Here is a 56442-nt window from a genome sequence, read left to right as displayed (position 1 = left end):
GATAGCGACGCGTTCTCCATCGCAGGCGGCGGCGATACTCTGGCTGCAATCGACCTTTTCGGTATTTCTGACAAAATCTCCTACATCTCCACTGGTGGCGGCGCATTCCTCGAATTCGTGGAAGGCAAAGTTCTGCCAGCAGTAGCAATGCTCGAAGAGCGCGCTAAGAAGTAAGCCATTCATGGGCAGGGAAACCTGCCCTAATTTCAGCGTGCTTTTAAGAGCTCGCACCTTTTCTAACGGCCGAAGATACAGGACTCGTAACATGTCTAAAATTTTTGATTTCGTAAAACCTGGCGTGATCACTGGTGATGACGTTCAGAAAGTGTTCCAGGTAGCTAAAGAAAACAACTTTGCTCTGCCAGCTGTGAACTGCGTGGGTACCGACTCCATCAATGCCGTGCTGGAAACTGCTGCAAAAGTTAAAGCTCCGGTAATCGTTCAGTTCTCCAACGGTGGCGCTGCGTTCATCGCGGGTAAAGGCGTGAAAACTGACGTTCCTCAGGGCGCGGCAATCCTGGGTGCAATCTCTGGTGCACACCACGTTCACCAGATGGCTGAACACTACGGTGTTCCAGTTATCCTGCACACCGACCACTGCGCGAAGAAACTGCTGCCGTGGATCGACGGTCTGCTGGACGCGGGTGAAAAACACTTCGCAGCCACCGGTAAACCACTGTTCTCTTCTCACATGATCGACCTGTCAGAAGAGTCTCTGGAAGAAAACATCGAAATCTGTTCCAAATACCTGGCGCGCATGTCCAAAATGGATATGACTCTGGAAATCGAACTGGGTTGCACCGGCGGTGAAGAAGACGGCGTGGACAACAGCCACATGGACGCTTCTGCACTGTACACCCAGCCAGAAGACGTTGATTACGCATACACTGAGCTGAGCAAAATCAGCCCACGTTTCACCATCGCAGCCTCTTTCGGTAACGTGCACGGTGTTTACAAACCAGGTAACGTTGTTCTGACGCCAACTATCCTGCGTGATTCCCAGGACTATGTTTCTAAGAAACATAACCTGCCGCACAACAGCCTGAACTTCGTCTTCCACGGCGGTTCCGGTTCTTCTGCTCAGGAAATCAAAGATTCCGTCAGCTATGGCGTTATCAAAATGAACATCGATACCGATACCCAATGGGCAACCTGGGACGGCATCCTGCAGTACTACAAAACCAACGAAGCGTACCTGCAAGGTCAGCTGGGCAATCCGAAAGGCGACGACCAGCCGAACAAGAAATACTACGATCCACGCGTATGGCTGCGTGCTGCCCAGACTTCCATGATTACCCGTCTGGAGCAGGCATTCAAAGAGCTGAACGCGGTTGACGTTCTGTAATTTGAGCTGCTAAAAGCGTCAGAAAGGTCCGCATTTGCGGGCCTTTTTTTATGGTTTTTCAACACCCTGCAACACTGCATTTTGTGATCTCTTTGGCATATTCCTCACTTTTTGTTTACCCTTAATTCACTTACCTGTCTCCTTGTGGGACGGATGTTTTGTGTTTTGATTTAGCAAAAGGACAGAAGAATGGAAGATCTCGGTGTAGTCGATGGCATAAACAATGCGGGAACCTGGCTGGTGCGCAACCAGGCGCTGCTGTTGAGTTACGCGGTCAATATCGTGGCGGCAATTGCGATTATTATCGTGGGTATGATCGTGGCGCGTATTGTCTCCAATGCGCTTAACCGCGTCATGCGCGCTCGTCATATTGATGCAACGGTCGCGGATTTCCTGTCTGCACTGGTGCGATACGGTGTTATCGCTTTCACGCTGATTGCTGCGCTGGGCCGCGTAGGCGTCCAGACCGCATCCGTCATCGCGGTTCTCGGTGCGGCAGGTTTAGCCATTGGTTTGGCGCTGCAAGGATCCCTTTCTAACCTGGCGGCAGGCGTGCTGCTGGTCACTTTCCGTCCTTTCCGCTCAGGGGAATATGTCGACTTAGGCGGCGTTGCGGGGACCGTGTTACAGGTGCAGATTTTCTCTACCACCATGCGCACCGTTGATGGTCGTATCGTGGTTATCCCAAACGGCAAGATTATTGCGGGCAACATCATTAACTTTTCTCGCGAGCCGGTGCGCCGTAACGAACTGATTATTAGCGTCTCTTACGATTCGGATATTGATAAGGTGAAATCACTCATCACCAATATTATCGAATCTGACGAACGTATCCTGAAGGATCGCGAAAGAACCGTTCGACTGAACGAGCTCGGCACTTCTTCCATCAACTTTGTGGTGCGTATCTGGAGCAACAGCGGCGATCTGCAAAACGTATACTGGGACGTGCTGGAGCGTATTAAGCGTGAATTTGACGCGAACGATATTAGCTTCCCGTATCCGCAGATGGACGTGAACTTCAAGCGTATAAAAGAAGCAGAATAATTTTTACTTTTATAGCCCGGTAACGCATATGCGTCCGGGCTTTATATTAGTTATGCTAATTGCCAATTAATATTATCAATTTCCTCTAATGACAATCCGCCAGTATAGTCTGCACCTAAAGACATCTGCTCGAGATTGAACCCATGTTATCTTATTATTTTCAAGGCCTTGTGCTTGGCGCGGCCATGATTCTTCCCCTCGGCCCACAAAACGCGTTCGTGATGAATCAGGGCATTCGCCGTCAGTATCATCTGATGATTGCGATGCTGTGTGCGGTGAGCGATCTACTGCTAATTTGCGCCGGGATTTTTGGTGGCAGCGCATTGCTGATGCAGTCGCCGTGGCTGCTGGCGTTGGTAACCTGGGGTGGCGTCGCATTTTTGCTGTGGTACGGTTTTGGCGCGCTGAAAACGGCGATGGGCAGCAATCTGGAACTCGCCACCGCGGAGGTCATGAAGCAAGGGCGCTGGAAGATCATCGCCACGATGCTGGCCGTGACCTGGCTTAATCCGCATGTTTATCTGGATACGTTTGTGGTGCTCGGTAGTCTGGGCGGACAGCTGGATGTTGAGCCGAGACGCTGGTTTGCGCTTGGTACCGTCAGCGCCTCTTTCCTGTGGTTCTTTGGCCTGGCGCTGCTGGCAGCATGGCTGGCACCGCGTCTACGTACGGCGAAAGCGCAGCGCATTATTAATACCCTGGTCGGCGTCGTGATGTGGTTTATTGCTTTCCAGCTCGCGAAAGAGGGGATTCATCATATTCAGGGACTGCTCAACTAAGCGTTCTCTTATGGACAACTGAAGCAGACCCGCTAAGCTTGCTGGCATGCGCCCTGTTCATGGGCACTCTTCGCAACATGGAGGAATGACAGTGAAGTGTAAAGTGATGGCCCTGGCGGCATTAGTAAGTTTTGGCGCAATGTCGGTACAGGCAAACGAATTGCCTGATGGTCCGCACATTGTCACCTCTGGCACAGCGAGCGTTGATGCCGTTCCGGATGTCGCAACGCTTGCGATTGAAGTGAACGTGGCAGCAAAAGACGCCGCTTCTGCTAAAAAGCAGGCGGACGATCGTGTTGCGCAATATCTCTCCTTCCTTGAGCAAAACGGCGTTGGGAAAAAGGATATTAACTCCGCCAATCTGCGGACTCAGCCGGATTATGACTATCAGAATGGCAAAAGCATTCTGAAAGGCTATCGTGCGGTGCGTACTGTTGAAGTGACGGTACGCCAACTAGACAAGCTGAACTCGCTGCTGGACGGCGCGCTGAAGGCCGGACTGAACGAAATTCGTTCGGTGTCATTAGGCGTTGCGCAACCGGAGAAGTATAAAGACGAAGCCCGTAAAGCGGCGATTGATGACGCTGTGCGTCAGGCGCAACAACTGGCTTCAGGCTTTAAGACTAAGCTGGGGCCGGTGTACAGCGTGCGTTATCACGTCTCAAACTATCAGCCAAGCCCGATGGTTCGCATGATGAAGGCAGATGCAGCGCCTGTTTCAGCGGAAGAAACTTACGAGCAGCCGACGATTCAGTTCGATGATCAGGTCGATGTGGTGTTCCAGCTTGAGCCTGCACAGGCTCAACAGCCAGAACCTGCAACAAAAACGCAGTAATGAGCATGACCCCTCTCCCGCAAGGAGAGGGGTTTCTTTCGTTAATCCTGTCTCAACACTTTATGCCCATAGGCCAGCAGCGCATCCGTGACGTTGCGCATCATGCGGCTTTCTGGCGCAAATCGATGCCAGTACAGCATCCGACGCTGATACAATCCTGGCGTTAAGTCGATAAGCTCGCCGCTCTTCAACTCTTTTTCAATCTGCAAATGCGGAATCATACAGCAGGTCGTTCCCTGGCGAGCCAGCTGCACAAACGCTTCTGATGAATTCACGATATGGCACGGCACGCTGCCCGGCGGGAGATCGAAGTTCTGCTGCAAAAATGCCTGGTGCATGTCGTCGAGATGGTCGAATGCGACGGCGGGGGCCTTCAGCAGCGCGGCGCGCGTCACACCGTTGGGGAAATAGCGATCGGCAAAGGCTTTCGAACCGACAAACAAGTAGTCGAGAGCACCCAACTGATCGACCAGACAGCTCGGCAGCGCCTGTGGTTGAATACTCACTGCACCGACCACTTCGCCGCGACGCAGACGTTCCTGCGTTCGCGTTTCATCTTCCACCTGCAAATTAAGGCGAATCGGTGAGTCCGCGAGAACGGCTGAAAGCGCGGGCAGCAGCCAGGTCGCCAGACTGTCGGCGTTCACCGCCAGCGATAACAGCAGCGGCGTGGAGCCCGTTTGCTCATCACCCAACCACTCTTCTTCCAGCAATTCCACCTGGCGTAGCAGGGCGAGCAGTTTCTGCCCTTGCTCTGTCGGGCGCGGTGGCACGGTACGTACCAGCAGCGGTTGTCCGAACATATTCTCCAGCTGTTTGATTCGCTGTGATACGGCGGATTGAGTGATGCACAGCTTTTGCGCTGCGCGCTCAAAACCTCGTTCACGAATAACGGCATCAAGCGCCTGTAGTGTTCTGTAGTCCGGACGTTTCATTGCGAGGCAGTACTCCTGAGTTTGCTTATTCTGCACTATGACACAAATTCACCTTTGAGACTGACGAATTCTGACCACGTCGGAGCAGTCGGGTCTTTACGCGTTAATGTGACACCGGTCACAGGGACATTCAGGGTGTCCGTGTTCTATAATGCGCCCTGAGTTTTCACACCACAGGCAAACGATCATGACGCAGGATGAACTGAAAAAAGCAGTAGGATGGGCCGCACTCCAGTATGTACAACCGGGCACTATTGTCGGTGTGGGTACTGGCTCGACCGCAGCACACTTTATTGATGCGCTTGGCACGATGAAAGGGCAGATCGAGGGTGCAGTTTCCAGCTCTGATGCCTCCACGGAAAAACTGAAAAGTCTGGGCATTACCGTGTTCGATCTGAACGAAGTGGATCGTCTGGGCATTTACGTGGATGGTGCCGACGAAATCAACGGTCACATGCAGATGATTAAAGGCGGTGGCGCGGCACTGACGCGTGAGAAAATCATTGCTTCCGTTGCTGATAAATTCATTTGTATCGCCGATGCCTCCAAGCAGGTCGATATCCTGGGGACTTTTCCTCTGCCGGTCGAAGTCATTCCGATGGCGCGCAGCGCGGTTGCTCGTCAACTGGTGAAGTTGGGGGGGCGCCCGGAATATCGTCAGGGTGTGGTCACTGATAACGGTAACGTGATTCTGGACGTTTACAATCTGGAAATCCTGGACGCCGTGGCGATGGAAAACGCCATCAATGCGATTCCGGGCGTAGTGACTGTAGGGCTATTCGCCAATCGTGGCGCGGATGTGGCGCTGATTGGCACCGCTGACGGCGTGAAAACCATCGTAAAATGATCTGTCGCGGGGAGTCCTCTCCCCGTTAAATATTTTTCAAAAGCCAAATTCGGTGACTTGTATCACGTTTTTTGACCTCTCCTGACGATCCTTCCGCCTTTCAAAATTACCGCAGCATTTTATGCTGTCATTTTGCCCTGGATGACTGTTCTTCAGAGTGCCGACGCAAACGTTCATATTGCTGCAATAGTTTTTTTTGATATGTTGGCGGGAGCGGATTTAAATCCAGCACAACAACAGTTCAGACAAACAGGGTCGGGTAAATGGCAAAGGTATCACTGGAAAAAGACAAGATTAAGTTTCTGCTCGTCGAAGGAGTGCATCAGAAAGCACTCGATAATCTTCGCGCAGCGGGTTACACCAACATCGAATTCCATAAAGGTGCGCTGGATACAGAGCAGCTGAAAGAATCCATCCGTGATGCCCACTTCATTGGCCTGCGATCCCGTACGCATCTGACTGAAGACGTTATTGCGTGTGCTGAAAAGCTGGTGGCCATCGGTTGCTTCTGTATTGGTACCAATCAGGTTGATTTAAATGCCGCAGCGCGACGCGGTGTGCCGGTCTTTAACGCGCCGTTCTCCAACACCCGTTCGGTCGCGGAATTAGTGATCGGCGAGCTGCTGTTGCTCCTGCGCGGTATTCCGGAAGCGAACGCCAAAGCGCATCGCGGTATCTGGAACAAACTGGCGTCAGGCTCTTATGAAGCGCGTGGCAAAAAGCTCGGGATTATTGGTTACGGTCACATCGGTACGCAGCTCGGTATTCTTGCTGAATCCCTGGGTATGAATGTGTTCTTCTACGATATCGAAAACAAACTGCCGCTGGGCAATGCCACTCAGGTTCAACATCTTTCCGACTTGCTGAATATGAGCGATGTGGTGAGTCTGCATGTGCCGGAAAACGCCTCTACCAAGAACATGATGGGAGCAGAAGAGATCGTGCTGATGAAGCCGGGCTCGCTGCTGATTAATGCCGCACGTGGCACGGTAGTGGATATTCCAGCGCTGTGTGACGCACTTAGACGTAAGCACCTGGCGGGCGCGGCAATCGACGTCTTCCCAACGGAGCCGGCAACCAACAGCGATCCGTTTACCACTCCGCTGTTAGAATTCGACAACGTGATCCTGACGCCACACATCGGTGGCTCGACGCAGGAAGCGCAGGAAAATATCGGCCTGGAAGTGGCGGGTAAGCTGAGCAAATATTCCGATAACGGTTCCACGCTCTCTGCGGTGAACTTCCCGGAAGTATCTCTCCCGCTGCACGGCGGTCGTCGTTTGCTGCACATCCACGAGAATCGCCCAGGCGTGCTGACAGCAATTAACCAGATTTTTGCCGAGCAGGGCGTCAACATTGCCGCGCAGTATCTGCAAACCAACGCGCAGATGGGCTACGTGGTTATCGACATTGAAGCGGACGACGATGTTGCTGAGAAAGCGCTGTTGAGCATGAAGGCTATTCCAGGAACGATTCGCGCGCGCCTGCTGTACTAAGCTGCGGCAACCTGATTTCTCTTCGTCGGAAGAGCGCGAGAACAGTAAAAACGGTAACGGGCGTTACCGTTTTTTTTATTACCACTCCCACACTTTTGATGGCGTGACCACTGCGGGCAGCGGGATATCCCATTTCTCTACCGGCAGCATGTCCACACCCTGACAATCATGCGCATATCCGACCGGCTGCAAACCATGCTGCTGCCAGTTCTGCAGCGTACGATCGTAGAATCCACCACCCATTCCAAGGCGTTGACCATACCTGTCGAATGCCACCAGCGGCGTAATCAGCACATCCAGTTCGTTGAGCGGTAAAACATCGCGCACATCAAGTTTGGGTTCAGTGATTTTCAGGCGATTCACAACCAGTTCGCTGTGCGGATGATAATGCAGGAACAATAAATTACCGGGACTGAAGGGATGTAAGACGGGCAGATAGACTTTCTTTCCGGCACGCCACAGTTGTTCGATCAGCGGTTGGGTATCCAGTTCACCATCAAAGGACAAAAACAGCGCCACCGTATGCGCCATCACAACGGGCGAATAGGCCATCATGCGAGCCGAGGCTTGTTGGGCAAAGTGAGCTTGTTGATCGGGGGTTAATGTACGACGTTGTTTGCGGATGAACTGACGGATTTCTTGTCGGGATGCTGGAACTTCAGGAAGTTGCGTCATGGTAGAAGTTTGGTAGTAAGAAGAGTGGGAATCTCCGAGATGCCGCCGCAGGCTGTAACCCTTGAACCCTTGGTTCAAGGTGAATATGTCGTCATAGTCTTAAGGCTTCTCGGACGAACCGAGCATGCTCACCGACCATGGAGCGCCACATTCTTGTGGTATGAAATATCGGCTCAGGGGACTGGCCCGCTTGCGAACATCTCAGAGAAATTTTTTCTTCACAGTCACTCTACCATAGTCAACTGCGAAGTGTTATTCAAACTTTTGTCCCGGTCTTTCGGGAGTGCGACCTTGATCAAGCAACGCTTGTTCGATGGTCTGCTGGAGCATTTTAATGCGCTGCTCCATGCTCGCCGCGTAATCGCGGGTCTTCGCTTTTTCCTGAGTTAATTCATAGCTGATGTTCAACGCGGCGATGAAAACCAACTGCTCAGTATTTGTGACTCTAGTGCGTTCTTTTAAATCTTGCAACCGCTGATTCAAATCGTCCGCAGCCTGACTCAAAGCATCCCTTTGTTCAGGCGGACAATTCACTCGCAGCGAACGGCCAAAAATTTGGAGATCGACGGGTTGTGCAGACATGCCACCTTCCTGCTTATTGACTGCGCGACCTTCGCTCATGGCCCGGGGGGCTGCGAAGGGGCGACACTATAGCTACCATGATATGAAGATACAAGCCCTTTTCTGGTATCTCCAGGGTCCAAAGTGGTAGCATATCATGAATATTCTCCCAACGATGACGAATGCGCATGTCTATACAGAACGAAATGCCTGGTTACAACGAAGTAAGCCAGTTACTTAACCAGCAGGGCGTGGGTTTGACCCCTGCTGAAATGCACGGTCTGATCAGTGGCATGCTGTGCGGCGGAAACAGCGACAGCTCATGGCAGCCGCTGCTTCACGACCTGACAAACGAAGGTCTGGCGTTTGGTCACGAACTGGCGGAAACGCTGCGTAAAATGCACTCGGCCACCAGCGATTCGCTGGAAGACGACGGCTTCCTTTTTCAGCTTTATCTGCCTGATGGCGATGACGTTAGCGTGTTTGATCGCGCCGATGCGTTGGCGGGTTGGGTAAACCACTATCTGTTAGGTCTGGGCGTGACGCAGCCGAAGCTCGATAAAGTCACCGGCGAAGCGGGTGAAGCCATCGACGACCTGCGTAACATTGCCCAGCTTGGCTACGACGAAGACGAAGACCAGGAAGAGCTGGAAATGTCTGTCGAAGAGATTATCGAGTATGTGCGTGTCGCTGCGCTGCTGTGCCACGATACCTTTACGCGCTCGCAGCCAACCGCACCGGAAGTACACAAACCGACATTACATTAAGAATAAGAACGCACAGGAGGGTGTCATGACTCAGCAGGAGTATCTTCGTCGTCGCCAGGCGCTGTTGGCAAAAATGCAGCCTGGAAGCGCGGCGCTGATTTTTGCCGCACCGGAAGCGACGCGCAGCAACGACAGCGAGTATCCGTATCGCCAAAGCAGCGATTTCTGGTACTTCACCGGTTTTAACGAGCCGGAAGCGGTCCTGGTGCTGATCAAAAGCGATGACACCCATAATCACAGCGTTTTGTTCAATCGTGTTCGCGATCTCACCGCCGAAATCTGGTTTGGCCGTCGCTTGGGTCAGGAAGCCGCCCCCGAAAAACTCGGCGTCGAGCGCGCGCTGGCTTTTAGCGAAATCAACGAACAGCTTTATCAATTGCTCAACGGTCTGGATGTGGTTTACCACGCGCAGGGCGAATATGCGTATGCGGACGACATTGTCTTCACCGCGCTGGATAAGCTGCGTAAGGGCTCACGTCAGAACTTAACGGCACCTGCATCGCTCACCGACTGGCGTCCCATCGTTCATGAAATGCGCCTGTTTAAATCGGCAGAAGAGCTACACGTCATGCGCCGCGCGGGCGAAATCAGCGCACTAGCGCATACGCGAGCGATGGAAAAGTGTCGTCCTGGCATGTTCGAATATCAGCTTGAAGGCGAAATTCTTCACGAGTTTTCCCGCCACGGCGCGCGCTTTGCGTCATACAACACGATTGTCGGCGGCGGTGAAAACGGCTGCATTTTGCATTACACCGAAAATGAAAGCGCGTTGCGCGACGGCGATTTAGTGCTGATCGATGCAGGATGTGAATACAAAGGCTACGCCGGTGACATCACCCGCACATTCCCGGTGAATGGCAAATTTACCCCTGCGCAGCGTGCCGTTTACGACATTGTTCTGGAATCGCTCGAAACCGCACTGACGCTGTTCCGCCCCGGTACGTCCATTCAGGAGGTGACGGGCGCAGTCTTGCGCATAATGGTCACGGGCCTGGTCAATCTTGGCGTTCTCAACGGCGACATTGATGAGCTCATTGCGGATAACGCGCATCGCGCATTCTTTATGCACGGCCTGAGCCACTGGCTGGGGCTGGATGTACATGATGTCGGCGGCTACGGGCCTGACCGCTCGCGCACGCTTGAGCCGGGCATGGTGCTCACCGTCGAACCGGGCCTCTACATCGCCCCGGATGCTGACGTGCCTGCCGAGTATCGCGGCATCGGCATCCGTATTGAAGACGACATCGTCATTACCAAAACCGGTAACGAAAATCTGACTGCGCAAGTGGTGAAAAAGGCAGACGATATTGAAGCGCTGATGGCGGCGGCACGCGCATGAGTGTCATCATCGTGGGTGGAGGCATGACTGGCGCGACGCTGGCATTGGCGATTTCTAAGCTCACCGAGGGGCAATTGCCGGTTCATCTTGTCGAAGCCGTTGCCCCGCAAGTTTCCGATCACCCAGGTTTTGACGCCCGAGCGATTGCGCTGGCGCAGGGCACTTGCCAGCAACTCGCTCGCGTGGGTATCTGGCAAGCCATTGCCGATCGTGCAACCGCAATCAACACCGTGCATGTCAGCGATCGCGGCCATGCCGGTTTCGTGACGCTGGATGCGCAGGATTACCGTATTGACGCGTTGGGGCACGTGGTTGAGCTGCATGACGTTGGCCTGCGTTTGTTCCGCTTATTGCAGGATGCGCCTGGCGTCACGCTGCACTGTCCGGCACGGGTGGCGAGTTTTATCCGTAGTCAGGAGAGCGTCAGCGTCACGCTTGATAATGGCGATACGCTCGACGGGCAACTGCTCGTCGCTGCCGATGGTTCTCGTTCCGCGCTGGCCACCCAGTGTGGCGTTGAATGGCATCAGCAGCCTTACGGTCAGGCGGCGGTGATTGCTAACGTTTCTACCGCTGTCGCCCATCAGGGACGCGCATTCGAACGTTTTACCGAGTTTGGCCCGCTGGCGATGCTGCCGATGTCGGACGGACGCAGTTCGTTGGTCTGGTGTCACGCGCTGGACAACATTGACGAGGTGATGACCTGGTCTGACGCCCGTTTTTGCGACGAGCTGCAAAACGCTTTTGGCTGGCGGCTTGGACGTATCACCCATGCGGGACAGCGTGCCGCTTATCCTCTGGCGCTGACCACGGCGTCGCAATCCATTTCCCATCGCCTCGCGTTAGTCGGCAATGCGGCGCAAACGCTGCATCCGATAGCAGGCCAGGGATTTAACCTGGGTCTGCGCGACGTGATGAGCCTGGCAGAGACGCTGGCACTGGCGTGGCGAGATCAAAATGATTACGGCGCATATGCCATACTCAGCCAATATCAGAAACGTCGTCAGACCGACAAAGAGGCCACCATTGGTGTCACCGATGGCCTGGTGCATTTATTCGCAAACCGTTGGGCACCGCTGGTGGCCGGGCGTAATGCGGGGCTGATGGCGATGGAACTATTCATTCCGGCACGTAACGTGCTGGCGCAGCGGACTCTTGGTTGGGTCGCGCGTTAAGGAGTTAACTCAGTGCAGAATGTTGATGTTGCCATTGTTGGCGGCGGAATGGTCGGGCTGGCTTTAGCCTGCGGTTTGCAGGGAAGCGGCCTGCGCGTTGCGGTTCTTGAAAGCACGCCACCGCAGCCCGTCGCCCCAGATGCACCGCCTGAACTTCGCGTATCGGCCATCAATGCCGCCAGCGAAAAGCTGCTGACGCGTCTTGGCGTCTGGTCAGATATCACGGCGTTTCGCGCAAGCTGTTACCACGGTATGGAAGTGTGGGACAAAGACAGCTTTGGTCACATCACGTTTGATGACGAAAGCATGGGCTACAGCCATCTGGGGCACATCGTCGAAAATGCGGTGGTTCATCACGCGCTGTGGCAAAAAGCGCAGCAAAGCTCAGATGTGACGCTGATAGCGCCCGCACAGGTGCAGCAGGTGGCCTGGGGCGAGAACGAAGCTTTCATTACGTTGCAGAGCGGCGAGATGTTAACGGCGCGTCTGGTTGTTGGCGCTGATGGTGCGAACTCCTGGCTGCGAAATAAAGCGGATATTCCACTGACGTTTTGGGATTACCGTCATCACGCGATGGTCGCGACGATCCGTACCACCGAGCCGCACGGTGGCGTGGCACGTCAGATTTTCCACAATGACGGCATTCTGGCATTTCTGCCGCTGAGCGATCCGCATTTGTGTTCCATTGTCTGGTCATTGATCCCGGAAAAAGCCCAGCAGATGCAGGACGCGACGCCGGAAGAATTTAATCAGGCGCTGTGCATGGCGTTTGATAACTGCCTGGGTCTGTGTGCGCTTGAAAGCGAGCGCCAGTTGTTCCCACTGACAGGCCGTTACGCGCGCCAGTTTGCCGCGCACCGTCTGGCGCTGGTGGGCGATGCCGCGCACACCATCCATCCCTTAGCGGGACAGGGTGTTAACCTGGGCTTTATGGATGCCGCCGAGCTTATCGAAGAACTGCGTCGTTTGCATCGTGAAGGGAAAGACATTGGTCAGCACCTTTATCTGCGCCGTTATGAACGCAGCCGCAAGCACAGTGCCGCGATGATGTTGGCCGGTATGCAGGGATTCCGCGAGTTGTTTGCAGGCGATAACCCGGCTAAAAAACTGCTCCGCGATCTGGGTCTGAAAATGGCCGATACCCTTCCAGGTGTAAAACCCCAGTTGCTTCGTCAGGCGATGGGTTTGAACGATCTGCCAGACTGGCTGCGCTAAGTTAGACCCCCATCACACTTTCGTTTCCCGGCTTCTGTGCCGGGAGATTTCTCTCATTTGAAATATTCTAATTTCACCCTCTAATTCGCATTAGATTATCTAATCCCGCGTTTTTTTCATGATGGAAAATCGGCATCTTTTACCACATTAAATATCACCATGAGCTAAATAAAATGGAATTAACATTGCGTTTACTCGGAGGTGATTGCATTTAGCCAGTGAATTATTCTGTTGGGTTTTTGCTGATTTTTAGTCATAAGCTAATGTGATGACCCGTTTTACCTTATGGTTAATCCCTGGTTTCGGTGGTAAGTTCAGGTAAAAGAGAACGTTTGCGTCGGCGTCCAGGCGTGATGCCAACGCCGGGTTTCGTGATGGATTTTTATACGAAACACAAGATAGCCCTGCTTATTCAACGAGGACAAGATGGCTCAACAAACTCCTTTATACGAACAACACACGTTATGCGGTGCACGCATGGTGGATTTCCATGGCTGGATGATGCCGCTGCATTATGGCTCACAAATCGATGAGCACCATGCCGTGCGCACCGATGCCGGTATGTTTGATGTGTCGCACATGACCATTGTCGATCTGCGCGGGAGCCGCACTCGGGAGTTTTTGCGTTATCTTCTGGCAAACGACGTCGCTAAGCTCAAGACTCCAGGCAAGGCGTTATACTCCGGCATGCTTAATGCCTCCGGCTGCGTCATTGATGACCTGATTGTTTATTACTTCACTGAAGATTTCTTCCGCCTCGTTGTTAACTCCGCCACCCGCGAAAAAGACCTCTCCTGGATTTCCCAACACGCTGAAAAGTACGCCGTCGAGATTACCGTTCGTGACGATCTGTCGCTGATCGCCGTTCAGGGTCCTAACGCGCAGGCGAAAGCCGCCACGTTATTCACCGATGAACAGCGCCACGCGACGGTAGGCATGAAGCCGTTCTTCGGCGTGCAGGCGGGTGATTTGTTTATCGCCACCACAGGTTACACCGGTGAAGCGGGTTACGAAATTGCAATGCCGAACGAGAAAGCCGCCAAATTCTGGCATGCACTGGTGGAAGCCGGTGTCAAACCTGCGGGTCTGGGCGCACGCGATACGCTGCGTCTGGAAGCAGGAATGAATTTGTACAGCCAGGAAATGGACGAGACCGTCTCTCCGCTGGCCGCCAACATGGGCTGGACCATCGCGTGGGAACCCGCCGATCGTGAATTTATTGGCCGCGAAGCGCTTGAGATTCAGCGCGAGAAAGGCACCGAGCAACTGGTCGGTCTGGTGATGACCGAAAAAGGCGTGCTGCGTAACGAGCTGCCTGTGAGATTCACCGATGAACTGGGCAATCAGCGTGAAGGCATGATCACCAGCGGTACTTTCTCGCCGACGTTGGGCTACAGCATTGCGCTGGCGCGCGTTCCGGCCGGCATTGGCGAAACCGCCATTGTGCAGATCCGCAATCGTGAAATGCCCGTTAACGTGACTAAACCGATTTTTGTTCGCGCCGGTAAGCCGGTCGCCTAATCATTTTTTATCAGGAGAATTCCAATGAGCAATGTGCCAGCAGAACTGAAATACAGTAAAGAACACGAATGGCTGCGCAAAGAAGCCGACGGAACCTACACCGTGGGGATCACCGAGCACGCGCAAGAGCTGCTCGGCGACATGGTGTTTGTCGACCTGCCAGACGTCGGCACGACCGTCAGTGCGGGCGACGACTGTGCGGTTGCGGAATCTGTTAAAGCCGCATCTGACATCTACGCACCCGTGAGCGGCGAAATCGTTGCCGTCAACGATGCGCTGAGCGACTCCCCGGAGCTGGTGAACAGCGACTCGTACACCGACGGCTGGATTTTCAAAATCCGAGCGGCTGACGAAGCGGAAGTGGAAGCGCTGCTGGATGCGACGGCTTATGCCGCTCTGCTAGAAAACGAGTAAATACGCGTCATCCTTGACGTTGCAGGTGCGCAGGCGTCCTCACTCACCTCAGTCACTTACTTATGTAAGCTCCTGAGGATTCGCAGCGTCGCCGCCTTCCTGCAACGCGAATGCTTTAGCGTATCAAGGCAAGACAATCACGATTTCTACATCGATTCACCGCACGTTTCAGGAACCATCGCTCATGACACAGACTTTAAGCCAGCTTGAAAACCGTGGCGCCTTCATTGAACGTCACATTGGGCCGGATGCTCAGCAACAGCAGGAGATGCTGAAGACAGTTGGCGCGGATTCGTTAAACGCACTGATTGGCCAGATCGTGCCGAAAGACATTCAACTCGCCACGCCGCCGCAAGTGGGCGAGGCGACAACGGAATTTGCTGCGCTGGCGGAACTGAAGGCCATTGCCGGTCTCAACAAGCGCTTTAAGTCTTACATTGGCATGGGTTACACCCCTGTGCAGTTGCCGCCAGTTATTCTGCGTAACATGCTGGAAAACCCGGGCTGGTACACCGCCTATACGCCGTATCAGCCGGAAGTCTCTCAGGGGCGTCTGGAAGCGCTGCTGAACTTCCAGCAGGTCACGCTGGATCTGACCGGACTGGACATCGCCTCGGCCTCTTTGCTGGATGAAGCGACTGCCGCAGCTGAAGCGATGGCGATGGCAAAACGCGTCAGCAAGCTCAAGAATGCTAATCGCTTCTTCGTTGCGGCTGACGTTCATCCGCAAACGCTGGACGTTGTGCGTACGCGTGCCGAAACCTTCGGTTTTGACGTGATTGTCGATGATGCTGATAAAGTGCTGGATCATCAGGATGTCTTTGGCGTGCTGTTGCAGCAAGTCGGCACCACCGGTGAAGTGCATGACTACAGTGCGCTGATTTCCGAGCTGAAATCGCGAAAAATTGTTGTCAGCGTGGCGGCCGATTTTATGGCGCTGGTGCTGTTAACGGCGCCAGGTAAACAGGGTGCGGATATTGTTTTCGGTTCCGCACAGCGCTTTGGCGTGCCGATGGGCTACGGTGGCCCGCACGCGGCATTCTTCGCCGGAAAAGACGAATTCAAACGCTCGATGCCTGGACGCATTATCGGCGTGTCGAAAGATGCTGCCGGAAATACCGCGCTACGCATGGCGATGCAGACTCGCGAACAACATATTCGTCGCGAAAAAGCCAACTCCAATATCTGTACCTCTCAGGTGCTGCTGGCCAATATCGCCAGCCTGTATGCGGTATTCCACGGTCCAGTGGGCCTGAAGCGCATCGCGACCCGCATTCATCGCTTTGCGGATATTCTGGCTACCGGCCTACAGCAAAAAGGTCTGAAGCTGCGCCATGCCCATTACTTTGACACGCTGTGTGTTGAAGTCGCGGATAAAGCCGGTGTGCTGGCGCGCGCCGAAGCCGCAGAGATCAACCTGCGTAGCGATATTCTCAACGCCGTCGGCATCACGCTGGATGAGACCACGACCCGCGAGGACGTGCAAAATCTGTTTAACGTCCTGTTGGGCGATGCGCACGGACTTGACGTCGATGCCCTGGATAAAGAAGTGGCGCACGACAGCCGCTCTATTCAGGAAAGCATGCTGCGCGATGACGCGATTCTGTCTCACCCGGTGTTCAATCGCTATCACAGCGAAACCGAGATGATGCGCTATATGCACTCTCTGGAGCGCAAAGATCTGGCGCTGAATCAGGCGATGATTCCGCTGGGTTCCTGCACCATGAAGCTGAACGCCGCCGCAGAAATGATCCCGATTACCTGGCCTGAATTCTCTGAGCTGCACCCGTTCTGCCCGGCAGACCAGGCGGAAGGGTACCATCAGATGATCAATCAGCTCTCCGACTGGCTGGTGAAGCTGACCGGCTATGACGCACTGTGCATGCAGCCGAACTCCGGCGCGCAGGGTGAGTACGCAGGCCTGCTGGCGATCCGTCATTACCACGAAAGTCGCAACGAAGGTCATCGTGATATCTGCCTGATCCCAAGCTCTGCGCACGGCACTAACCCTGCATCCGCGCAGATGGCGGGAATGGAAGTGGTTGTCGTCGCGTGCGATAAAAACGGCAATATCGACCTGACCGATCTGCGTGCCAAAGCAGAACACGCGGGCGAAAAACTGTCCTGCATTATGGTTACGTATCCGTCCACCCACGGTGTGTACGAAGAAACCATCCGTGAAGTGTGCGAGATTGTGCATCAGTTCGGCGGCCAGGTGTATCTCGATGGCGCAAACATGAACGCGCAGGTGGGCATTACCTCTCCGGGCTTTATCGGCGCGGACGTTTCGCACCTGAATCTGCATAAAACTTTCTGTATTCCGCACGGCGGCGGCGGCCCAGGTATGGGGCCGATTGGCGTGAAAGCGCACCTGGCACCGTTTGTTCCAGGCCACAGCGTGGTGCAAATCGAAGGCATGTTGACCCGTCAGGGAGCGGTATCCGCGGCGCCGTTTGGCAGCGCATCCATTCTGCCAATCAGCTGGATGTATATCCGCATGATGGGCGCGGAAGGGCTGAAGCAGGCAAGCCAGGTGGCGATTCTGAACGCCAACTATATTGCCACTCGTCTGAAAGATGCCTATCCGGTGCTCTATACCGGTCGTGATGGCCGCGTGGCGCATGAATGCATTCTGGATATTCGTCCGTTGAAAGACGACACCGGGATCAGCGAACTGGATATCGCCAAGCGCCTGATTGACTACGGATTCCACGCACCAACCATGTCATTCCCGGTAGCGGGCACGCTGATGGTTGAGCCGACCGAGTCAGAAAGCAAAGTGGAACTGGATCGCTTTATCGAAGCGATGCTGGCGATTCGCCACGAAATTACCCGCGTGAAGCAGGGCGAATGGACGCTGGAAGATAACCCGTTAGTCAATGCGCCGCATACTCAAAACGAGCTGGTAGCGGAGTGGTATCACGGTTATACCCGCGAAGTGGCTGTCTTCCCTGCGGGCATGGCGAACAAATACTGGCCGACGGTGAAACGTCTTGATGACGTTTATGGCGACCGCAATTTGTTCTGCTCCTGCGTGCCAATGAGCGAATATCAGTAATACTTAACGTGACTGCTTAAGCCGGGCGAGTGATGCCCGGCTTTTTTATTTTGGAGGGGCGTCTATTGGCTATTGCTCTTGTCACCGGCGCAAGCCGCGGAATTGGTAAAGCGACCGCGCTGCAACTGGCGCGCGAAGGCTACACTGTGGCGGTGAATTATCATCACAACATCAAAGCCGCGACGGATGTGGTCAATCAAATCATCGAGTACGGCGGCAAAGCCTTTGCGCTACGTGCTGATATCAGCGACGAAACACAGGTGATGGCGATGTTCGAAAGCCTGGACCGTGAAGGCGAACCGCTGGCTGCACTGGTCAACAACGCTGGCATTTTGTTTGAACAAAGCACGATTGAAAACCTGACCGCCGAGCGTATCAATCGCGTATTCGCCACCAACGTGACGGGCTATTTTCTCTGCTCTCGCGAAGCGGTGAAACGCATGTCTCATCAATACGGCGGCAAAGGCGGGGCGATAGTGAATGTGTCGTCTGCGGCGTCACGTCTTGGGGCTCCGGGCGAATATGTCGATTATGCCGCATCGAAAGGTGCGGTGGATTCGTTGACCACCGGGCTATCGCTGGAGGTAGCGGCGCAGGGCATTCGCGTGAACTGCGTGCGTCCTGGGCTGATTTACACCGACATTCATGCTTCCGGCGGTGAACCAGGGCGCGTGGATCGGGTGAAATCTCTGTTACCGATGCAGCGCGGCGGCCAGCCCGAAGAGGTGGCACAGGCGATTGTCTGGCTACTGAGCGAAAAGGCGTCTTACGTGACGGGAAGTTTTCTGGAATTGGCAGGCGGGAAATAATTTCCCTCTCCCCATCGGGGAGAGGGAATGAAAATCAGAGGGTTTCGCCGTTGCTGGCGATCACCGCTTTGTACCACTCGAAACTTTTTTTACGGGAACGCGACATGTCGCCAGTCCCGTCGTCGTGTTTGTTCACGTAGATAAAGCCGTAACGCTTGCTGTACTGACCTGTGGTGAATGACACGCAGTCGATGCAGCCCCATGGCGTATAGCCCATCAGGTCTACCCCGTCATAGGTAACCGCTTTGATCATCTCTTCGACGTGAGCGCGCAGGTAATCGATGCGGTAGTCATCGTTGATGCTGCCGTCGTCTTCCACTTTATCGTAAGCGCCAAAACCATTTTCCACGATAAACAGCGGTTTCTGATAACGCTCGTAAAGCTCACACAGCGCATAACGTAATCCGACCGGATCAATCTGCCAGCCCCAGTCGGACGCTTTCACGTGCGGGTTCGGCACGCTACCTTCGAAGCCGGAAATCGCATCGCCTGTCCCGCCTTCCGCCTTGACCGCATTGGTCATGTAGTAGCTGAAACCTAAGTAAGCGCAGGTGCCTTCACGCAGGATCTGCTCGTCGCCGGCTTCCATTTTGATTGAGAAACCACGGCGCTCCCATTCGTTCAGCACATAGGACGGGTAGTAGCCGCGCAGCTGGACGTCGGTAAAGACATAGCGTTCACGCATAGATTCCTGAGCAAACATCACGTCTTCGGGTTTGCAGGAGAACGGATAGAGCGCCACCATCGCCAGCATACAGCCGACCTGCATCTCTGGATTAATACGACGCGCGGCTTTAACCGCCAGAGCGCTGGCCACAAACTGATGGTGCAGCACCTGGTACATGGTCTCTTCCGGGTTTTCATGCTCGGTGTACACCACGCCAGAACAGCAATAACCGAACAGCGGCGCACGCCAGTTGCGCTGGTTATTGATTTCGTTAAAGGTCATCCAGTATTTGACCTTAGTTTTGTAGCGCTCGAAGACCACTTCGGCAAAACGCACGAAGAAATCCACCACTTTACGGTTGGTCCAGCCACCGTACTCTTGCACCAGATGCAGCGGCATTTCGAAGTGGGAGAGGGTGATGACCGGTTCAATGTTGTACTTCAACAGTTCGTCGAACATGTCGTCGTAAAACTTCAGCCCTTCTTCATTCGGCTGGGTTTCGTCGCCTTTCGGAAAGATACGCGTCCAGGCGATTGAGGTGCGGAAGCATTTGAAGCCCATCTCTGCAAACAGTTTGATGTCTTCTTTGTAATGGCCGTGGAAGTCGATGGCTTCGTGGTTCGGGTAATATTTTCCCTCGATCACTTCCTGCGTGATTTCGCGCGGAACGCCGTGCGCGCCGCCGGTCAGCACATCGCAAATGCTGGGGCCTTTGCCGCCTTTGTTCCAGCCGCCTTCAACCTGGTGAGCAGCGACCGCGCCGCCCCATAAAAAGTCTTTTGGTAAAGTGAGTTTTTTCATATTAGCGAGTCTCGAATTGTTGCTGTTGTATTCGAGTCTAGCAAAGCGGAATTAAATGTCACGATATAACAAATGGCGGTTTATGTGATTTGTTACATCAAAAAAACAGCCTGTTTTATTCCGCCAGTTTCTTCGCCAGTTTCCGGCCTAATGATTCAAGAATATAAATAACCGGGATTTGAGTGGTTATATCGTAGACGCCGCCAATACGGGTTTGCGGCACATGCCATGAGAGATTAAAGTCGGCAAGTTTTGCCAGACGAGAGTGCTCATGGCTGGTGATGGACAGCACTTTACAGTTGTGCAGGCTGAACTGGCTGGCGAAGCGCAGGATCTCTTCGGTTTCACCAGAAACAGAAAGCACAATCGCCAGCGCATTTTTCGCCATATCGTTGGTAACCGGGAAATAGGGATCGTCGATATGATTGCTGAATTTACCAATATTCGAAAAGAACCGCGCGCCATATTTTGCCAGCGAGCCAGAGGTCCCTGCGCCAACAAATATAATACGTTCTGACGATAATATAATATCGACCGCTTGCGCTAATAAAGAATCAAATTCTTCATTATTGACGCTGCGGAAGAAACTGATAATTTCACTGGCACCGAAATTAGCCTGCTGGGGTTCATTATTCTCTAAATATAATTTAAAGCGCAGACGGAATTCAGAATAGCCTTCACAGTTGAGCTTACGGCAAAAACGCAGCACTGTGGTTGTGGAGACTCCCGCCGCGTCCGCCAGTTCGCGGATGGTCATGTACGTGACCTTGTCGCGGTTTTTGATAGCATAGTTGTAAACCATCATCTCAAGATTGTTGAGACTGGCAATGGCAGAATGGGAGAACATGCTCACGATGGCTAAACTCACTCATCAGACTTTATCTTCAGGGAATAATACCATGCAGCCAAACGACATCACTTTTTTTCAGCGCTTTCAGGAAGACATTCTGGCCGGGCGAAAAACCATCACCATCCGCGACGACTCAGAATCTCACTTTACCGCAGGCGATATTCTGCGCGTTGGGCGCTATGAGGATGAGGGCTACTTTTGCACGATTGAGGTCATCCGCACATCGACGGTGACGCTAGATGCGTTAACTGAAAAACATGCGCAGCAGGAAAACATGTCACTGGAAACGCTTAAAGAGGTTATCGCCGAGATTTACCCTCACCAGTTCCAGTTTTATGTGATTGAATTCAAATGCCTTTAACAAAAAAGAACAACTGTTAGTTGAGTTTTAACGTCAATGTAATGATTTTAATGGATTATTCCGGAAGTGGTGTTTATTTTAGCTAACAGGTGTTCACTGGAATCATTCTCAGTTAGCATAGTTTTGCGATACATTTTTGTCCTCTTGTTTTCCTGGAGTTTCCTATAGTGAGCAAACCAATCGTTGCACAGGGATATTCACTGGCTGAGGAAATAGCCAACAGTATTAGCCATGGTATTGGCCTCGTTTTTGGTATTGTCGGTTTGGTTCTTCTGTTGGTGCAGGCGGTTGATACAAACGCCAATGCGCTGGCGATCACCAGCTACAGCCTGTATGGCGGGAGTATGATTCTGCTCTTTCTCGCCTCAACGCTGTATCACGCCATTCCGCACCAGCGGGCCAAAATCTGGCTTAAGAAATTTGATCACTGCGCTATCTATCTCCTGATTGCCGGAACCTATACGCCATTTTTGCTGGTGGGGTTAAATTCGCCTTTATCACGCGGCCTGATGATCGTCATCTGGGGTCTGGCGCTGCTCGGTATCTTGTTTAAGCTTACGATTGCGCACCGGTTTAAAGTGCTTTCGCTGGTGACGTATCTGACGATGGGTTGGTTGTCGCTGATCGTGGTATATCAACTGGCGACAAAGCTGGACGCGGGTGGTGTGACGTTGCTGGCGTTGGGAGGGATTATCTATTCACTCGGCGTGATTTTTTACGTCTGTAAACGTATTCCGTATAACCACGCTATCTGGCATGGCTTTGTGTTGGGCGGGAGCGTGTGCCATTTCCTGGCGATTTATTTGTACGTTGCGCAGGTGTAGCGTTTTGAACGCCCGGCAATGAATGCACTGCCGGGCAAAGCATTACTCTTCTAATGAATACGGCAGCGGCTGGATGCTTAATGTATTGGCATCGTCACGCACGCGGAACACGCTGTCAGCTTCCATATCATTATTCATGACAACCTGAACTAACACGCGTCCGTCATCAAGCTGAACAGCGGCAAGCACAGTACCTGTGCGACGCCAGTTTTCACCCATTTTCAGCTCGAGATCTTCACCGGCTTCCGGCACACGGCTGGCGTTTCCTGCCAGATACCAAAGCGCGCGTTTGTTCGCCCCGCGGAATTTTGCCCGGGCTACCATCTCCTGACCGGTATAACAGCCTTTTTTAAAGCTGATGCCGCCGAGCGCCTGAATATTGGTTGCCTGCGGAATAAATTGCGCACTGTTTACCGCATCAATGATTGGCAGACCCGCTTCAATATTCAGCGCTAACCACTGCTGGCTGTTGTTGAATTGCGCTTCACCACGCAGCGCCTCGGTCACGCGATCCGCCGTCGCCACATCCGTGACCAGCAGGAAGCGCTCATCCGGGTGTTCAAACCACAGAAGCGAGGTAACGCCATCATTGATCAATGGTTTATCGGCATCCGGCAGCTCGCTGAAGAGATTTTTCAGCGCCGCGCGCGCCTGAAAACCGGCAACGCCTAGCAGCACATTTTCGTCGTCTGCAACGATCGTCACTTTGGAGAAAACCGCGTACTTTTTCAGTTCAGTCAGCTGCGCATCTCGCAGGCTACGGCGTTCGATACAGGCAAAACCGTCCTGACGACGGAACAGACGTAGATTGCTCCACATCTTCCCTTTGGGATCGCAATGCGCCACCAGCAGATGCTGATGCTCGCCTAACTGGGCAACGTCGGCAGTGACCTGACCCTGAAGATACTTTTCACTGTCAGCGCCAGAAATCGTCGCCAGAGCCCAGTCATCAAGAGAAATAAGCGTCAGCGGCAGACGCGCAGAGGCGACAGGCTGGCGAGGAGGAAATGGGTTAAAAGCCATAGTGATATCCTGAATTGCTTAACGCTTTGTTAATGCCTAATGGTAAAAGAGACAGCAGTCATTGCAAGCGCTTTCAGCAGCCCAATTGTGCCTTATTAGCGTTCTGCGTTGCGTCACTCAAAACAGAGTAATCCGCTCTCTTTATAGGGGATTTTTTCTGGAAGCGTGCTTCCAGTCAGTGATTTTCCTGTAATGGAACGGCAAAAAACACGTTACACTAGAAATCGTCCCTCTTAGAGGTAGAAGAAACGTTTAGCAGGAAATCAACATGGACATTAGCAATAAGGCTCGTATTCACTGGGCGTGCCGTCGCGGCATGCGCGAACTTGATATTTCCGTCATGCCATTCTTCGAGTATGAGTACGACAGCTTAAGCGATGACGATAAGCGTCTATTTATTCGCCTTCTTGAAAGTGACGATCCTGATTTATTCAACTGGCTGATGAATCACGGCAAACCCGCCGACACCGAGTTGCAACGGATGGTGCAATTAATTCAAACACGGAATCGGGAACGTGGTCCTGTGGCAATCTGATCTGCGCGTTTCGTGGCGCTCACAGTGGATGTCTTTGTTACTCCACGGAATGGTTGCGGCCTTTGTTTTGCTGATGCCGTGGCCACTTAGCTACACCCCGTTATGGATGCTGTTACTCTCGCTGGTCGTTTTCGATAGCGTGCGCAGCCAGCGACGTATCAATTCCTGTCAGGGCGAAATTAAGCTGCTGATGGACTCGCGTCTACGCTGGCAAGGTAAAGAGTGGGAAATCGTCGGTACGCCCTGGATGCTGAGTTTTGGCATGATGTTTCGCTTGCGTAACGCGCAAGGCGGACGAAGCCAGCATTTATGGCTTTCGGCGGACAGTATGGATGCTGACGAGTGGCGAGATTTGCGTCGGATGGTTTTACAGCAACCGACGCCCGGTCGATAGCCGATTAACTAAATTTTTCCGCCATTTCACCCAGAATTTGTTCACACCAGTTTTGCAGGCGTTCGTCACTGAGATCGTACTGGTTGGTTTCGTCCAGCGCCAGACCCACAAACAGCTGGCCATCAGCAATCACCGGTTTTGGACTGGTGAACTCGTAGCCCTCTGTTGGCCAGTAGCCGATAAAATGGACGCCTTTTGGGGCAAGTTTATCGTGCAGCATACCGAGCGCATCAAGGAACCACTCGCCATATCCTAACTGATCGCCCATGCCGTACAGCGCAACGATTTTGCCTTCCAGATTGAGTGAATCGAGCTGCTCCCAAATGGCTTCCCAGTCTTCCTGTATCTCACCAAAATCCCAGGTCGGAATACCCAAAATCAGCACATCGTACTGTTCCATTTCGGTGGGCGCATCGTCTTTAAGATTGTGGAGAGTCACCAGTTCAGGGCCGATAATGTCGCGAATTTTCTCCGCTGCCATCTCGGTATAGCAGGTGCTGGAACCATAAAACAGACCAATATTCATCGCGTAAACTTCTCAATACTTGCTTTGACTTTGCGCGTAGTGTACCAGAAAGCGGTACCATTACGTCATAATGGCCGAGGGCTGAATCACAGGAGCAGACGTGGAAAAGGATCTCGCACTCATCGAACAATTTCTCGATGCGCTCTGGCTAGAGAAGAATCTGGCGGAGAACACGCTGAGCGCCTATCGTCGCGATTTAACGATGCTGGCGGAATGGCTCGCGCACCGTGGCTTGTCCCTGGAACAGGCGCAACGTGACGATCTCCAGGCGCTACTGGCCGAACGAATGGACGGCGGCTACAAAGCCACCAGTTCAGCGCGCCTGCTGAGCGCAATGCGACGCCTGTTTCAGCATCTGTATCGCGAGAAGATTCGTGCAGACGATCCGAGTGCGCTACTGGCGTCCCCCAAGCTGCCGCAGCGTTTACCTAAAGATCTCAGCGAAGCACAAGTGGACAGATTATTACAGTCGCCGACGGTTGACGTGCCGCTGGAGTTACGCGATAAAGCCATGCTTGAAGTGCTTTACGCCACGGGTTTACGCGTCTCGGAACTGGTGGGTTTGACGATGAGCGATATCAGCCTGCGTCAGGGCGTGGTCCGCGTGATAGGTAAAGGAAACAAAGAACGTCTGGTCCCGCTTGGCGAAGAGGCGGTGTACTGGGTGGAGACTTATCTGGAGCATGGGCGACCATGGCTTCTGAACGGTGTTTCTATTGATGTTCTGTTTCCCAGTCAGCGCGCGCAACAAATGACACGACAAACCTTCTGGCATCGCATAAAACATTACGCCACACTGGCGGGTATCGACAGTGAAAAACTTTCGCCGCACGTTCTGCGCCATGCCTTCGCAACTCACTTGCTCAACCATGGCGCTGATTTGCGCGTCGTACAGATGTTGCTGGGACACAGCGACCTGTCAACCACGCAAATCTATACCCACGTTGCAACAGAACGGTTGCGGCAGCTACACCAACAGCACCACCCGCGAGCGTGAGTGCCGACACATAGTTATAGGACCGAAAATGAAAAAATCTTTAGCGCTGTTCTCTCTGCTGGCTGCATCCTGGGCGGGCTTTGCTCATGCTGACGATGCGGCAATCAAACAGTCACTGGCCAAACTCGGCGTGACCAGCAGTGATATCCAGCCTGCACCCGTAGCCGGAATGAAAACGGTACTGACGAACAGCGGTGTGCTCTACGTTACCGAAGACGGCAAGCATTTCGTTCAAGGTCCAATGTATGACGTCAGCGGTGCGCAGCCAGTCAACATCACCAATCAGTTGCTGATGAAAAACCTGAATGCGCTCGAAAAAGAGATGATTGTCTACAAAGCAGCGCAGGAAAAACACGTCATTACCGTTTTCACTGATATCACCTGTGGCTATTGCCACAAGCTGCATGAAGAGATGAAAGACTACAACGCGCTGGGGATCACCGTGCGTTATCTGGCATTCCCGCGTGCGGGTCTTCAGAGCCAGCCAGAGCAGGACATGAAAGCTATCTGGTGTGCCAAAGATCCGAAACAAGCGTTTGATGATGCGATGAACGGCAAAGGCGTGAAACCGGCGTCCTGCGACATCGACATTGCGAACCATTACGCGCTGGGTGTGCAGTTTGGCGTGACCGGAACGCCTGCCATCGTGCTGAGCAACGGTTACGTCGTGCCGGGTTACCAGGGGCCGAAAGAGATGAAAGAGTTTCTCGACGCGCACCAGAAACAGACTGGCGGTAAATAATTCGCGTGAAAGCAAAGACCCAACTGCGCCGCCGTGAGGTGGATGAGAGCGTTAATTTACCTGCCGAGCTTTCGCCGCTTCTGCGTCGACTTTATGCGGGACGCGGCGTGCGCAATGCCGACGAACTTGAGCGAAGCGTCAAAGGGATGCTGCCGTGGCAGCAACTCAGCGGTGTAGAAACAGCGACCGAGCTGCTTTACAACGCGCTACGTGAAGGGATGCGCATTGTCGTTGTCGGTGACTTTGACGCCGATGGCGCAACCAGCACCGCGTTAACGGTGCTCAGCCTGCGCGCACTCGGCTGCGATAATGTCACCTATCTGGTGCCGAATCGCTTTGAAGATGGCTACGGCCTGAGTCCGGAAGTGGTCGATCAGGCGAAAGCGCGTGGCGCACAGATGATCTTAACCGTCGATAATGGGATCTCGTCACACGCCGGGGTCGATCGGGCGCACCAACTCGGTATCCCGGTTATCGTCACCGATCACCATTTGCCGGGTGACACCTTGCCTGCCGCAGACGCGATCATTAACCCCAATCTGCGCGACTGCGACTTCCCGTCGAAATCGCTCGCGGGTGTAGGGGTGGCGTTCTATCTGATGCTGGCGCTGCGCGCGTTACTGCGTGATAAAGGCTGGTTTGAGGCGCGCGGTATCGCGGTGCCCAATCTTGCGGAATATCTCGATCTGGTGGCGCTAGGAACGGTCGCGGACGTTGTCCCGCTGGACACCAATAACCGCATTCTGACCTGGCAGGGTTTGAGCCGGATTCGCGCGGGGAAATGTCGGCCTGGCATCAAAGCGCTGCTGGAAATTTCCAACCGCGATGCGCAAAAGCTGGCCGCAAGCGACTTAGGTTTTGCGCTGGGTCCACGACTTAACGCGGCAGGGCGGCTGGATGATATGTCTGTTGGCGTGGCGTTGCTGCTGTGCGACAACATCGGCGAAGCGCGCGTGCTGGCGAACGAGCTTGATGCGCTGAATGAGACACGCAAAGAAATTGAGCAGGGGATGCAGGCAGAGGCGCTGACGCTGTGTGAAAAACTTGAGCGTAGTAGCGAAACGCTGCCCGGCGGGCTGGCGATGTACCATCCGGAATGGCATCAGGGCGTCGTGGGCATTTTGGCCTCGCGCATCAAAGAGCGTTTTCACCGTCCGGTGATCGCGTTTGCGCCAGCGGGTGACGGCACGCTGAAAGGCTCGGGTCGTTCTATTCAGGGGCTGCATATGCGCGACGCGCTGGAGCGTCTGGATACGCTGCATCCTGGGCTGATGATTAAATTCGGCGGTCACGCCATGGCTGCGGGTTTATCGCTGGAAGAGACGAAATTTGATGAGTTTCAACGGCTCTTTAGCGAGCTGGTGACTGACTGGCTGGATCCCGCGTTGCTGCAGGGGGAAGTGGTTTCTGATGGTGCGTTGACGCCTGCTGAAATGACCATGGAAATCGCGCAACTGCTGCGTGAATCGGGCCCCTGGGGACAAATGTTCCCGGAACCGCTGTTTGATGGGCGTTTTCGTCTACTGCAACAGCGCCTGGTGGGTGAGCGTCATCTAAAAGTGATGGTTGAACCGATTGGCGGCGGCCCGCTGCTGGATGGGATTGCCTTCAACGTTGATACCTCGGTTTGGCCTGATAACGGCGTGCGCGAAGTCAAACTGGCCTACAAACTGGATATCAATGAGTTTCGCGGAAATCGCAGTTTGCAAATCATCATCGATCATCTCTGGCCGATGTAAGCTGACCAATTTAGCGTCACTATTCTCTATAAAAAAGAGCGTGGATTGGTTACAATCCCGCTCTTATCACCGCATTTTGACTAGTCCAATAAAGAAAACAGACCATGTTTGAAATTAATCCGGTAAAAAACCGCATTCAAGACCTTACGGAGCGCTCCGCCGTTCTTAGGGGGTATCTTTGACTATGATGCGAAGAAAGAACGTCTTGAAGAAGTAAACGCCGAGCTGGAACAGCCGGACGTCTGGAACGAACCTGAACGCGCACAGGCGCTGGGTAAAGAGCGTTCCTCCCTCGAAGCCATCGTTGAAACGCTGGATCAAATGACGCAGGGACTGGAAGACGTTTCTGGTCTGCTGGAATTAGCGGTCGAAGCTGACGACGAAGAAACATTCAACGAAACGATCGCTGAACTCGACGTATTAGAAGAGAAGCTGGCGCAGCTTGAATTCCGCCGCATGTTCTCCGGCGAATACGACAGCGCTGATTGCTATCTCGATATCCAGGCCGGTTCTGGCGGGACAGAAGCGCAAGACTGGGCGAGCATGCTGGCGCGTATGTATTTGCGCTGGGCAGAAGCGCGCGGCTTCAAAACCGAGATTATCGAAGAGTCTGAAGGTGAAGTGGCGGGTCTTAAATCCATCACCATCAAGATCATTGGCGATTATGCTTACGGCTGGCTGCGTACCGAAACGGGCGTTCATCGCCTGGTGCGTAAAAGCCCGTTCGACTCAGGCGGTCGCCGTCATACCTCTTTCAGTTCTGCGTTTGTCTATCCAGAAGTGAAGGACGATATCGATATCGAAATCAACCCAGCTGACTTGCGCATTGACGTTTATCGCGCTTCTGGCGCGGGCGGTCAGCACGTTAACCGAACGGAATCCGCGGTGCGTATTACCCACCTTCCGACCAACACGGTAACGCAATGCCAGAACGACCGTTCGCAGCATAAGAACAAAGACCAGGCCATGAAGCAGATGAAAGCGAAGCTTTATGAGCTGGAGATGCAGAAGAAAAATGCCGAGAAACAGGTGATGGAAGATAACAAATCTGACATCGGCTGGGGCAGCCAGATTCGTTCTTATGTCCTTGATGACTCCCGCATTAAAGACTTGCGTACCGGGGTTGAAACCCGCAACACGCAGGCAGTGCTGGACGGCAGCCTGGATCAATTTATCGAAGCAAGTTTGAAAGCAGGGTTATGAGGAACCAACATGTCTGAACAACAAGCACAGGGCACTGACGCGGTAGTCGATCTTAATAACGAGCTGAAAACACGTCGCGAAAAGCTGGCTGCACTGCGTGAGCAGGGTATTCCATTCCCGAACGATTTTCGTCGCGATCACACTTCCGATCAGCTGCATGCTGACTTCGATGCAAAAGAAAACGAAGAGCTGGAAGCGCTGAACGTAGAAGTGTCCGTTGCAGGCCGCATGATGACCCGCCGTATCATGGGTAAAGCGTCCTTCGTGACGTTGCAGGACGTCGGTGGTCGTATTCAGCTATACGTTTCCCGCGACGATCTGCCAGAAGGCATTTATAACGAGCAGTTCAAAAAGTGGGACCTGGGCGACATTCTTGGCGCGAAGGGCAAGCTGTTCAAGACCAAGACGGGTGAACTCTCTATTCACTGCACCGAACTGCGCCTGCTGACCAAAGCGCTGCGTCCGTTGCCGGATAAATTCCACGGTCTGCAGGATCAGGAAGCGCGCTATCGCCAGCGCTACCTGGATCTCATCTCTAACGATGAATCCCGTAAAACGTTCAAAATCCGTTCCCAGATTATGGCGGGCATCCGTCAGTTCATGGTTGGCCGTGATTTTATGGAAGTCGAAACGCCAATGATGCAGGTGATTCCGGGTGGTGCGTCTGCGCGTCCATTCGTGACCCATCACAATGCGCTGGATCTCGACATGTACCTGCGCATCGCGCCGGAACTGTACCTGAAGCGTCTGGTGGTTGGTGGCTTCGAACGCGTGTTCGAAATCAACCGTAACTTCCGTAACGAAGGTATTTCCGTTCGCCATAACCCAGAGTTCACCATGATGGAACTCTATATGGCGTACGCGGATTACAAAGATCTGATCGAGCTGACCGAGTCTCTGTTCCGCACCCTGGCGCAGAATATTCTGGGCACCACGGAAGTGCCTTACGGCGACGAAGTGTTCGACTTTGGTAAGCCGTTCGTGAAGCTGACCATGCGCGAAGCGATCAAGAAATACCGTCCAGAAACCGAAATGGCCGATCTGGATAACTACGATTCTGCGAAAGCCATCGCGGAAAGCATCGGTATCAAAGTTGAGAAGAGCTGGGGTCAGGGTCGTATCGTGACTGAGATCTTCGAAGAAGTGGCAGAAGCGCATCTGATTCAGCCAACCTTCATCACCGAATACCCTGCTGAAGTGTCTCCGCTGGCGCGTCGTAATGATGAAAACCCGGAAATCACTGACCGCTTTGAGTTCTTCATCGGTGGCCGCGAAATCGGTAACGGCTTTAGCGAGCTGAACGATGCGCAGGATCAGGCGCAGCGCTTCCAGGATCAGGTTGATGCGAAAGCAGCAGGCGACGATGAAGCGATGTTCTTCGACGAAGACTACGTGACTGCCCTGGAACACGGCTTGCCGCCAACGGCGGGTCTGGGTATTGGTATCGACCGTATGGTGATGCTGTTTACCAATAGCCACACCATCCGTGATGTGATCCTGTTCCCGGCGATGCGTCCGGTAAAATAAGGTCGTAACGATGTAAAAAGCCCCGGCGTTTATCGCGTCGGGGCTTTTTTTATGCCTTTACGTTATCGGCGAAGTGTTTGAGCTTTTCAGAAGCGTTAGCCGCTTCCGAAACCATCCACGGGCTGAAGGCCCACGGCGTGGCTTCCAGAGCGCGTAACAGTGACGTCAGTTCAACCCACTGATAATCCATGACTTCATCGGGATTCACCTTGAGTGGGCTGACAATCTGTGCCGCAAACACCGGGCAAATTTCGTTTTCAACGATGCCTGAGGGATCGATTTCGCAGTAACGGAAATCCGCTGCGATCGGCATGAGCTGCGCGATCTCTACGCCGACTTCGAAACGGCAGCGGCGTGCTATCGCCTGTTCAGTGGTTTCGCCGATTTGTGGATGACCGCAGACCGAGTTTGTCCAAACGCCAGGCCAGGCTTTTTTGCTCAGTGCGCGGCGGGTCACAAGGCATTGGCCCCGATCGTTAAACAGCCACGACGAGAAAGCCAGATGCAGTGAGGTATGAGAAGTGTGCGCAGCGTACTTCTCCTGAGTGCCAACAACCTCTCCCTGGTCGTTAACCAAAATGACGTGTTCTTGTATGCTCATTCAGACTCCAGTACCCGAACGACGGGATGGCGAAATTATATCTCACTCTCCCGTAAACGGGTTGTCGCCCCGAGCTTAAATGCGGATTAACGGCAAAAGTTGGCAACAGGATTTAGGCTGTTATCATAGGACGCCATTTACCTTGACCAAGGATCCGTTTTGTTCGCAGGAAGCCTGACGAGAAATCCCCTGAGTGCTATTTTCTGCCTGGCGCTGGCGCTGGCATTGCTGCTGGCGGGCTGTTCCGGCAGTAAATCATCTGACATGGGCAGTTATTCCGGTTCGGTGTACACCGTTAAGCGCGGTGACACGTTGTATCGCATTTCTCGTGCCACGGGCACCAGCGTGAAGGATCTGGCGCGTCTCAATAGCATTTCACCGCCCTACACAATCGAGGTGGGCCAAAAGCTTAAGGTGAACGGCGGCAGTTCGTCGGGTAAGAAATCCTCAACCAAGGGCGGCAAAACTGCTGCGGTGACGCCATCGTATGCCGTTCCAAAATCGTCTTGGCCGCCGGTAGGGCAGCGCTGCTGGGTCTGGCCTGCCAGTGGTAAAGTGATTACCCCGTATTCGACTGCAGAAGGCGGCAATAAAGGGATCGATATCGCGGGCTCACGCGGTGCGCCGGTTTATGCGTCCGGAGCAGGGAAGGTGGTGTATGTGGGGAATCAGCTGCGCGGTTACGGTAATCTGATCATGATTAAGCACGGTGAAGACTACATTACCGCCTATGCGCACAACGACTCATTGCTGGTCAATAACGGGCAAAATGTGAAAGCCGGGCAAAAGATCGCGACGATGGGCAGCACGGGTGCCAGCTCCGTTGCTCTGCATTTCCAGATTCGCTACCGTGCAACCGCAATCGATCCTCAGCGTTATCTCCCGGCGCAGGGCAGTAAACCAAAATGCTAAACGGTTAATTAATCGCCAGTTAGCGTTTGGGTGGCTTGTGCGAAAAAGCGTAAGGTCTATAATGCCTTACGCACCTCAAAGCGGGCGTAGTTCAATGGTAGAACGAGAGCTTCCCAAGCTCTATACGAGGGTTCGATTCCCTTCGCCCGCTCCAAACTCAAGTCTCCTGAAGTCTACCAAACTCAATTTTCCCTTGATAAATCAGCAGTTATAGCATTCTATTAGTCAATTGAACTCAATAGTACTCCCTCAGGGTCAACCCTAATGTGGGGGTATGGATGGGGGTATAATTGTACCCCTGCTGAGAGGTACCCCCAATGAAGTTAACTGCTCGTCAGGTTGAAACTGCAAAACCTAAAGAAAAGCCCTACAAACTGGCCGATGGTGGTGGTCTTTACTTGCTGGTTAATCCCAACGGTAAGAGATACTGGCGTCTCAAATACCGTTCGCTACGCAAAGAGAAGCTGCTTGCGATTGGCGTTTACCCCGATGTTTCTTTAGCTGAAGCCAGAAGTAAGCGTGAGGATGCTAAAAGGACATTAGCGGCTGGCAACGATCCTTCTCTTGAACGCAAAATAGAGAAACTTAGTCGTCAACAGGACGCAGAAAATTCGTTTGAAGCTATCACTCGGGAGTGGTATCAGCGTCGCTATGATCGCTGGTCTGTCTCCTATCGTGAAGAGATGATGAGAACCTTTGAGACGGATGTGTTTCCATATATCGGTCACCGGCCAATCAAAGATATCAAGCCGATGGAGTTGCTTGCCGTTCTGTCTAAGATCGAGGCTCGAGGTGCAACAGAGAAGGTCCGTAAAGTTCGTCAAAGGTGTGGAGAGGTCTGGAAGTATGCCGTTGTGACTGGCAGGGCCGAGTACAATCCAGCGCCTGATTTAGCCAGTGCCGTAACTCCTCATGAGAAAAAGCATTATGCTTTTTTAACCCAGGACGAATTGCCAGAGTTTCTTCGTATCCTGCATACCTATGCTGGTAGCGTGCTTGTTAAGTTATCCATGCAGCTGCTTATTTTGACCGGAGTAAGGCCCGGAGAACTGAGACAAGCAGAGTGGCGGGAATTTGATTTTGAGCGAAAGGTTTGGAACGTACCAGCAGAACGCATGAAAATGCGCCGTCCTCATCTGGTTCCATTATCAAGCCAGGCAATTGACCTGCTTAATCAGCTTAAACCCATGACGGGAGCAGGAGCGTTGCTGTTCCCGGGACGTAATAATCCTAAGAAACCGATGAGTGATATGGCATTGACGGTGTTGGTAAGGCGCATCGGCTATGCAGGGCGCGTTACAGGGCACGGATTCCGCCACACGATGAGTACCATTTTGCATGAGCAGGGATTTAACTCAGCTTGGATCGAGCTACAACTGGCTCACGTCGATAAGAACTCAATTCGTGGAACGTATAACCATGCTCAATATTTGGAAGGTCGGCGGGAGATGATGCAGTGGTATGGTGATTTCATCGGTCAAGCAGGCAAATCCGGCTCACCGCTAGCTTATGCAGCTATTAGCTTGACTGCTGAATTAGAGTGAGAAGGGGCAAGTTGAGCCTCTTCTTACCGAAGAGGCTCAACGTGAATCTATTTTTTTCCCTTTGGAGTTAATACTTTTCGCAAATTTTTTTCTGTACCGTTGGATGTGAAGATCTGCGGGGATTAGGGATGAAAATAATGCTATGTTAGTCTTTGAGGAGTGACTCAAAATGTTATAACTTTTTCAAAGAGGTGTTACATCGTGAAAGTCCTTTTTAATGTTAATGGTAAAAAAGTTCCACTCAAATCTCTGCAATATATAAGTAAAGCAAATCAACTCGAAGTTATGCGGAATTGGTTTTTCGATAATTTTGAAGATCCCGCGAACTCTTGCCCGTATGAATCCCGTGAAGGCGGGTATGCTTACATTTATGGAGGCCCATACGAAGCAAGTGAAGAGTTGCAAGCGATGTTTGAAGGACACGTGAAATTTGATTATATCCAAGAATTAGTCAATGAATTACAAGAACAGTGCTATGAATGGTCTGGTAATTCAAATAATATTAATGATTGGTACGATGAAGACTTGTATGATGCTGTTACATCTTCCGAACATCCTTTTTCTAAGTTCGTTGAAAGCATTGATGGAATAAAATTACTGTCTAAAGGCGAATTTAAAGGCAAACAAAAAGATCATCTGCTTAGTATCCTATATATTAACGTCATTACAGCCCTAGAAACACTTTATGTTGAGTTATTTATTAACTCTATTGATAAAAACGACTCATATCTTGCTGACTTTATAGAAAAAGGTAAGACGGAATTTAAGGTAAACAAAGAAATATTGGCTTTGCTATTCAAAGGAGAAACTATTGAAAACATGAGGGCAGAGTTAACTAAGGTAATCAAAGAGCATTTAATTAGTGTAAGTTGGCATAGTACAAACAAAGTTGTAGGACGTTATAAAGCTACATTTGATATAAATGTACATAACGAGTGGCCAATAGATGCGATCGAAATAGCAACACAAAAGCGTAATCATTTAGTCCATCGTGGCGGAAAAGATAAAGAAGGTAATTCGGTAGTGATTACTGAACAAGATTTAGAAATGTTGCTGGATCACGCACAATCTCTTGGAGAAAAATTGTTTGATAGCCTTGAGGTGGCATTAAAGAAAAAAGATGAGAGTGAATTTTGAGTCTCGGGGTAGGTTGATAGTGCTACAGATAACGAGCAAGCAACTGATACTCGGCAGGCACTGCCTGCCGGAGGATTATTTTTTACTTCCAAATTGAATGCCGAGAAGTTTATTCTCTGCTTTATCGCCACGAAGAGTAAGAACAATTTTTGATTTCAGCTCTAACATTTCGATTTCAGATAAAGTTGTTTCCATAGCATTAAAGTTTTCAGTGTTTAAAGATGCTATATATTGCTTTCCGCTTCGTTTTAATGACTGATTGATAAATGAGAACCATCTTGCGCGAACACCTGGATCTATATCAGCAAAAAGACGGTTATCATGCCATAGCATATCCATGGCATGGTTTTCACCACATGTAAATACTAACCAGTCAAAGCATAATATCCTAGCATCATTGATCCCATCCGAATCATCACCCTCGATTTGGATGCTTAGATCATAACGAATTTTGTTGTCACCAATATTAACATCCAAAACTATTCCTGCTGGTACCCTTGGGTACATTATTTCTGCGAGCTCAGCAAAAATTTTATCGTATTCTGAAAGAGGATTTGTAGAAGCATAGTTTACCGCTAATCTGTCTTGTTCAACTTTTCGTTCTCTTAGATTTTGAGCTTTCTGTTGAAGGTTAATAGAAAAATTTAAATAATCATGTAATCTTTCTTTTTCTTCTTTAAATTCAGCTAGTTGCCTAGCTATGACTGCGTATTCATCAAATGCTTTCTTGCCTTGCAGGGATTCCAAATATGAATCACGTAATGCTGAAATATCCTTAATGTCAATTTTAAGAGATTCAATTTCTAACAAAAATTTTACTTTATCATTTTCAAGTCTTTTCTTTCTGTTAAAAGATAATGATTTGTGAAAATTTTCAACTGACTCAAAATGGGCCAATGTTTCTGGCTTGAAAATCTCTTGTAAGCCATTGTACAGTTCAAGAAGCTCTTCTCTTGAAATATCAGGGTGTGCTAATAAAGTTTTTTCTATATTATTTACTTTAAATTCAGCTATATTTTTGTTTTTTTCAACTTCTCGTAATTTTATAGTTAAACTGTTTGTCTCATTCTCAATAGCTCTGTATTGCTCGTGAACTTGAAATGCATTCAGTTCATCCTGCAGTCTTGGGATCTCTTTTTCTAGCCACTCATAGCGTACTTTAGGTTGAGAGCCTGCTCTAAACATGTCTTTTAGAATATCATCGTTTTGCCAATTTTTTAGGGATTGACTTACTTTATCCAGTTCTTGCTTATTATTTCTTTTGGACAATATTAAATTATGATCTATACCGAGAAGAAATGCGGTGCGAAGCAATGCTTCAAAGTCTTGCTCCTTTTTTGTCCTGGTTGGACTGATGCAGTCATCTCTGGTATATCGCGAAAAACGCTTAAATAAAGATCTGAATGATAAATACGGAATGTTATTCTCAAGATTAAATATCCCTATTTTATCTAGTAAATCTTTAAATGCTTTTAAAGATATTGTTTCGTCATTTAATAATAATTTTTTCCCATTTCCCGTTCTAGATATTAAGTATTCAACACCATTATGAGAAAAAAGTAACGAGAACCACCAATCTGGAACTGCTGAAGTTAATTTTTTATCAGCATTAGCTCCTAAGCAATGTTGAATGAGACCGAGAATAAGTGTCTTACCGACTCCGTTACTACTGCCTTCTTTTTCTTTAGAGCTATCACCAATGATCAACGTTAGCCCTGTATCATTGAAATGCACTGGATGAAAAGTTGGCTGATTGCAAGTTAAGCGAATTAACTTCATTTAACTTTCCTTATTTTGTAATTTGTCATCATTGCAATACATTGGCATTATTCTATTTTCATTATCTAGCGTTATTTGTTTGATGCAAAAAAGAATGTCTACGGCAAGCATAAATTGTGTAAAAGAGGGCGTGATTATCGTTGATTTATTTTTTCGCTCTATTTTTGTCCATAGTTCTTCTATGGATACCGGTCCATCAATTAACGAACGGATGTACCCTGCAATCGCAATTAGGGAGTTACTAAACCTAACATGCTTATGTGGCAGAAGCATTGCTTGGATGTTCATAAGCATCACATGTCTCAAAATATTTAGCTAAAATTAACTCTGCTGCAAATCGATAACTCGCGACCGCACTTGTGGGAACTTGCGGCGGAAGGAGTTTATCTATCATCCAGGTATATCTTAAATCTGCATAATTTTGGTTATCTTCAGTTATCGCCAATTTACTTTTTGCATAAGTTTCTTTAACTTCTTGAGCTATAGTTTGTTCAAGACCGCTATCAACAGAATCTAAAAATTCATTTATCAAATATAGTTGATAGCTAAAAGATTCCAGCCTGCTCTTTATTGGTTTTGTTATACCATTTATTTTTATTTTATCTTCGAAGTCCGGGGCTGTTTCACTTAAAAAATTCATGGGTGAAGAAGATTTTTGTGCTAAAAAAGTCAATACTTCGCCAACAGCTCGACTATCTGTAAAGTCTAAATCAACCTCAGGAATGAAACCTACAATATCTTGCTTTTCACCCTCGGATAATGACATAAACTTTTGAAGGAGTTCCATCCCGCCCATTGCACCTGCGTGATTAAGACTTTTACTGATTGCAAGCGTATTTAATGAAAGTCCAACAGGTGCTGGAATACCCTTAAAATAATCATTCATTACAAAAGTATATTTTGATACTTTCCCCCATTTGGCGACTAATTTATCAAAGTCGCCAATCGATTTATTAACAGCTTCTAGCTCTTTGGTTTGATTTGAAGGTTTAGGTCCATAAACTTGGAAGTAATGAGCCTCATGAGCAATCCACCCATCATTCCCGCCATCTCCCCAGTTTCCCCAAGGGGAAACAGCTTGAAAGCCAGGAGTCGCGTATTGCATAACCTTCGAAAAAAGCGCCTGAAAACTGTCTCCCATACATTCATGTACTTTTAACCGAAAGAACTGTCTGTAGAGGTAATCTTGCTGTGTCGAACTCATTTTCCTCTCATCCATGATGAACACTTTTGATGATAATATCCTCTCATTCATTGTTGTAAACCTATGATTAGCAAAATTGGAGATGCTTTCACTTTAGAGTAGGTATCTAAAGTGAGGCGGCCTTGGTTTACCTGGCCGCGGGCATAGGGAGGGAGCAGCGTAAATGACGATTGCTTAACCGCTAGCTCAAAATGATTCTCGCAGCAGCCGGGGACTATCGACCAAAACTTTCTCACGGTGGCTTTCGCCGTTAATAATGTGCAGCGTACTTAAGCGCCCAATCTCATAGTGCGGAAGCTGGACCGTGGATAGCGGAGGTAAAAACAAATTACCGATCCCTACGAGGTTGTCGTACCCAAGAACCGCAATATCCTGTGGGATGCGGATCCCTCGCGTCAACAGCGTCTGATAGACCATAAACGCAATGCGGTCATTACCACAGATCACCGAATCAAACTGCGGCTGCCCCCGCTCCAGATACGCCAGCAAAATGTCAGGAATATCACGGTAGTGCTCATCGCCATACTGCATATAGCAGTGCTCAAGCGTATCGGGATTGATATTGGCTTCCCGGCAGGCGCGGTCCAGCCCCTTACGGCGGCGAAGCGTCGCCAGATGATTGACAGGTAAATGCAGGCAAAGGGGGCGGCGGTATCCCGCCGCTAACAGCGCCTGCACTGCGGTATACTGCCCTTGTTCATCGTCAGGGATATAGCTGGCAACCGGTTCTCCCGTGTTCTCGCAGTTGGCCAGCACGCAGGGGTGCTCCAGTAATCTGGGCGAGATGTTCACCTCGCGCAGTCCCATGGTGGTGAAAATGATCCCCCCGGGCCGGTGCGCGAGCAGCAGGTCGACAATATCGTCAGGATTATCATCGGTAAACATGTTAACCACGAAGCTATTCCAGCCATACGCGCGGGCCGTTTCCTCGATAGACAGCGTTATCTCAACCGAAAACGGGGTAGTGACGGTATCCAGCGCAAGCACGCCAATCGTTTTATTCCTGGAGCCGACGCGACGAACCTGCCGGGCAGAGAGGTCCGGCACATAGTTTAGCTGTAAGATAGCCTCCTGCACCCTGGACAGGGTTTCAGGCTTCACGCGTTTCGGATCGTTAAGCACCCGCGACACGGTCATTAGCGATACGTTGGCCACTCTGGCCACATCTTTTAAAGACGCCATAGCCTTCCATTAATCAAACTAACTATCCAATCCTGATTTGCACGCAATCCACCGCTTAGCGGGCTGTGAGCACCTGTAAAAATCCTATTCTAGGCGTTGAACCCCGGGGAGTTGCAAGCCACGAAAGAAAATTTGATCTTGATCTCAATGCATGTATGTTAACGTTAACTTTTGTGATTAACATCGACTATCAACGCGAAATCAAGTGTAGAATAAAAATGTTAACGTTACCATCTCGGCATATCATCCCTCTGAGATTACGTTGATGAAAAAAAGGCCTTCCCAAAGCTATCTGCTGCTTAGCGCTCTGCTGTTCTTTTTCTTTGTGACCTGGTCCTCATCAAGCTCACTCCTTTCCATCTGGCTGCATCAGGAAGTGGGGTTGAAAGCGTCGGAAACCGGCATTATCTTTTCCGTGTTATCCGCATCCGCGCTCTTCGCTCAGGTTTGCTACGGCTTTATTCAGGACCGGCTTGGCCTGCGTAAACATTTGCTCTGGTGCATTACGGCGCTGCTCATTCTCTCCGGCCCCGCCTACCTGCTTTTTAGCTATTTGCTGAGCATTAATATTCTGCTGGGCAGCGTATTCGGCGGCTTGTTTATCGGGCTGACCTTTAACGGCGGCATCGGCGTTCTGGAGTCCTATACCGAGCGCGTTGCGCGGCAGAGTACCTTTGAGTTTGGTCGGGCCCGCATGTGGGGGTCGCTGGGCTGGGCTGTCGCCACGTTTTTTGCCGGGCTGCTGTTTAATATCAACCCTGACCTTAACTTTCTGGTGGCCTCTTGCTCTGGGGTCATCTTCTTCTGCCTGCTGGCCCGCTTAAAGATCGCGGCTCCGGCAAGCATGGAAAAGCTTGAGATAGGCGCTAAAAAGGTCTCCCTGGATGATGCCCTGCGTCTGCTCACTCTGCAGCGCTTCTGGGCGCTAATATTCTTCGTGGTCGGCACCTGTATTTACGGCGTCTACGATCAGCAATTCCCGGTCTACTTCTCTTCACAGTTCCCGACGCTGAAAGAAGGCAACGAGATGTTCGGCTACCTGAACTCCTTCCAGGTCTTTCTGGAGGCCGCGGGCATGTTTTGCGCGCCCTGGCTGATTAACCGCGTTGGCGCCAAAAATGGCCTGATATTCGCAGGGATGGTAATGGCGCTGCGCATGATCGCTTCCGGGCTGGTGGAAGGGCCGCTGCTCATTTCGATTACCAAGCTGCTCCACGCCGTCGAACTGCCGATACTGCTGGTCGCCATTTTTAAATACAACAGCCTGAACTTCGACAAGCGCCTGTCCTCCACCATTTATCTGGTGGGATTCGCCTGCACCAGCTCAATTATTGGCACCGTATTATCCCCGCTGGCGGGTTTTAGCTATGAGAAGTTTGGCTTCGCCCAGTCCTATCTGATCATGGGCATTATGGTGTTCTGCACCACGTTTATTTCCATTTTCCTATTGCGCTCAAATAAGTCCTCATCTGAGCCAACCTTTCTGCAGCAAAAAGCTGTGTAATGTACCGAGAGTAAAGACGATGACATCCTTATTAGAACTGGCTGAACGGACGCTTGAAAAAGCACAACCCGCTATTAATTCGCGCTGGTATCCGCGCTATCACCTTGCCGCTCGCGCAGGCTGGATGAACGATCCTAACGGCCTGGTATGGTTTGACGGTTGGTATCACGCGTTTTATCAACATCACCCTTATTCCCCTGAATGGGGGCCGATGCACTGGGGGCATGCCCGCAGCAAGGATCTGGTGCACTGGGAACATCTGCCGGTCGCGCTGGCTCCCGAAGGCCCGGCGGATAAAGACGGCTGCTTCTCCGGCTCCGCCGTGGTGGACGGCGATACCCTGGCGCTGATTTATACCGGACATAAGTTTCACGGTTCGCCAGACACCGACGACAATCTCTACCAGGTGCAGTGTCTGGCAACCAGCCGTGACGGCATCCATTTTGAACGGCATGGCCTGGTGATTGATACCCCGCCAGGGCTGCACCATTTTCGCGATCCGAAGGTGTGGCGCGAAGGTGAGTTCTGGTACATGGTTGTCGGTTCCCGCGTGGAGAATACCGGCCAGGTGCGCCTGTACCGCTCCACCGATCTCCGCGAATGGCACGACGAAGGCGTGTTTGCCGAGGCCGAAGACGGCAAGGGTTTTATGTGGGAATGCCCGGATTTCTTTACCCTGGGAGGAAAGCGCGTCCTGATGTTCTCCCCACAGGGCATGGCGGCGGAAGGGTATCACCATCGCAACCTCTTCCAGAGTGGCTACCTGCTCGGGGAGTGGCAGCCAGGCCAACCGTTTAGCCATAACGGACAGTTTATTGAGTTGGACCACGGCCACGACTTTTATGCTCCGCAAAGTTTCCTGACCCCGGATGGCCGCCGCATCGTCATCGGCTGGCTGGATATGTGGGAATCGCCGATGCCAGAACGGCAGGATGGCTGGGCCGGTATGCTCTCTCTGCCGCGCGAATTAAGCCTTACCGACGATCGTCGTCTGAGGATGAAGCCCGCCGAGGAGGTCACCGCCCTGCGCGGCAGCTATTATCCCACGCCGGTTCGCTGCCTGAATAATCAGCAAGTCCCCGTCGCGGCAGATGCCGAAGCGGTCGAAGTGCAGCTGGTATGGGACCTGAACGCCTCTACGGCCGAACGGTTCGGCATGGTATTGGGCGACGGGCTGAGAATATATGTCGACGATCAGGCGAGGCGTCTGGTGCTGGAGCGTCGCTATCCGGAGTATTCGCTTGAAGGCACGCGCAGCATTCCGCTGCCAGCGGATAACCTACTGTCACTGCGCATCTTTATTGACCGCTCATCAGTGGAGGTTTTTGTTAACGATGGCGAAGCTTGCTTAAGCAGCCGAATTTATCCGCAGCCGGGCCAGCGCGATATTTCACTGTTTGCCAGTCATGGCGCCGCCTCATTACATGACGCCGGATACTGGTCTCTGGAGAGATAATTCCGCCGGGATCGGCTTTGCTTCTTACCCTATGAGATTTTTATTTCTGCCAGTCTCTGGCTGGCATTTTATTATCTGGAATAATGAGAGAGCGAAATGGATAAAATATTAACGCCTCACTATCGCATTAAAGCAATAAATAAAAATATATTCGCTTCTGGAAAACAAACGTTGGCATTGATGCTGTCATTATCCGCATTTTCTGCCGTCGCTGAAGAAACCAACGGCCAGCCAGGAAGCTATACGGGCAGCTATCAAAGCTATTTCCAGGATGAGCCTGGCGTTCAGGAAAAACCTTCATCGCCTGTACAAAAGGGAAATGCGCAATCGTCCCTTAGTGCTTCTTCGTCCCCTGTTGCTGCGGGAGCTGCGGCTGAATCTATGAAGTCGACAACGCTACCCGAGGTAACGCAGAGTAAATCAGCCGGGGTAACAAAAAATCGTAAAGCGGATAATCCTGAGGACGTCAGCCTACTGCGCTTAAGGCAGGAAGATCCGCCCGTTCACTGGAACAGTATCGGCCGTAACATGGAGGCTGGCGGCCTGCACGGCAACATCGGCACGCAAATAGAAATTGACGACGTGCGCTGGAGTAATAATAAGAAAAATAGCGGTAAATTCAAACTCGCTACCATTCAGGCATTTTTAAGACACGATGAGCTGCCCAACTGGTATTTTGGCTTCTGGAACGCGAGGGAAGACAGCTATAAAGGTCAATTCAGCAATCAGGACTACGGCGGCACCAATACGATCAATGAATTTTTTGTTGGCCATATCTTTGAAACCTGGCGGGGTAATATCGGGACGGAAGTTATGGTCGGCTCCGAAACGGCAACTAAACGCTGGAAAAACCGCTTCAAAGTCTGGCAGGACATCCGCCTGACCAACAAATGGAGCCTGGCCGGGTACGCTTACGGCGAATTCCAGCCCCAGGGGAATGAGCCGGGAAATGGCGATCTTGAACAGTACATTTTCGAAATTGAGCCAGCCATTCAATACCGCGTGAATCCGGATCTCGGCCTGTATTTACGACCATATTATTACTATAACCGTCAGGAGCGTCAAAGCTGGGGCGATATTGTTGAAGAAGAATGGAAAATCACCGCTGGGCTCTGGCGCAACTGGTATCCGCTGTTAACCTCCCTGTATTTTGGCGTCGGGCAGGACAAAATAGATAATGCCAGCAATGCCAAAGAAGTTTTTTATGACGGCCGATATAAATTTATTGGCGGCACCCTTAGCTATCCGATTTATGGCGAAGTGCGACTATATGGTGAATTCAAAGCGCAGTTCACTAAAGAAACCGGACTTTGGACATCTACCGGACACTCATGGAATCCCTTTACCGTGGTTGGCGTGAATTATAACTTCTAACATTCAGGTGTATCATGAAAAAATTAACGCTAGCGGCATCGGTCGCTCTGCTGGTGCTTTCGTTTGCAAATATGCCAGCCTGGTCGCAGCCGTCTAAAGAAACATTACAAAATAAAAGCATTAGCCATATTAAAGATTTTTTCCCACGGGTCGAAGGCTCCTTTGTTGGCGACCCGATGCCGGTCTATAACGACGGTGAATTTGATATTTTTTATCTGAACGATATCCGCGGCGGCAGCGACCTCGGGGTACACGCCATACATCTGCTGTCGAGCAGCAACTTATATGATTATCAAAACCATTCGGAAGTGATTCCCTACGTTAACGACGTGGACGATCCTGAACTGCTGCTGGGAACCGGTTCAATGATTAAAGTCGGCGATACTTGGCATGCCTGGTACACCGCTCACAATGAAAACGTGTTCCCGGTTGAATCGATAATGCACGCCACCAGTAAAGATCGCCTTCACTGGGTAAAACATCCGCAGAATACTATTCTGCCGGGCGCTAGCTACCGGGGGAATGACTTCCGGGATCCCCATGTCGTTTGGGTTGAAGAAAAGAAAGAATACTGGATGTTAATTACCACCCGCAGCAACGGACGCGGGGTGATTGCCCGCTACAGCTCAACCGATTTGGAAAACTGGCAGGACCGCGGCGTATTTTTTGATAACGACACCATTACCAGCAATGCCAACCTCGAATGCCCGACGCTAGTCTTCTTCAACGGACGCTGGTATCTCAGCTTTAGCGACCAATGGCCGTTGCGCCTGACCCAGTACCGGGTCGCCGACAATCCGGAAGGACCGTGGCAAAAAATGGATAACTATGTGGTCGATGGATCGGGTTTTTACGCGGGAAAACTGGCGCTTAAAAACGATCGCCTGTTTGTCTTCGGCTGGATCCCGACCAAAGCGGGCACCCGCGACGGCGGCAACGTTGACTGGGCAGGAAATCTGGTTGCCCATGAGCTCACCGCAGATAGCAACGGGCGGCTCAACAGCATCCTTCCCCAGGAGCTTCGCACGGTGATCAATAACAACCCTGGTCCGGTAACCCCCTTAACGAGCAGTAAAACGCTAAACATAGCAACGCAGTTCGGCCCGCTGCAGTCATCTGTCTATCCGCCATTGCCCAAAAAAGGAGAGCTAAGCGCGACGATAGACGTTCCCTCTGCCGGAATGGTGATGAGCTTTGGTCTGACCGACGACAGGGTGGCTGACGCAACGCTCAACGTTGTGTTCAACAGGAGCAAGGGGAAGGTTTATTTTTTCAACGCTCCGCTGACGTCGATTCACCAGGCCAACGCTGAATCCTGGGTGGATGTTCCGCTCGATGAAAAACTTGAGCTACGCGTCCTGATCCAGGACTCGATTGCCGTCTTTTATATCAACGATAAGGCGGCATTCAGCACCCGGATGTATTCCATGCAGAACAAGCCATGGAGCATTAGCCTGCCTCAAAACGATAATTTTCACGCGACGCTGAAAATAAAAGAAATGATTTAACGGGATATTATTATGAAAAACCATCATGCCCTGGCTGTTATTTTTGCTCTTCTGTTTCCGGCGCTGGCGAATGCAAGTATGAGCATCATGAAGGATTTGTCGGGAAAGGTTGTTGCCGTGGATCCGTGGTCATATCTGGATGAGGATGTGATGTGGACCTCAGCCCGCTCCTCTAATCCTACCGGTGGCCGTGTTCACGGACAGCTGAAAATGAAATATGCCATCGAGGATAATAACTGGCGTAACAGCCATTTTCACAGCGGGAAGGATTCACTGACTTTTGTGCAGGGGGTTATGCATCACGATGCGTTACCCGGCTGGTATCTGGCTTTCTCTGAGGGCAGAACCACCAACTATAACGGGACGTGGGAAGATCAGACTTACCTCAGCCAGAATCAGTGGACCCAGCTGATTATCGGCCATGAATATTTCTACAAGCGGCTGCGCTACGGCTGGGATGTTATGGGCGGAAGCTCGTCAATTGAGGACCGCTGGCAGGGGCGCATCAAGCTGTTTACCGATCTGCGCGTCACGGACAGCCTCTCCTTCTTTAACTACCTGTACCAGCAGGTTGACCACCGCCGCAGCGGCGGTTCACAAAATGACCGTGACGTGCGTTCATTTCAGATTGAACCCGGTGTTCAATACATTATCAACAACACCACCGGGGTCTGGTTCCGCCAGCAGTTCGCTTCCGCCATTTTAGACCGGGCGCAGTGGGGCGATATTGACGAAAAAAGCTGGAGCACCTCATTCGGCGTCTGGCACAACTGGGGGAGGCTATCCACAACGCTCAGCGGCGGGTACGGGCATTATAAGAAAGATAATGCCCAGCCCGAGGATGGCGAAGTATTCCAGAATACCCGCAATCGCTACCTGAAGGTGTCAGCGAATTATCCTTTGACCTCCCGCTTCACTGTGTCCGGGGAAGTTACCGGCTCGTTGATAAAGCAGAGCGGAAGCTGGGTCACTAACGGCGATGCCATCGCTACCGATTATAAGGTGATGCTGGATTATAACTTTTAACAGATAGGTTTGAATGACCGGCGGGGCATGAATACGGTTAGGCAATAGCGCAAAACCTGACGTGCCCGCAGGTCGTGTATGCATAAAATTAGTTAATTATTATTGAGGAAAAGTCATGAATATCTGGACGCTTGGCGATGCGGTGGTCGATCTTCTACCCCTTTCAGACATGCAGTATCAGGCCTGCGCAGGAGGAGCCCCGTTCAACGTTGCGGTCGGTACCGCACGCTTACGCAGCCAGAGCGGTTTTATTGGCCGGGTCGGTGACGACGACTTTGGTCATTTTTTAAAAACAACGCTGTCTGATTCAGGAGTCTCAACCGCAGGCCTTCAGCTGGATAGTCAGTACAGAACCAGCACGGTGCTGGTCTCGCTCAACGGTGATGGAGAGCGCGGGTTTACGTTTTTAACCAATCCTTCCGCGGATCAGTTTTTAACGCCCGACGGACTTCCAGAATTTAACGACGATATTCTGCACTTTTGCTCGCTGGCGCTGGTCGCCGAAGTTTGCCGCACTACGTTAGCCACCGCTATCGGCAAAGTTAAGCAGCGTGGGGGATTGCTGAGTTTTGATGTGAATTTACGCGAGCAAATGTGGCTCGATAAGCGTCAAATGCTCGATACAGTGCGCCATTTTTCCTCACAGGCCGACATTCTTAAACTCTCGGAGGAAGAATGGTACTGGATGACGGGCACGCACGATTTTACCCGAGCTCTTGACGCCCTTAAGGCATTCCCCGCGCAGCTAAAGGTAGTGACCTACGGCGCGCAGGGTGCCATGGTGCTCTGGCGCGACGGCGTCATCCATTTTAACGGTTATACCGTCGACAGTGTTGATACCACCGGGGCTGGCGACGCTTTTGTCGCCGGTTTGCTGGCCTGGATTGCACAAAACGGGATGCCGGAGAGCTTTGAACAGCTCCACCAGGCCGTTGCTCAGGCCGGTGCCTGCGGTGCCCTCGCGACAACCCGCAAAGGTGCGCTGACCGCTCTGCCGGATACCGACGCGCTTGATGCTTTTATTGGCCAATTTTCTCTGCCCGACTACGAGGTTAAAAACTTCTAAATACCATAGCTGCACGATCTCCATCCAGAAAACAGGGCCGGGCTAAGCTGGAATATCCGGCCTTTTTTCCACTTTATCCGGGGAGCCGCACTCACAGGAAAATCACAGTCCGGCGTCTGCCGATGCATGGTTGTATTTTTCACCGGAAGAGGAAAGGGGAATGATAGTCAGAACAGGACACGGCTGTGTTCCGCTAAAACATGCGCAAGGTTTTGCAAAACACTTTGAGAACACGGGTGTGGAGCATTCCAGTAGCATACCGGGAAACAGAGGTGCATTCGTGCGCAGTGAAACCCAGGGCGACTGGCAGCATTTCTTTCTGGCAACCTGGTGGCAGGGTCTGCAGTCGATCAAGGAATTTGTCGGAGAAAACTATCACATGGCGGTGACCTACCCGGACGATGAAGAGTTTGAGCTACTTTCCGAGCCTTACGTCTTTCAACATGTTGTGGAGACCGTTTCACCCCTTTAGGCTTATTTCTCGGGTAATCTCCCGGTTACCCGATTTGCTACAGCATCCTTGTTATAGTAAAGGCTACACTTTCGCTCCCTGCGGTGGGTTTAGGGGTATGTTAACGGGTTTGTGCTCGCTGATAATCACAGGGGGGAGGATAGGGACTATGAATGGTATTCATTAATACTGAGAATGTGTAGATTCATGCAACTCTGACTCTCAAGGAATACTCTTGAGAGATGCTAATTTGGGAATAAACAAAATGACTTTTTTTGGCAAGATGATTCTATCCGCAATTTACCAGGCTGGATTATGTTCTGGATTCGTAAATCCGATAATACAACCATTCTTCCAGATCGCTTTTTAACCAGCGGGATGCTCTGCCCAGTTTAATCGGCTTTGGGAATGCCCCATCCTGAATCAACTTATAAAACCATTTATCGCTCAGGCCAGTGAACTGTGTAATGAATTTCATATCGACAAATTGATCTTCAAATAGTGCAGGTTTTGTATACATGATGATGTGTTCCGGTTAAGGATGAATAACCGAAGCTGTCAGTAGACTAATCATTACCGTCAGCTCCTCCACATCAATGGCTTCAGTTGTAAAAAAACTTCGGCTCAATATTTACTTGTCGCTATTCCTTCCTGGGCCTGCCTCTACGGCTGCGGGGAGGTATAGCATTCATACCTGCAATAACCCCTCGTGACTTTTGCTCAGATTTGGCTAAATAACTGATTACGTAACGTAGTTCATCAACTGCTTGCCTATTGCGGTGATCCACTATTGTTCCGGAGCTTGCAACGAAATGCTTTTTCTTGGAACACAGATGAAAGAGACCTTCATCGTCTGTTAAGCTGCGCCATTCTTCCCCTATCGCACGCGAGGTCGGATAACATTTCCGATGCTTCTGCCCATCAAGATAAATCATGGCATGTACATGTAGCCCCTTACGTTGTCTGTATTCAATTACCCAGTAGTACCCAATAACCATCTTTCGGCCAATTACCACGTCCATCAGGTGCTGTATCTCGCCCTCCATCTCATCCATGAGATTACGCTGCGAGCGTTCACTTCCTTGTTTCCAGCCAAAATCCATACGAAAAGCCAGTAAGCGGGAATAACGCTCAAACATTTCATCCAGGTGGTGGTTTATATCTTCGAGAAGTAAACGATGCATAGGGTAATTAGGGTTAGCATTGTAGGGTTCTTTCATGATCTATCCTCAAACTAAACGGGGTTCAATAGATAGATGTGTGTTGTATTTTTTATACAGGGATGAGTATTGATTACAGGAAGGGGATGGTTAACTCTGGGTGATAATACTAATTAACCTTAAATCAGTAAGAACTGATGGTTTCAAGGATTCTATCGCAGGTTCGCATGGTGGCCTTACACAGGAAGAAATGTGTGCGCGAAATCTGAAGTATTGCAGTGCGATCTGGCGCTTTACGGGCCTTCGTGATAGGTTGTTATGCATAATCAATAAAATGCATAATCAATAAAATGCATAACAGTTATGATAAAGAGAATAACATTTAATACCGATGATGATTTAACGATTGATTCAATCGACAGGTATGCCGAATCCAATGGCACATCACGTTCGAAAGTAATATGTGAGTTATTGCGTTCCACTGCACCTATTCTTGATTTTGTGACATATCAAAATAGAATTACTCAGGAGGTTGAAAACAGACTTTTTAGCATGTTTTATCATGAGGTTCGTCACTTCGAAACACAGCAGCATAAAGATAATTCCACACTTAAATATCTTCACTCTCTCTCCGGAAAACTTGTTTTCTGCGTCCGCCATGAACCTATAACTAATTTTTCACTTCCTGTGTTAGATGAATGGAATTCTTACAGAGAGGGGTTTATTGAAAAGATAGAGGGAATTATAAAAATTCACAGGAGAGAAGGGGATGAAAAATCTAATTATGTTTATTTATGCATAAAAAGTAAGGTTGTCGAGAGGTTTGAATTTGATTTAATTGAGGTGGAAATTCCATTATTTGTTATTGATAAACATTTGTTTGATATTCAATCGATTTGTTATGTACGCGCTATTGATTTTTGTAATTTTGGGATTGATGACTACATGCGCAGAAATAAAAAACATTTAAACGCTGCTTACATTTCATGGGTTCCTGTAACTGCCTTTCGGGATGGTTTTATTTTTATAGCTGCTATGCCCATTGATAAAGCTTTGTCCCATCAACTTTACCCACCCAATGTCACTATCAACTTTCCTTATGAATACTGGAAGTATTTGGATTGATTATTGGTGAGCGTTACGTAATTTAAACAAATCTCAGACATATATCATCTTCATGAACATACCAGCATAACGGCAGAACTTCACGGTTCTGCCGTTTTAGTTTTATTAATTGCAGGAGTTTCCATGAATACCTCTCGAGGTTTACAGTCATTAAACCATTCGCTTTCCGGCCTGCCGCAATGGGTGTCTGAACGTATATTGCAGCAGATTAATCAGTTAACCCATTATGAACCAGCGATCGGCATTATGGGAAAAACCGGAGCGGGGAAATCGTCACTCTGTAATGCTTTGTTTGCCGGTGAAGTATCGCCGGTCAGCGATGTGGTGGCCTGTACCCGTGAACCCCTGCGCTTTCGCCTGCAGGTTGGCGAACGGTTTATGACACTGGTGGATCTGCCCGGTGTAGGCGAAAGTGGTGCACGTGATAACGAGTATGCTGCGCTGTATCGAGACCAACTTCCCCGGCTTGACCTGGTGCTGTGGCTGATTAAGGCCGATGACCGGGCACTGGTAACGGATGAGCATTTTTACCAGCAGGTGATTGGTGAAGCATACCGGCACAAGGTGCTGTTCGTAATCAGTCAGTCGGACAAAGCCGAGCCTGGCAGCGGTGGAGATAAATTGTCCACAGAGCAGAAACAAAATATCAGCCGTAAAATCTGCCTGCTGCACGAACTGTTCCAGCCCGTGCATCCGGTGTGTGCCATATCGGTCCGTCTGCAGTGGGGAGTACGGGTGATGGCAGAGCAGATGATTAAGTGTCTGCCACGCGAGGCCAGCAGCCCGGTAGTAGTGCATCTGCAGCGCCCCTTTCGCACAACGGTAGTCCAGGAGCAGGCCCGGAACGATTTTGGTGAAACCATAGGTACAGTGCTTGATTCAGTCAGCGCCTTTCCCCTGATACCCGTCCCGGTGCGGGCCATCATTCAGGCTGTGCGCACCACCGTGGTGTCCGTGGCCCGCGCCGTCTGGGATTTCTTCTTCTGAGTATTTAACCCTTTCCTGTGATCCCCCAAGCCCTGCCGCTTATGCGACGGGGTTTTCCTGTATCTATTTTTCCAGTAATGAGGAGTTTAACTATGACCCGTCTGGCTTCGCGCTTTGGCGCAGCAAATCTTATTCGTCGTGACCGTCCGTTAACCCGTGAAGAGTTATTTCGGGTGGTGCCCAGCGTATTCAGCGAGGACAAACACGAATCCCGCAGTGAGCGATACACATACATACCGACCATCTCTCTGCTGGACAGTCTGCAGCGGGAAGGCTTTCAGCCGTTCTTTGCCTGTCAGACCCGGGTGCGTGACCCGGGTCGTCGGGAGCATACGAAGCATATGCTGCGCCTGCGTCGGGAGGGACAGATTACCGGTAAACAGGTACCGGAAATTATCCTGCTCAACTCTCACGATGGCACCAGTTCGTATCAGATGCTACCGGGGTTATTTCGTGCCGTGTGTCAGAACGGCCTTGTCTGCGGCGAGTCGTTTGGTGAGGTGCGGGTACCACATAAAGGCGATGTGGTGAGTCAGGTGATTGAAGGGGCATATGAGGTGCTGGGGATTTTTGACCGGGTGGAAGAAAAGCGGGATGCCATGCAGTCGCTGATGCTGCCACCTCCGGCCCGTCAGGCACTGGCAAAGGCTGCGCTCACCTACCGCTTTGGTGAGGACCACCAGCCCGTGACCGAATCGCAGATACTCTCCCCGCGCCGCTGGCAGGATGAGAGCAATGACCTGTGGACCACTTATCAGCGCGTGCAGGAAAACCTGATTAAGGGCGGACTCAGTGGTCGTAATGTTAAAGGCGGGCGGACGCACACCCGTGCCGTACGTGGCATTGACGGGGATGTGAAGCTTAACCGGGCACTGTGGGTGATGGCGGAAACATTGCTTACACAACTGCAGTAGTCATTACCTTTGTTGCCATGTTGTTAATATCGGACACCACCTGTCCGCATTGCAACGTACTGACAGATCTCACTCCCTCGAAGATGACCTGTAACCCCCACCACATCTGACTTTTGCAGAAATGAAAAATAGTTTCTGCAGTGTCCATACCCTGTCCGCACCCCTCTTTAAAGTATTCACATCATTTTCAGTCAGTTAACTTTCACGGAGAACCATTCATGACACAGGCAGAACGCCGCCATGACCGGCTGGCTGTCAGGCTGTCACTGATAATCAGCCGTCTGGTGGCGGGGGAAACGCTGAGCGTACGCAAACTGGCCGCTGAGTTTGGCGTGTCGGTGCGCACACTGCGGCGGGATTTTCGTGAGCGGCTGATGTATCTGGACCTGGAATATCAGTCCGGCTACTGCCGCTTACGTACTGCTGGCAGTGAGATGCAGATGGTGCCAGATGTGCTTATCTTTGCCCACCGGAGCGGGCTGGCCGGGCTTTTTCCTGGCCTTGACCGCCGCCTGGTGAACGCACTGCTGATGTGTGACGAGTCTCCCTGCGTGATATCGCCCGCCAGTCCGCTCCCTTCACCGTCTGGCTCATTGTCTTTCTGGCGGTTGATTCAGGCTATTACCGGGCGCAGGCGGGTGATGCTGATTGCGGATGGACAGCGCTGTGAGCGACTGGCCCCCTGTCGGTTGCTCATCCACCAGCAGGCCTGGTACCTGGTGGGTGAGCACGGCGGACATATCGCCGTATTCACCCTGGATGAAATCCATCTGGTTCAGCCCCTGCAGGAGACGTTCCGCCGTAATGACAGTCTGTGCCGCCTGGCTGAAGACCCGGTGTTCATTCAGGCCTTGCCCCATTTTCGCTTTATCCAGCAGTCACTGCTTGCGTTTGTTCCGGCTGACAACCCACCGGAATAGCACAGGCTTTGTTATCAACCCGGCAACAGGGAGGAGCCCTATGCCCGTTATTGCCATTATCGCCATTGTTGTCATCGTCATCATTCTGAACAAAACCGGGGTGTCTGACAGCCTCACGGCCCTGACACTTGGCACCGTTGCTGCACTGCTGACGGGCGGTGGCGCAGCCGGTGCCGCAAGTGTTGCGCTGACGCCGTTCGTCGGTGTTCCGGTAGGCATTTTCGTGGGGATTTATGTCTTTGCCAAAGTCGTTCGTCTGATTTCAGGAAAAAAATCATGAAACGTAAAACACTCCCTCTGCTGGCACTGGTTGCCACCACCCTGTTGCTGAGCGCCTGCGATGACAGGAGTGATGACCTGAAAGCCATCAGCAAATTCAAGGACCTCACACCTCCGCACTTCAGTGACGTGGTCAGCCGCCAGGATGATGTCAGTGAGGAATGGACACAGATTGGCTTCTCCACCGGCCTCACCCTGCAGGTCTTACGTACCCACCAGTCGCCGGAAGGTTGCGAGGGCGGCAGTTACTATTATCTGGTGGATATGGAGCAAAAAACCGTGCAGCCGCTGATGAATGCGCTGTGTATTGCCGACAACATCAAACTGGAATACCACGAGGTCACGGACCCGTATACGAAGGAAAAATACTTCGAATACTCCCATGACGGCAAACTGATGGGGCGGCTGCTGATACCGTCAAATCCTGATAGTCAGGAATAAAAACAAAGATAAAGGAGACAGGAATGAACACACATTCACTCAGCCGGTTTGCGCTGGCAGGCGTACTGCTCGCGAGCTTTAATGCTTCTGCGGTTCCCGGACTCTGGCAGCAGGGTTACGGCCAGGGCAATGCGGAATACAGCGTGACGGACGCCAGTGGGAAGATGTTTACCATCAACTGTACGGAAAATCCGGACCAGAACGGTATCTACCAGCACTCGGTTTTTCTTACCCTCGCGGGAGACAAAACGGTCAGTTCGCATGATGACGGTACCGACATCACGGTGGTGATGAACCATCAGCAATACCCCATTCCGTCCAGCCTGGGCTGGCGTAACGGGGATAACGCCTGGTATGGCTTCATCATGGATATCCGTAAGGCCTCGCAGTTCGAGGTCTACGTCAATGACCGGAAAATTGGAACGTTTAAACCTGATGTGCAGAATGCACAAAAGGTCCTGCCAACGTTAGCGAACTGCACTAACGACTGATACATTCATTTTCGACATGCAATCCAACCCCGACGGCCACCAGGCTGCCGGGGTTTTCTTTTATCAGGAGCCTGAAATGTTCCAGTCAGTTTTACTGCCACCGGGTCCTTTCACCCGGGCACAGGCGGAAGCTGTCACGGCAACGTACCGCAATATCACCATTGAAGATGACCAGCACAGCCATTTTCGCCTGGTCGTTCGTGACCGTGAAGGCCGGATGGCCTGGCGGGCATGGAATTTTGAACCAGACGCCGGAGCCGGGCTTAACCCGTATATCCGACAGTACGGCCTTCTGAAGGAGACATCAGCACATTAATTTCTCACGCAAAACCCGTGAGCACGCAGCACGCACATTAATTATTTCCCATCACGCCAGCCAGACACGCTGGCGTTTTTATTCCCGGAGAACACTATGAATATGCATATCTTTACCCCCGCTAACGAGCCACAGCTAATTCTCACCGCCACGCCGGTACCCGATGAGCAGCGCATCGGTTTCTGGCCACAACACTTTGGCACGATCCCACAGTGGATAACCTTAGAGCCTCGTATCTTCGCCTGGATGGAACGTTTCTGCGAAGACTACAGCGGCGGCATCTGGCATTTCCACACACTCAGCAACGGTGGTGCCTTTATGGCACCCGAAACTGAGAATGATGAGAAATGGGCGCTGTTTAACAACATGAATGGCAATAGTCAGGAAATGAGCGTTGAGGCGGCGGGTATTGCGGTGTGTCTGATTGAGTACAGCCATCACGCTTGTCGTACTGAGTGCGATGCCATGACAGAGCATTATTACCGACTGCGAGATTACGCTCTGCAGCACCCTGAATCCCATGCCATTCTTGCCATCATTGATTAAGGAGTTTTGTCATGGAGAAACAACTGACTCTCTTTACACCGGAACTGCCATTGACCTCACTGCGCACCATCAAACGAGCCCTGAGTCTGCTTGACCAGCACCTGCGCGAACCGGGTGTAGCGTTTACTTCCACGCAGGCTGCTCGCGACTGGCTCAGGCTGAAGATGGGAACCCTTGAGCGGGAAGAGTTTGTCGTGCTGTATCTCAATAACCAGAACCAACTGCTTGCCCACGAAACGCTTTTTACCGGCACCATCAGTCACACTGAAGTTCATCCCCGCGAGGTGGTGAAACGCGCCCTGTACTTTAACGCGGCAGCAGTGATATTTGCCCATAACCACCCCTCAGGGGAGGTTGCTCCGAGCCAGGCAGACAAGGCCATTACCCAGCGACTGGTACAGGCGTTGATGCTGGTGGAGATCCGGGTCCCCGACCACCTGATTGTCGGCGGCAGGCAAATATTCTCATTCGCCGAACATGGTCTTCTTTAACAGGAATAAAATTATGCATAAAGACGCTACACCAACCTGGGGGCTTACACGAGATATCACTCCGTGTTTCGGAGCCCGACTGGTACAGGAAGGTCATCGTCTGTATTTTCTGGCAGACCGTGCTGGTTTCACCGGCTCATTCAGCGAGATGCAGGCCCGACATCTGGATGAAGCCTTCCCACATTTTGTCGCACATCTGGAGCTGATGCTGCTCTCCTGTGAGCTGAATTTCCGGTACGCGCACTGTGTCACACTGTACCGTAACGGGTTGACCTGTGAAGCCGATACGTTGGGTAGTCATGGGTATGTATATATCGCAATTTATCCCTCAAAACAGGTTAAAGACTGATTTTTAGCTTTATCCCTGCATCGTAATTCTTCAAACCTTTTCCTCCTTTATTAAGAGACTCAACTCATGCAAACCTCAACTGTACCGGCCACGTTGCCGGTTTCGTCACGCCTGTCGCCCGTGCAGATCTGGCAGCAACTTTTAACGTATCTGCTGGAGCACCATTACGGCCTGACGCTCAACGACACACCATTCAACGATGATGTGGCCATCCAGGAGCATATCAAAGCGGGAATAACATTGGCCGACGCGGTGAATTTCCTGGTGGAACGCTATGAACTGATACGTACAGATCGTAAGGGTTTTACGTGGCAGGAACAAACACCATACCTTACAACTATCGATATCATGAGAGCCCGTCGCGCGCTTAGTATCCTTAATCGTAACTAGTCTAGTGCAACTGCATCGCTACTTTTGCGTATGCCTGCATTTTGTTATTATCTTGCTACCTGCTGATTTATCCATATTAGATAAAGGTTGAATTTAAAGCATCCATGCTTTGGGGGTATGATTAGGGGTATAAAACAACTTATAACTTAAAAATTCTTTTATTTTCATGTTGTTGAATTATTTGTTCTATGCCCTTCACCCGCTCCAGATCTCTCCCCTTATGTAAAAATCATAAAAATCTTGCGCTTTATGGCTTCTGTTGGCGAAATTAGGAAGAAGAGGAAA

60 protein-coding genes, 1 tRNA gene and 1 other RNA gene (1 of these 62 running past the window's edge) are annotated in these 56442 nt (G+C 51.2%); 47 read left to right on the top strand and 15 right to left on the bottom strand.

Features of this window, described 5'->3' with window-relative positions; all coding sequences use genetic code 11:
* The 5 genes from pgk to AC07RN_RS14130 all read left to right on the top strand — a co-directional run.
* Window positions 1–174, top strand: partial view of a phosphoglycerate kinase gene (gene pgk / locus AC07RN_RS14150; protein ID WP_015960329.1) — the 3' portion only. The gene continues 990 nt to the left of window position 1, outside the view; only the last 174 of its 1164 coding nucleotides appear in the window; its start codon lies off the left edge, out of view; it ends in the stop codon at window positions 172–174.
* Window positions 175–265: 91 nt separating this feature from the next.
* On the top strand, window positions 266–1345 hold the full coding sequence (fbaA, locus tag AC07RN_RS14145; RefSeq protein ID WP_015960328.1) for a class II fructose-bisphosphate aldolase: 1080 nt from the start codon (window positions 266–268) through the stop codon (window positions 1343–1345).
* A 189-nt stretch (window positions 1346–1534) separates the two neighbouring features.
* Window positions 1535–2389 (top strand): small-conductance mechanosensitive channel MscS, encoded by an 855-nt coding sequence (locus AC07RN_RS14140; protein WP_478336651.1) that lies wholly within the window; start codon window positions 1535–1537, stop codon window positions 2387–2389.
* 143 nt (window positions 2390–2532) lie between these two features.
* A complete protein-coding gene (gene argO / locus AC07RN_RS14135) occupies window positions 2533–3168 on the top strand; it encodes an arginine exporter ArgO (protein WP_478336650.1) in 636 nt (211 codons plus the stop codon).
* A 91-nt stretch (window positions 3169–3259) separates the two neighbouring features.
* Window positions 3260–4003: an oxidative stress defense protein gene (locus AC07RN_RS14130; RefSeq protein ID WP_041689511.1), complete on the top strand. Its 744-nt coding sequence runs from the start codon at window positions 3260–3262 to the stop codon at window positions 4001–4003.
* A gap of 41 nt (window positions 4004–4044) precedes the next feature.
* Here the strand turns inward: AC07RN_RS14130 and argP are convergent, their stop codons facing one another.
* Window positions 4045–4938, bottom strand: coding sequence for a DNA-binding transcriptional regulator ArgP (argP, locus tag AC07RN_RS14125; RefSeq protein ID WP_015960324.1), 894 nt, complete (start codon window positions 4936–4938; stop codon window positions 4045–4047).
* A 187-nt stretch (window positions 4939–5125) separates the two neighbouring features.
* Between argP and rpiA the strand changes: the two genes are divergently transcribed.
* Together rpiA and serA are read left to right on the top strand one after the other, a co-directional pair.
* Window positions 5126–5785, top strand: coding sequence for a ribose-5-phosphate isomerase RpiA (gene rpiA, locus AC07RN_RS14120; RefSeq protein ID WP_041689510.1), 660 nt, complete (start codon window positions 5126–5128; stop codon window positions 5783–5785).
* A gap of 263 nt (window positions 5786–6048) precedes the next feature.
* Entirely contained in the window at window positions 6049–7281 is a 1233-nt protein-coding gene (gene serA / locus AC07RN_RS14115; RefSeq protein ID WP_478336649.1) for a phosphoglycerate dehydrogenase, read from the top strand.
* A gap of 78 nt (window positions 7282–7359) precedes the next feature.
* On the opposite strand, the gene AC07RN_RS14110 is transcribed toward serA, so the two are convergent.
* From AC07RN_RS14110 to zapA, 3 genes are all read right to left on the bottom strand, one after another.
* On the bottom strand, window positions 7360–7956 hold the full coding sequence (locus tag AC07RN_RS14110; RefSeq protein ID WP_449553946.1) for a 5-formyltetrahydrofolate cyclo-ligase: 597 nt from the start codon (window positions 7954–7956) through the stop codon (window positions 7360–7362).
* 27 nt (window positions 7957–7983) lie between these two features.
* Window positions 7984–8167, bottom strand: a non-coding RNA gene (gene ssrS, locus AC07RN_RS14105) — 6S RNA.
* Window positions 8168–8208: 41 nt separating this feature from the next.
* Window positions 8209–8538 (bottom strand): cell division protein ZapA, encoded by a 330-nt coding sequence (zapA, locus tag AC07RN_RS14100; RefSeq protein ID WP_015960320.1) that lies wholly within the window; start codon window positions 8536–8538, stop codon window positions 8209–8211.
* Window positions 8539–8705: 167 nt separating this feature from the next.
* Between zapA and AC07RN_RS14095 the strand changes: the two genes are divergently transcribed.
* The 8 genes from AC07RN_RS14095 to AC07RN_RS14060 all read left to right on the top strand — a co-directional run bounded on the left by AC07RN_RS14095 (window position 8706) and on the right by AC07RN_RS14060 (window position 18815).
* Entirely contained in the window at window positions 8706–9284 is a 579-nt protein-coding gene (locus AC07RN_RS14095; RefSeq protein ID WP_478336648.1) for a YecA/YgfB family protein, read from the top strand.
* Between the two features lie 25 nt (window positions 9285–9309).
* Entirely contained in the window at window positions 9310–10623 is a 1314-nt protein-coding gene (pepP, locus tag AC07RN_RS14090; protein WP_478336647.1) for a Xaa-Pro aminopeptidase, read from the top strand.
* Complete coding sequence (gene ubiH / locus AC07RN_RS14085; protein WP_478336646.1) at window positions 10620–11798, top strand: 2-octaprenyl-6-methoxyphenyl hydroxylase; 1179 nt, start codon at window positions 10620–10622, stop codon at window positions 11796–11798. Before pepP ends, ubiH begins: the two co-directional genes overlap by 4 nt.
* Window positions 11799–11810: 12 nt before the next feature.
* On the top strand, window positions 11811–13013 hold the full coding sequence (gene ubiI / locus AC07RN_RS14080; RefSeq protein ID WP_478336645.1) for an FAD-dependent 2-octaprenylphenol hydroxylase: 1203 nt from the start codon (window positions 11811–11813) through the stop codon (window positions 13011–13013).
* A gap of 426 nt (window positions 13014–13439) precedes the next feature.
* A complete protein-coding gene (gcvT, locus tag AC07RN_RS14075; RefSeq protein WP_478336644.1) occupies window positions 13440–14534 on the top strand; it encodes a glycine cleavage system aminomethyltransferase GcvT in 1095 nt (364 codons plus the stop codon).
* Window positions 14535–14558: 24 nt separating this feature from the next.
* A complete protein-coding gene (gene gcvH, locus AC07RN_RS14070) occupies window positions 14559–14948 on the top strand; it encodes a glycine cleavage system protein GcvH (RefSeq protein ID WP_478336643.1) in 390 nt (129 codons plus the stop codon).
* Window positions 14949–15132: 184 nt separating this feature from the next.
* Window positions 15133–18006 carry an aminomethyl-transferring glycine dehydrogenase gene (gene gcvP, locus AC07RN_RS14065; protein WP_478336642.1) on the top strand — a complete coding sequence of 958 codons (2874 nt, stop codon included), beginning with the start codon at window positions 15133–15135 and terminating at the stop codon, window positions 18004–18006.
* 65 nt (window positions 18007–18071) lie between these two features.
* A complete protein-coding gene (locus AC07RN_RS14060) occupies window positions 18072–18815 on the top strand; it encodes an SDR family oxidoreductase (RefSeq protein ID WP_478336641.1) in 744 nt (247 codons plus the stop codon).
* A 34-nt stretch (window positions 18816–18849) separates the two neighbouring features.
* Here the strand turns inward: AC07RN_RS14060 and bglA are convergent, their stop codons facing one another.
* Both bglA and AC07RN_RS14050 read right to left on the bottom strand, forming a co-directional pair.
* Window positions 18850–20283 (bottom strand): 6-phospho-beta-glucosidase BglA, encoded by a 1434-nt coding sequence (gene bglA, locus AC07RN_RS14055; RefSeq protein ID WP_015960311.1) that lies wholly within the window; start codon window positions 20281–20283, stop codon window positions 18850–18852.
* A 115-nt stretch (window positions 20284–20398) separates the two neighbouring features.
* Window positions 20399–21130: a MurR/RpiR family transcriptional regulator gene (locus AC07RN_RS14050; protein WP_015960310.1), complete on the bottom strand. Its 732-nt coding sequence runs from the start codon at window positions 21128–21130 to the stop codon at window positions 20399–20401.
* Window positions 21131–21182: 52 nt separating this feature from the next.
* Between AC07RN_RS14050 and yqfB the strand changes: the two genes are divergently transcribed.
* The gene (gene yqfB / locus AC07RN_RS14045) at window positions 21183–21494 is read left to right on the top strand and encodes a N(4)-acetylcytidine aminohydrolase (RefSeq protein WP_478336640.1); all 312 of its coding nucleotides are present in this window, start codon (window positions 21183–21185) and stop codon (window positions 21492–21494) included.
* Between the two features lie 164 nt (window positions 21495–21658).
* Window positions 21659–22318: a PAQR family membrane homeostasis protein TrhA gene (gene trhA, locus AC07RN_RS14040; protein ID WP_407439467.1), complete on the top strand. Its 660-nt coding sequence runs from the start codon at window positions 21659–21661 to the stop codon at window positions 22316–22318.
* A gap of 42 nt (window positions 22319–22360) precedes the next feature.
* On the opposite strand, the gene ygfZ is transcribed toward trhA, so the two are convergent.
* Window positions 22361–23341 (bottom strand): tRNA-modifying protein YgfZ, encoded by a 981-nt coding sequence (gene ygfZ, locus AC07RN_RS14035; RefSeq protein WP_015960307.1) that lies wholly within the window; start codon window positions 23339–23341, stop codon window positions 22361–22363.
* Between the two features lie 268 nt (window positions 23342–23609).
* On the opposite strand from ygfZ, the gene sdhE reads away from it, so the two are divergent.
* Window positions 23610–23876: an FAD assembly factor SdhE gene (sdhE, locus tag AC07RN_RS14030; RefSeq protein WP_015960306.1), complete on the top strand. Its 267-nt coding sequence runs from the start codon at window positions 23610–23612 to the stop codon at window positions 23874–23876.
* Window positions 23857–24270: a protein YgfX gene (locus AC07RN_RS14025; protein WP_015960305.1), complete on the top strand. Its 414-nt coding sequence runs from the start codon at window positions 23857–23859 to the stop codon at window positions 24268–24270. Before sdhE ends, AC07RN_RS14025 begins: the two co-directional genes overlap by 20 nt.
* Window positions 24271–24274: 4 nt before the next feature.
* Here the strand turns inward: AC07RN_RS14025 and fldB are convergent, their stop codons facing one another.
* A complete protein-coding gene (gene fldB, locus AC07RN_RS14020) occupies window positions 24275–24796 on the bottom strand; it encodes a flavodoxin FldB (RefSeq protein WP_015960304.1) in 522 nt (173 codons plus the stop codon).
* Between the two features lie 100 nt (window positions 24797–24896).
* Here fldB and xerD point away from each other — a divergent pair, with 100 nt between their 5' ends.
* The 5 genes from xerD to lysS all read left to right on the top strand — a co-directional run bounded on the left by xerD (window position 24897) and on the right by lysS (window position 31004).
* Entirely contained in the window at window positions 24897–25793 is an 897-nt protein-coding gene (xerD, locus tag AC07RN_RS14015; protein ID WP_133631337.1) for a site-specific tyrosine recombinase XerD, read from the top strand.
* A gap of 28 nt (window positions 25794–25821) precedes the next feature.
* Window positions 25822–26535 carry a bifunctional protein-disulfide isomerase/oxidoreductase DsbC gene (dsbC, locus tag AC07RN_RS14010; RefSeq protein WP_015960302.1) on the top strand — a complete coding sequence of 238 codons (714 nt, stop codon included), beginning with the start codon at window positions 25822–25824 and terminating at the stop codon, window positions 26533–26535.
* 5 nt (window positions 26536–26540) lie between these two features.
* On the top strand, window positions 26541–28274 hold the full coding sequence (recJ, locus tag AC07RN_RS14005) for a single-stranded-DNA-specific exonuclease RecJ (RefSeq protein WP_478336639.1): 1734 nt from the start codon (window positions 26541–26543) through the stop codon (window positions 28272–28274).
* A 104-nt stretch (window positions 28275–28378) separates the two neighbouring features.
* Window positions 28379–29477 (top strand): peptide chain release factor 2 gene (gene prfB / locus AC07RN_RS14000; RefSeq protein WP_096759544.1). Its coding sequence is split into 2 segments (ribosomal slippage): window positions 28379–28453 and window positions 28455–29477, totalling 1098 coding nucleotides; the frame shifts between segments, so codons are not numbered across the junction.
* Window positions 29478–29486: 9 nt separating this feature from the next.
* The gene (gene lysS, locus AC07RN_RS13995; RefSeq protein WP_015960300.1) at window positions 29487–31004 is read left to right on the top strand and encodes a lysine--tRNA ligase; all 1518 of its coding nucleotides are present in this window, start codon (window positions 29487–29489) and stop codon (window positions 31002–31004) included.
* Between the two features lie 49 nt (window positions 31005–31053).
* On the opposite strand, the gene idi is transcribed toward lysS, so the two are convergent.
* Window positions 31054–31605, bottom strand: coding sequence for an isopentenyl-diphosphate Delta-isomerase (gene idi / locus AC07RN_RS13990; protein WP_478336638.1), 552 nt, complete (start codon window positions 31603–31605; stop codon window positions 31054–31056).
* A 174-nt stretch (window positions 31606–31779) separates the two neighbouring features.
* Here idi and actS point away from each other — a divergent pair, with 174 nt between their 5' ends.
* The 4 genes from actS (at window position 31780) to AC07RN_RS13970 (ending at window position 35198) form a co-directional block, all read left to right on the top strand.
* Complete coding sequence (gene actS / locus AC07RN_RS13985) at window positions 31780–32517, top strand: amidase activator ActS (RefSeq protein ID WP_478336722.1); 738 nt, start codon at window positions 31780–31782, stop codon at window positions 32515–32517.
* Window positions 32518–32597: 80 nt separating this feature from the next.
* A tRNA-Gly gene (locus AC07RN_RS13980) sits at window positions 32598–32671 on the top strand.
* 163 nt (window positions 32672–32834) lie between these two features.
* Window positions 32835–34061, top strand: coding sequence for a tyrosine-type recombinase/integrase (locus AC07RN_RS13975; protein WP_153880702.1), 1227 nt, complete (start codon window positions 32835–32837; stop codon window positions 34059–34061).
* Window positions 34062–34262: 201 nt separating this feature from the next.
* Window positions 34263–35198 carry a hypothetical protein gene (locus AC07RN_RS13970; protein ID WP_153880701.1) on the top strand — a complete coding sequence of 312 codons (936 nt, stop codon included), beginning with the start codon at window positions 34263–34265 and terminating at the stop codon, window positions 35196–35198.
* A gap of 75 nt (window positions 35199–35273) precedes the next feature.
* On the opposite strand, the gene AC07RN_RS13965 is transcribed toward AC07RN_RS13970, so the two are convergent.
* The 4 genes from AC07RN_RS13965 to AC07RN_RS13950 all read right to left on the bottom strand — a co-directional run bounded on the left by AC07RN_RS13965 (window position 35274) and on the right by AC07RN_RS13950 (window position 39363).
* Complete coding sequence (locus tag AC07RN_RS13965; RefSeq protein WP_153880700.1) at window positions 35274–36977, bottom strand: DUF2326 domain-containing protein; 1704 nt, start codon at window positions 36975–36977, stop codon at window positions 35274–35276.
* Window positions 36978–37250: an ABC-three component system middle component 6 gene (locus AC07RN_RS13960; protein ID WP_400213484.1), complete on the bottom strand. Its 273-nt coding sequence runs from the start codon at window positions 37248–37250 to the stop codon at window positions 36978–36980.
* Window positions 37234–38181 carry an ABC-three component system protein gene (locus AC07RN_RS13955; RefSeq protein ID WP_153880699.1) on the bottom strand — a complete coding sequence of 316 codons (948 nt, stop codon included), beginning with the start codon at window positions 38179–38181 and terminating at the stop codon, window positions 37234–37236. Before AC07RN_RS13955 ends, AC07RN_RS13960 begins: the two co-directional genes overlap by 17 nt.
* 186 nt (window positions 38182–38367) lie before the next feature.
* Window positions 38368–39363 carry a LacI family DNA-binding transcriptional regulator gene (locus AC07RN_RS13950; protein WP_032681798.1) on the bottom strand — a complete coding sequence of 332 codons (996 nt, stop codon included), beginning with the start codon at window positions 39361–39363 and terminating at the stop codon, window positions 38368–38370.
* Window positions 39364–39625: 262 nt separating this feature from the next.
* On the opposite strand from AC07RN_RS13950, the gene AC07RN_RS13945 reads away from it, so the two are divergent.
* The 7 genes from AC07RN_RS13945 (at window position 39626) to AC07RN_RS13915 (ending at window position 47769) form a co-directional block, all read left to right on the top strand.
* On the top strand, window positions 39626–40867 hold the full coding sequence (locus tag AC07RN_RS13945; RefSeq protein WP_153880698.1) for an MFS transporter: 1242 nt from the start codon (window positions 39626–39628) through the stop codon (window positions 40865–40867).
* Window positions 40868–40886: 19 nt separating this feature from the next.
* Window positions 40887–42323, top strand: coding sequence for a glycoside hydrolase family 32 protein (locus AC07RN_RS13940; protein WP_153880697.1), 1437 nt, complete (start codon window positions 40887–40889; stop codon window positions 42321–42323).
* A gap of 96 nt (window positions 42324–42419) precedes the next feature.
* The gene (locus tag AC07RN_RS13935) at window positions 42420–43697 is read left to right on the top strand and encodes an OmpG porin family protein (protein ID WP_153880696.1); all 1278 of its coding nucleotides are present in this window, start codon (window positions 42420–42422) and stop codon (window positions 43695–43697) included.
* A 14-nt stretch (window positions 43698–43711) separates the two neighbouring features.
* Window positions 43712–45205 carry a glycoside hydrolase family 32 protein gene (locus AC07RN_RS13930; protein WP_079937223.1) on the top strand — a complete coding sequence of 498 codons (1494 nt, stop codon included), beginning with the start codon at window positions 43712–43714 and terminating at the stop codon, window positions 45203–45205.
* A gap of 12 nt (window positions 45206–45217) precedes the next feature.
* Window positions 45218–46231: an OmpG porin family protein gene (locus tag AC07RN_RS13925; protein ID WP_153880695.1), complete on the top strand. Its 1014-nt coding sequence runs from the start codon at window positions 45218–45220 to the stop codon at window positions 46229–46231.
* Window positions 46232–46346: 115 nt separating this feature from the next.
* Window positions 46347–47297: an aminoimidazole riboside kinase gene (locus tag AC07RN_RS13920; RefSeq protein ID WP_478336637.1), complete on the top strand. Its 951-nt coding sequence runs from the start codon at window positions 46347–46349 to the stop codon at window positions 47295–47297.
* A gap of 160 nt (window positions 47298–47457) precedes the next feature.
* A complete protein-coding gene (locus tag AC07RN_RS13915) occupies window positions 47458–47769 on the top strand; it encodes a hypothetical protein (protein WP_153880693.1) in 312 nt (103 codons plus the stop codon).
* A gap of 292 nt (window positions 47770–48061) precedes the next feature.
* On the opposite strand, the gene AC07RN_RS13910 is transcribed toward AC07RN_RS13915, so the two are convergent.
* Together AC07RN_RS13910 and AC07RN_RS13905 are read right to left on the bottom strand one after the other, a co-directional pair.
* Window positions 48062–48268 (bottom strand): helix-turn-helix transcriptional regulator, encoded by a 207-nt coding sequence (locus tag AC07RN_RS13910; RefSeq protein ID WP_153880692.1) that lies wholly within the window; start codon window positions 48266–48268, stop codon window positions 48062–48064.
* A 121-nt stretch (window positions 48269–48389) separates the two neighbouring features.
* Complete coding sequence (locus AC07RN_RS13905; RefSeq protein WP_153880691.1) at window positions 48390–48968, bottom strand: rolling circle replication-associated protein; 579 nt, start codon at window positions 48966–48968, stop codon at window positions 48390–48392.
* A gap of 303 nt (window positions 48969–49271) precedes the next feature.
* Between AC07RN_RS13905 and AC07RN_RS13900 the strand changes: the two genes are divergently transcribed.
* The 12 genes from AC07RN_RS13900 (at window position 49272) to AC07RN_RS13845 (ending at window position 56157) form a co-directional block, all read left to right on the top strand.
* On the top strand, window positions 49272–50033 hold the full coding sequence (locus tag AC07RN_RS13900) for a hypothetical protein (protein ID WP_478336636.1): 762 nt from the start codon (window positions 49272–49274) through the stop codon (window positions 50031–50033).
* Between the two features lie 123 nt (window positions 50034–50156).
* A complete protein-coding gene (locus AC07RN_RS13895) occupies window positions 50157–51020 on the top strand; it encodes a GTPase family protein (protein WP_392503757.1) in 864 nt (287 codons plus the stop codon).
* A 92-nt stretch (window positions 51021–51112) separates the two neighbouring features.
* Window positions 51113–51934, top strand: a complete 822-nt coding sequence (locus AC07RN_RS13890) for a DUF932 domain-containing protein (protein ID WP_478336635.1) — start codon at window positions 51113–51115, stop codon at window positions 51932–51934.
* Between the two features lie 218 nt (window positions 51935–52152).
* Window positions 52153–52854 (top strand): DeoR family transcriptional regulator, encoded by a 702-nt coding sequence (locus AC07RN_RS13885; protein WP_478336634.1) that lies wholly within the window; start codon window positions 52153–52155, stop codon window positions 52852–52854.
* A gap of 40 nt (window positions 52855–52894) precedes the next feature.
* Window positions 52895–53134, top strand: a complete 240-nt coding sequence (ypjK, locus tag AC07RN_RS13880; protein ID WP_478336633.1) for a protein YpjK — start codon at window positions 52895–52897, stop codon at window positions 53132–53134.
* Window positions 53131–53574: a YfjS/YafY family lipoprotein gene (locus AC07RN_RS13875; protein ID WP_478336632.1), complete on the top strand. Its 444-nt coding sequence runs from the start codon at window positions 53131–53133 to the stop codon at window positions 53572–53574. The genes ypjK and AC07RN_RS13875 overlap by 4 nt, the downstream gene beginning before the upstream one ends.
* Window positions 53575–53597: 23 nt before the next feature.
* Window positions 53598–54065: a protein YfjT gene (yfjT, locus tag AC07RN_RS13870; RefSeq protein WP_392503761.1), complete on the top strand. Its 468-nt coding sequence runs from the start codon at window positions 53598–53600 to the stop codon at window positions 54063–54065.
* Between the two features lie 76 nt (window positions 54066–54141).
* A complete protein-coding gene (locus AC07RN_RS13865) occupies window positions 54142–54381 on the top strand; it encodes a DUF905 domain-containing protein (protein WP_137397159.1) in 240 nt (79 codons plus the stop codon).
* A 96-nt stretch (window positions 54382–54477) separates the two neighbouring features.
* Window positions 54478–54927, top strand: a complete 450-nt coding sequence (locus AC07RN_RS13860; RefSeq protein ID WP_153880684.1) for an antirestriction protein — start codon at window positions 54478–54480, stop codon at window positions 54925–54927.
* Between the two features lie 11 nt (window positions 54928–54938).
* Entirely contained in the window at window positions 54939–55418 is a 480-nt protein-coding gene (gene radC / locus AC07RN_RS13855) for a RadC family protein (protein ID WP_153880683.1), read from the top strand.
* A 13-nt stretch (window positions 55419–55431) separates the two neighbouring features.
* Window positions 55432–55767 carry a type IV toxin-antitoxin system YeeU family antitoxin gene (locus AC07RN_RS13850; protein WP_153880682.1) on the top strand — a complete coding sequence of 112 codons (336 nt, stop codon included), beginning with the start codon at window positions 55432–55434 and terminating at the stop codon, window positions 55765–55767.
* A 66-nt stretch (window positions 55768–55833) separates the two neighbouring features.
* Window positions 55834–56157, top strand: coding sequence for a TA system toxin CbtA family protein (locus AC07RN_RS13845; RefSeq protein ID WP_153880681.1), 324 nt, complete (start codon window positions 55834–55836; stop codon window positions 56155–56157).
* The last annotated feature ends 285 nt before the right edge of the window (window positions 56158–56442 follow it).

This window comes from Lelliottia sp. GFLA7 (genome assembly GCF_056490165.1).
The sequence above is the reverse complement of the archived record's forward strand: the minus strand, read 5'-3'. Positions and strand labels throughout refer to the sequence as shown.

Bases quoted from the DNA above. Each gene is read 5' to 3' on its own strand.
- argP (WP_015960324.1), bottom strand. From the start codon at position 4,938: ATGAAACGTCCGGACTACAGAACACTACAGGCGCTTGATGCCGTTATT.
- AC07RN_RS13920 (WP_478336637.1), top strand. From the start codon at position 46,347: ATGAATATCTGGACGCTTGGCGATGCGGTGGTCGATCTTCTACCCCTT.
- AC07RN_RS14110 (WP_449553946.1), bottom strand. From the start codon at position 7,956: ATGACGCAACTTCCTGAAGTTCCAGCATCCCGACAAGAAATCCGTCAG.
- AC07RN_RS13845 (WP_153880681.1), top strand. From the start codon at position 55,834: ATGCAAACCTCAACTGTACCGGCCACGTTGCCGGTTTCGTCACGCCTG.
- idi (WP_478336638.1), bottom strand. From the start codon at position 31,605: ATGAGCATACAAGAACACGTCATTTTGGTTAACGACCAGGGAGAGGTT.
- yqfB (WP_478336640.1), top strand. From the start codon at position 21,183: ATGCAGCCAAACGACATCACTTTTTTTCAGCGCTTTCAGGAAGACATT.
- yfjT (WP_392503761.1), top strand. From the start codon at position 53,598: ATGAACACACATTCACTCAGCCGGTTTGCGCTGGCAGGCGTACTGCTC.
- AC07RN_RS14095 (WP_478336648.1), top strand. From the start codon at position 8,706: ATGTCTATACAGAACGAAATGCCTGGTTACAACGAAGTAAGCCAGTTA.
- AC07RN_RS13975 (WP_153880702.1), top strand. From the start codon at position 32,835: ATGAAGTTAACTGCTCGTCAGGTTGAAACTGCAAAACCTAAAGAAAAG.
- gcvH (WP_478336643.1), top strand. From the start codon at position 14,559: ATGAGCAATGTGCCAGCAGAACTGAAATACAGTAAAGAACACGAATGG.
- AC07RN_RS13885 (WP_478336634.1), top strand. From the start codon at position 52,153: ATGACACAGGCAGAACGCCGCCATGACCGGCTGGCTGTCAGGCTGTCA.
- lysS (WP_015960300.1), top strand. From the start codon at position 29,487: ATGTCTGAACAACAAGCACAGGGCACTGACGCGGTAGTCGATCTTAAT.
- bglA (WP_015960311.1), bottom strand. From the start codon at position 20,283: ATGAAAAAACTCACTTTACCAAAAGACTTTTTATGGGGCGGCGCGGTC.
- AC07RN_RS13875 (WP_478336632.1), top strand. From the start codon at position 53,131: ATGAAACGTAAAACACTCCCTCTGCTGGCACTGGTTGCCACCACCCTG.
- fbaA (WP_015960328.1), top strand. From the start codon at position 266: ATGTCTAAAATTTTTGATTTCGTAAAACCTGGCGTGATCACTGGTGAT.
- ubiH (WP_478336646.1), top strand. From the start codon at position 10,620: ATGAGTGTCATCATCGTGGGTGGAGGCATGACTGGCGCGACGCTGGCA.
- AC07RN_RS13900 (WP_478336636.1), top strand. From the start codon at position 49,272: ATGATAAAGAGAATAACATTTAATACCGATGATGATTTAACGATTGAT.
- AC07RN_RS13940 (WP_153880697.1), top strand. From the start codon at position 40,887: ATGACATCCTTATTAGAACTGGCTGAACGGACGCTTGAAAAAGCACAA.
- AC07RN_RS13860 (WP_153880684.1), top strand. From the start codon at position 54,478: ATGAATATGCATATCTTTACCCCCGCTAACGAGCCACAGCTAATTCTC.
- AC07RN_RS13965 (WP_153880700.1), bottom strand. From the start codon at position 36,977: ATGAAGTTAATTCGCTTAACTTGCAATCAGCCAACTTTTCATCCAGTG.
- AC07RN_RS14050 (WP_015960310.1), bottom strand. From the start codon at position 21,130: ATGTTCTCCCATTCTGCCATTGCCAGTCTCAACAATCTTGAGATGATG.
- serA (WP_478336649.1), top strand. From the start codon at position 6,049: ATGGCAAAGGTATCACTGGAAAAAGACAAGATTAAGTTTCTGCTCGTC.
- AC07RN_RS13910 (WP_153880692.1), bottom strand. From the start codon at position 48,268: ATGTATACAAAACCTGCACTATTTGAAGATCAATTTGTCGATATGAAA.
- ypjK (WP_478336633.1), top strand. From the start codon at position 52,895: ATGCCCGTTATTGCCATTATCGCCATTGTTGTCATCGTCATCATTCTG.
- zapA (WP_015960320.1), bottom strand. From the start codon at position 8,538: ATGTCTGCACAACCCGTCGATCTCCAAATTTTTGGCCGTTCGCTGCGA.
- sdhE (WP_015960306.1), top strand. From the start codon at position 23,610: ATGGACATTAGCAATAAGGCTCGTATTCACTGGGCGTGCCGTCGCGGC.
- radC (WP_153880683.1), top strand. From the start codon at position 54,939: ATGGAGAAACAACTGACTCTCTTTACACCGGAACTGCCATTGACCTCA.
- AC07RN_RS14140 (WP_478336651.1), top strand. From the start codon at position 1,535: ATGGAAGATCTCGGTGTAGTCGATGGCATAAACAATGCGGGAACCTGG.
- AC07RN_RS13895 (WP_392503757.1), top strand. From the start codon at position 50,157: ATGAATACCTCTCGAGGTTTACAGTCATTAAACCATTCGCTTTCCGGC.
- fldB (WP_015960304.1), bottom strand. From the start codon at position 24,796: ATGAATATTGGTCTGTTTTATGGTTCCAGCACCTGCTATACCGAGATG.
- gcvP (WP_478336642.1), top strand. From the start codon at position 15,133: ATGACACAGACTTTAAGCCAGCTTGAAAACCGTGGCGCCTTCATTGAA.
- AC07RN_RS13925 (WP_153880695.1), top strand. From the start codon at position 45,218: ATGAAAAACCATCATGCCCTGGCTGTTATTTTTGCTCTTCTGTTTCCG.
- ygfZ (WP_015960307.1), bottom strand. From the start codon at position 23,341: ATGGCTTTTAACCCATTTCCTCCTCGCCAGCCTGTCGCCTCTGCGCGT.
- AC07RN_RS13950 (WP_032681798.1), bottom strand. From the start codon at position 39,363: ATGGCGTCTTTAAAAGATGTGGCCAGAGTGGCCAACGTATCGCTAATG.
- AC07RN_RS13915 (WP_153880693.1), top strand. From the start codon at position 47,458: ATGATAGTCAGAACAGGACACGGCTGTGTTCCGCTAAAACATGCGCAA.
- pepP (WP_478336647.1), top strand. From the start codon at position 9,310: ATGACTCAGCAGGAGTATCTTCGTCGTCGCCAGGCGCTGTTGGCAAAA.
- AC07RN_RS13865 (WP_137397159.1), top strand. From the start codon at position 54,142: ATGTTCCAGTCAGTTTTACTGCCACCGGGTCCTTTCACCCGGGCACAG.
- AC07RN_RS13930 (WP_079937223.1), top strand. From the start codon at position 43,712: ATGAAAAAATTAACGCTAGCGGCATCGGTCGCTCTGCTGGTGCTTTCG.
- AC07RN_RS13935 (WP_153880696.1), top strand. From the start codon at position 42,420: ATGGATAAAATATTAACGCCTCACTATCGCATTAAAGCAATAAATAAA.
- AC07RN_RS13890 (WP_478336635.1), top strand. From the start codon at position 51,113: ATGACCCGTCTGGCTTCGCGCTTTGGCGCAGCAAATCTTATTCGTCGT.
- AC07RN_RS13960 (WP_400213484.1), bottom strand. From the start codon at position 37,250: ATGCTTCTGCCACATAAGCATGTTAGGTTTAGTAACTCCCTAATTGCG.
- gcvT (WP_478336644.1), top strand. From the start codon at position 13,440: ATGGCTCAACAAACTCCTTTATACGAACAACACACGTTATGCGGTGCA.
- AC07RN_RS13850 (WP_153880682.1), top strand. From the start codon at position 55,432: ATGCATAAAGACGCTACACCAACCTGGGGGCTTACACGAGATATCACT.
- dsbC (WP_015960302.1), top strand. From the start codon at position 25,822: ATGAAAAAATCTTTAGCGCTGTTCTCTCTGCTGGCTGCATCCTGGGCG.
- rpiA (WP_041689510.1), top strand. From the start codon at position 5,126: ATGACGCAGGATGAACTGAAAAAAGCAGTAGGATGGGCCGCACTCCAG.
- AC07RN_RS13905 (WP_153880691.1), bottom strand. From the start codon at position 48,968: ATGAAAGAACCCTACAATGCTAACCCTAATTACCCTATGCATCGTTTA.
- AC07RN_RS13955 (WP_153880699.1), bottom strand. From the start codon at position 38,181: ATGAGTTCGACACAGCAAGATTACCTCTACAGACAGTTCTTTCGGTTA.
- argO (WP_478336650.1), top strand. From the start codon at position 2,533: ATGTTATCTTATTATTTTCAAGGCCTTGTGCTTGGCGCGGCCATGATT.